Raw genomic sequence first — 57,350 nt, forward strand, 5'->3', positions numbered from 1 at the left:
CGCGATGAAGCGCGGCGCGACGAGATCGGTCAGGTGCCCGCGGCATGGGGCGCGGCCGTGCGTCGCGGGCAGCAGCAGCGGGCATTCCGCGAGCACCGTGCCGGGCGCCGGCCCGGCGGCAAACGTGTCGCGTTCCGCCGCGTTGAGCGGCGACGCCGCATACGCGATGGCCGATGTCTGGCGCGGATTGATCAACGAACGCAGCGCCGGGTGCCGGACCGCGAGCGACAGCACGGCCCGGCGCATCAGTTCGAAGGCAAACGACGGCGGCGCCATGAATTCGGTGCTCTTCGTGCCGTAGCGGAGGTTCTCGTGCGCGGCGAACACGCGTTCGTCCGAGTAGCTGTCGAGCAGGCTGTCCGATGCAAGGCCGCGGATCGTATACGCGAGCTTCCACGCAAGGTTGTCGGCGTCTTCGATGCCTGAATTTGCCCCGCGTACGCCGAAGATCGGCACGAGATGCGCGGCGTCGCCGCAGAACAGCACGCGGCTGTGCCGGTAGCGCTCCAGGGTCAGCGCGTTTGCCTTGTAGATCGTGATCCAGATCGGCGACCAGTGGCCGCGCTCGCCCATCATGTCGAGCAGGCTCTGCACGCGCGGGATCACGTTCCCGGGTTGCACGGCCGCGTCGGGATCCTCGCCGTCGCGCAACTGGTAGTCGATCCGCCACACGTTGCCCGGCTGCTTGTGGACGAGCACCGTCGAACCCGGGTTCGACGACGGATCGAAATACGCGAGCCGTTCGGTCGGCCGGTCGCTCTCGAGCGCGATGTCGACGATCACGTAGCGGCCTTCGTAGCTCGTGCCCTGGAGCGACAGGCCGAGCGCATCGCGCAGCGTGCTGCGTCCGCCGTCGCATGCCACGACCCAGTCGGCCTCGAGCGCGTAGCCGCCCGGCGGCGTGTCGACCTCGAGGCGCACACCGTCCGGCTGCCGCGTCACGCCGACGACCTTCGCCTGCCAGCGGATCTCGATGAGCTCGGGGCGGCGCAGCGCGGCATCGAGCAGGAACTGCTCGATGTGGTACTGCGCGAGATTCACCATCGGCGGCAGCTTCTGGTTGTCGTCCTGCGGCATCGTGAAATGCAGCACCTCGTCGCGACGGTAGAAGCTGCGTCCGCCGGTCCACGGCAGCCCCACGCGCAGGAAATCGTCGAGTGCGCCGAGCCGCTCGACGATCTCGAGGCTGCGGCGCGAGACGCAGATGGCGCGGCTGCCGTGGCACACCGAGTCGTCGGCCTCGATCAACACGCTGCGGATACCGTGGTTCGCAAGGCCGAGCGCGACTGCAAGGCCCACGGGGCCGCCGCCCACGATCGCGACGCGATGGCGGCGCGTATCGACGCCGTCGTCGCAGGCAGGACGTTGCGGGGGATGGCGCTCGGCGACGAACGGGTAGGGTGTGAAGTCGATATCCATCGTGGGCTTCCTGGTGGTCCGGTTCGACGTGCACGGATCGACGGCGCGATGCGTGCAGCAGGTCGGTACAGTATGGAAGCCGGTCATGCCGTCGTTGTCCCCATTTCGGGTACGGCGAACGAGGTGCGGGCGGGGCCGCGAGGGTCAAGGCGGATCGTGCGGGCTCAGGGCTGCATGCACAGTGCGAACAGTTCACGCTGGCTCGAAATGCCGAGACGACGGTATGCGCGCTTCTGGTAGGTGATGACGCTCGAAGCCTTCACGCCGATCGTTTCGCCGATCTCGTGCGCGGTCCGGCCGTCGAGCACGCCGCGCAGCACGTCGAGTTCCCGCTTGGACAACTCGGGGCACGCATTGCGCAGTCGCGCGAGCATCCGCTGCGGGATGCCGATCTGCGCCGCGCCGGCCAGCGCGTAGTGATGCTGCGCGGCCTGTGCGATCAGCGGCGCGAGCGTTTCGATCGCGGCGATTTCGCGCGGCAGGAACGCGCCGCTGCGATGCGCGCGGTACAGGTTGATCGACAGCCAGGTCGTATCGTCGGGCTGCGTCAGCAGCGCCAGCCGGTCGGAGACGTCGGGGCCGCGGTAGCACGCCGCGCGATACGCTTCGTGGCCGATCTCGTCGCCTGCCTGCCGGTGCAGCAGCAGGTCGTGACGCCGTGCGCCGCGATGCGCGGTCGATACGATCGGCTGATTGCCGTCGAGCGCATAGAAATGGCGTGCATAGGTGTCGGCGACGTCGCGCAGGTAGCGGCCGCCGCGATGGTCGGCGACCGACATCGTGCGCGGGCGATTGCCGAACTCGTACGCGAAGATCGTGCATTGCGTGATGGACAGCGCGCTGTCGAACAGCTTCAGGATTTCGGCCGCGAATGCGTTCGGCTCGTTGCCGCCGATCGCGGCGACGAGGCCGGTTGCGCGGGCCACGTCCAGCTGCCCGGTGAGCGTTGCTCGCTCGAGACGCCAGGTGCGCATGATGCAGGGGAGAGGGCGGAAGAATCCGGCCGATTCTAATCGGCGGTGCGCGGCGTGTAAGTCGGGGGATGCCCGCAAGCGGAACCGGTGCGGGAAGACGCGGGCGCATGATCGCGGCGCCGGAAAAGAGAAAAGGCCTGACAAGCGATGCTTGTCAGGCCTTTATATCTTGGTGCCGGAGATAGGAGTCGAACCTACGACCTTCGCATTACGAATGCGCTGCTCTACCAACTGAGCTACACCGGCAGCAGAGAAATGAAATTATATGGTGAAATCCGAGATCTTGGCAATAGGTTTTGCGAAATTTTTTTCAGCTTGCTGCTGCTGCTTCGCGAAACCCTCGATCCGGCGGACTTACCGCTTTCACTTCACTGCGATGCGACCGGTGAGGGCCACATCGCGAGGCGCGATTGTACTTGCGTACCGCACCTCCGTCTAGTGCTGCAGTGCAATTATTTTGCTTCGCCGTGATAGCCGGTGACGCGCTCGACTTCGTTCTTCGAACCGAGGAACACGGGGACGCGCTGGTGCAGGCCCGTCGGCTGCACGTCGAGGATGCGCTGCGTGCCGGTGGTCGCCGCGCCGCCTGCCTGTTCGACGATGAACGACATCGGGTTCGCTTCGTACATCAGGCGCAGCTTGCCCGGACGATCGGGCGTGCGCTTGTCGGCCGGGTACATGAAGATGCCGCCGCGGTTCAGGATCCGGTGCACGTCGGCCACCATCGATGCGATCCAGCGCATGTTGAAGTTGTCGCCGCGCGGGCCTTCCTTGCCGGCGTTCAACTCGTCGACGTAGCGCTTGACCGGGTCGTACCAGTGGCGAGCGTTCGATGCGTTGATCGCGTATTCGCGCGTATCGGCCGGGATCTGCATGTTGCTCTGCGTGAGCACCCACGAGCCGACTTCGCGGTCGAGCGTGAAGCAGTTCACGCCGTTGCCGGTCGTGAGCACGAACACCGTCTGCGGACCGTACACCGCGTAGCCGGCCGCGACCTGCTGGGTGCCGGGTTGCAGGAACGATTCCTCGGTTGCCTGCTTGCCGTCCGGGCAGCGCAGCACCGAGAAGATCGTGCCGATCGACACGTTCACGTCGATGTTCGACGAGCCGTCGAGCGGATCGAACACGAGCAGGTATTCGCCGCGCGGGTAGTTCGCGGGGATCGGGAAGAACGTTTCCATTTCTTCCGACGCCATCGCGGCGAGGTTGCCGCCCCATTCGTTCGCGTCGAGCAGGATTTCGTTCGACAGGATGTCGAGCTTCTTCTGCACTTCGCCCTGGACGTTTTCGCTGCCGGCGGTGCCGAGCGCGTCGCCGAGCGCGCCCTTCGACACGTTGTAGCTGATCGCCTTGCACGCGCGTGCGACGACTTCGATCAGCAGGCGCAGGTCGGCGGGGAGGTTGTTGGTCTCACGTTGCTGTTCGATCAGGAACTTCGACAGCGTGGTGCGGCGGGCAATGGACATGACAGACTCCGAAAGGCCAAAGAATCCTTGAATGGCCGCAATTTTACCTGCCGCGCCCCGCGTGCCGCCGCCTTTTTTCGTCCGGTTACATGGCCGGGAGGCCGGGCGGGCCCGGTTGCCGCCGGGCGGCACGGCCGGGACGCGCGCTGCGTCCGCGGCCGGTTGCGCGGTCAGACCCCGCGATGCCGCCCGGTGCCGGCCGCGCGCGCAATTGAAAAAGCCGGTGCCGCGACGGGCGGCACCGGCTTCATTGCGCGGGCGTGATGCGGGAGACGGCGTTATGCGAGCGCCTTCTCGACGATCTCGCGCACGTCGCGCGACTTCGCGCCGGCCGCGACCTGCTCGAGCGCGTCGCGCATCCGGTCGCGCAGCGCGGGCGTGAAGCGGCGCCACAGTTCGAGCGAGCGCGCGAGGCGTGCGGCGACCTGCGGGTTGATCGCGTCGAGCGCGAGCACCTGCTCGGCCCAGAACGCGTAACCGGAGCCGTCGGCCGCGTGGAATTGCGCGGGGTTGGCTGCGCAGAAGCTGAAGATCAGCGAGCGTGCGCGGTTCGGGTTCTTCAGGTTGAAGGCCGGGTGCGCGAGCAGCCGGCGAACCTTCGCGAGCGTCGGCTGCTCGGCCGTACCGCGTTGTGCGGCCTGCATCGCGAACCACTTGTCGATCACGAGCGCCTCCTTCTCGAAGCGACGGTAGAAGTCGTCGAGCGCATGCTCGGCCGGCTCGGGCGCACCGGCCGCCGCGGCGGACAGCAGCGCGCCGAGCGCGGCCGCGCGATCGGTCATGTTGTTCGCGGCTTCGTACTGCGCGGTGGCGAGGCGCACCGCGTCGGCCGGATCGTCGAGTTCGGCGAGATACGCCAGCGCGAGGTTCTTCAGCGCGCGGCGACCCGAGGCCTCCGGCGTCGGCTCGTAGGCGCCGGGCGTCTGCTGCTGCTCGTAGGCGGCGAGCCAGTCGGCGCGCAGCGCGCTTGCGAGCTGGCGGCGCACGAACAGGCGCGCGCGATGCACGGCGGCCGGATCGGCCTCGGCCATCTGGTCGGCGAGATAGGTTTCCGACGGCAGCGTCAGCGCGAGTTCGCGGAACGCGGGCGACAACGTCGCGTCGGTCAGCACACGGCGAAACGCGGCGACGAAATTCTCGCCGAGCGTGAGCGGCTCGTGCGCGGCGGCGCGGGAGGCGAGCGTCAGCAGCGCGCGCGTCGCGAGGCGCTGGCCGGCCTCCCAGCGGTTGAACGGATCGCTGTCGTGCGCGAGCAGAAACGCGAGGTCGTCGTCGCTGTAGTCGTACTCGACGATCACCGGCGACGAGAAGTTGCGCAGCAGCGACGGCAGCGGTCGCTCCGGCACGTCGACGAACGTGAAGGTCTGCTCGGCGTCGGTGAAGTCGAGCACGCGCGTCGTGCCCGATGCGGCGGCTTCGCCGTCGAGACGCAGCGGCAGGTCGCGGCCGTCGCGGCCGATCAGGCCGATCGCGAACGGAATCAGCAGCGGCCCTTGCTGCGTGTCGCGCGCGGCCGGCGACGCGTCGCCGTAGCCCTGCGCGAGCGTGACCGTAAAGCGGCGCGCGGCGGCGTCGTACGCGGTGCGCACCGAGACGCGCGGCGTGCCGGCCTGGCTGTACCAGCGCTCGAACTGCGCGAGGTCGCGCCCGTTTGCGTCGGCCATCGCGTGCCGGAAGTCGTCGCAGGTCACCGCATGGCCGTCGTGGCGCTTGAAGTACAGGTCCATGCCCTTGCGGAAGCCGTCGCGGCCGAACAGCGTCTGGTACATCCGCACGACTTCCGAACCCTTCTCGTAGACGGTCATCGTGTAGAAGTTGTTGATCTCGACGTAGCTCTCCGGGCGCACCGGATGCGCCATCGGGCCCGCGTCCTCGGCGAACTGCAACTGGCGCAGCACGCGGACGTCCTCGATGCGCTTGACCGCGCGAGCGGCCGATTCGATGTCGTCGCCCGCGGCCATGTCGGCCGAGAATTCCTGGTCGCGGAACACGGTCAGGCCTTCCTTCAGGCTCAGCTGGAACCAGTCGCGGCAGGTGACGCGGTTGCCGGTCCAGTTGTGGAAGTATTCATGGCCGACCACCGACTCGATGTTCGCGAAGTCGGTGTCGGTCGCGGTCTCGGGGTTCGCCAGCACGTACTTCGTGTTGAAGATGTTGAGCCCCTTGTTTTCCATCGCGCCCATGTTGAAATCGCCGACCGCGACGATCATGAAGCGGTCGAGATCGAGTTCGAGGCCGAAGCGCTTCTCGTCCCAGCGGATCGAGTGGATCAGCGAATCCATCGCGTGACGCGTCTTGTCGAGATCGGCCGGTTCGACCCACACCTGCAGCAGCTTTTCCTTGCCCGAGCCGGTGGTGATCTTTTCCTCGATCGCGACGAGCTTGCCGGCGACGAGCGCGAACAGGTAGCTCGGCTTGCGGAACGGATCTTCCCACTTCGCGAAGTGGCGGCCGTCGGGCAGGTCGCCCGAATCGACGAGGTTGCCGTTCGACAGCAGCACCGGGTACGCGGCCTTGTCGGCGTGCAGCGTCACCGTGTACGACGCCATCACGTCCGGACGGTCGAGGAAATAGGTGATGCGGCGGAAACCTTCGGCCTCGCACTGCGTGAAGAAGTTGCCGCTCGACACATACAGGCCCGACAGCGTCGTATTCTGGTCCGGCGCGCAGGCGCTCTCGAGCGTCAGCTCGAAGGCGTCGGGAACGTTCTCGACGGTCAGTCCGTGCTCGTGCGCGCGCACGGCGCCGTGCGGCGCGCCATCCAGCCGGGCGCCGAGGAATTCGAGCGCTTCGCCCAGCAGTTCCAGGTGCGGCGCGGGCGCGGCGTCCGGATTGCGGCGCACGCGCATCGTATTCCTGACGACCGTGCGGGCCGGCGCCAGATCGAATTCGAGCGCGACGGAATCGATGAGGAAGGCCGGCGGCGTGTAGTCGGCGCGGCGGATCACGGTGGAGGAGGCGTTGTCGGACATGGTCGTCGAGATCGGTGGAGTGGGGGGCGGACCCGCGGCACGGGCGGGGCGAACCGGGCCATTGTACAAAGGCTGGCGGCCGTGTGCCGGTCGAACTTTTTGCGGGTTCCGGCAGTCCGCGTATTATCGGCATCCCGTTACGGTTCGCGTGGTGCGACAAACGGGTGACGGATCGACGAGGATCAACATGAAACACGAATGGATACGACGCGGTGCAGGCTGGGCGGCGGTGCTGTGGGTGGCGCTGCTGACGGGCTGCACGAGCTACGTGACGACCCAGGTCACGGCCTTCTCCGACTGGCGCGGCAGCGACGCGACCCGCACCTACGCATTCACGCGCACCGATGCGCAGAAGAACAGCATCGAGCAGTCGACCTACGAACCGATCGTCGCGAACGAACTGTCCACGTATGCGTTCCGCCAGGTGCCGCAGGAGCAGGCGCGGTATCTCGTCGGGCTGACCTATGCGGTCGGCAGCGATCTCGTGACGGTGCCGCAGCCGGTCTACTACGATCCGTGGTTCGCGCCCGGGCCGTACTGGCGGGGCGGCCCGTGGGGTCCGTGGGGTCCCTGGGGGCCGATGCCGGCGGGCTATGTCGCGCAGACTTACCAGGTGTTCGACTACACGCTCGGCATCCGCATCACCGAGCGCGCGACGGGCAAGGAGGTGTACAACGTGTCGGCGCGCACGACCGGCGACAACGGCGCGCTGCTGTATGCGATGCCGTACCTCGCGCGCAGCGCGCTCGCCGATTTCCCGCTGTCGAACGGCGCGGTCCGTTCGGTCCGGTTGCCGGTCGACAAGCGCGGCGGGCCGGCGGCGGCGCCGGCCAACGAGCGCGCGGTGCCGGCCGCACCGGCCTCGGGCGCGGCCGCCGCGAAGTAACGCGGCATGCACCTCGGCGCGGCCGCCCGGCCGCGCCGGCCCGTGCCCTGCGTCAGACCCCGATGCCGAGCAGCGCCAGCGCGCCGAGCACGACGAACAGCACGGCCGCGATCCCGTGCACGAGCTTCGTCGGCAGACGGTGCGCGAAGCGGTCGCCGAGCAGGATCGCGGGCACGTTCGCGAGCATCATCCCGAACGTCGTACCGGCCACGACCCCGACGTAGTCCTGGAAGCGCGCAGCCAGCGCGACGGTGGCGATCTGCGTCTTGTCACCCATTTCCGCGAGGAAAAAGGCGACGAGGGTCGCGCCGAACACGCCGAGCCGCGAACGGTTGGCATTGGCTTCATCGGCATCGAGCTTGTCCGGCACGAGGATCCACAACCCCATTGCGATGAACGAGAACGCGAGCGCCCAGCGCATGATCGATGGCGTGATGAGCGTGCCGAGCCATTCGCCGAGCGCGCCGGCGAAACCGTGGTTCACGAGCGTCGCGACGAGCACGCCGAGAATGATCGGCACGGGCTTGCGATAGCGCGCGGCCAGGACGAGGGAAAGCAGTTGGGTCTTGTCGCCGATTTCAGCAAGGGCGACGGCGCCTGTGGAGATCAGGAAGGCTTCTGACACGAATGGGGTTCCGCGGGCCGATGTTGTGCGTGCGAGCGACGATCCACCGCGCGCCGGGCCCTGATACGGCGCGCTGTGAACCATCGGTCTCGCCAGGCCCAGGTGGCTGCGCCCGCCATGGCCAAACGGCCAAGTCTGTTGACGGACGCCTTCGTCACGATGCGCGCCGGGGGCGCGGGGCATCGAGCGAAGCGGCTACTCCCCAATGAGTGGCGGATTCTAGCACGGCGCATTGCGCCCGGGAAAGCGGCCGGAGCAGCGTGTCGGGCCGGCGCGAGCCGGCGATCGTCGATGCGCCGGCGGGAGCGGCGGCGGATGCCGCCGCAACGAGACCCCGGCGCGTCGTTACGCGGCGGCGCGGCGGGCCGCGCCGCGCTCGTGGACGAGCGCGCCGGCCGCGTAGGTGCGGTATACCGCGCGGTCGTCGCCCAGCAGCGCGAACGCGAACAGCAGTTCCTCGAGCGAGTCCGCACGTTTCGTGCGGCGCGCGAGCAGCGGGGTGGCCTGAGGATCGAGCACGACGAAGTCGGCCTCGGTGCGCGGCGCGAGCGTGCCGACCGTGTCCGCGAGGTCGAGCGCCTGCGCGGCGCCGGCCGTCGCGAGCCAGAACATCCGCGTGGCGGTCAGGTGGTGGCCCGACAGCCGCGCGACCTTGTGCGCCTCGTTCATCGTCTGCAGCATCGAGAACGACGTGCCGCCGCCGACGTCGGTTGCGAGCGTGACCGGCACGTCGTGTTCGCCGGCCTTGTCGAAGTCGAACAGTCCGCTGCCGAGGAAGAAGTTCGACGTCGGGCAGTGCGCGACGACGGTGCGCGTCTCGGCCATCCGGCGGCGGTCCTCGTCGTCGAGGTGGATGCAGTGGCCGTACACCGCACGCGGGCGCAGCAGCCCGTAGCGGTCGTAGATATCGAGATAGCTGCGATGGCCGGGAAACAGTTCGGCCACCCATTTCACCTCGTCGACGTTTTCCGCCACGTGGCTCTGCACGAACACGTCCGGATGGCGGCGCGCGAGCTCGCCGCACGCCTCGAGCTGGGCCTCGGTCGACGTCGGGGCGAAGCGCGGGGTGAGCGCGTACATCTGGCGGCCCTTGCCGTGCCAGCGCCCGATCAGCTCGGCACTGTCGTCATAACCCGATTGCGCGGTGTCGCGCAGGAATTCCGGGCAGTTGCGGTCCATCAGCACCTTGCCCGCGATCATCCGCAGGTCGCGCGCGTCGCTGGCAGCGAACAGCGCATCGGCCGACTGCTTGTGCACCGTGCAGTAGACGAGCGCGCTGGTCGTGCCGCAGGCGAGCAGTTCGTCGACGAAGAAGTCGGCGACTTCGCGCGCATGCTCGGGGTCGCCGAACTGGCGCTCGGTCGGGAACGTGTACTTGTCGAGCCACGGCAGCAGCCCTGGCGCCGGCGACGCGATCATGTCCGTCTGCGGGTAGTGGATGTGCGTGTCGATGAAGCCGGGCACGATCAGCTTGTCGCGCAGGTCGTGGACGATCGCGTCCCGCGCAAGCGTCGCGGCGAGCTGCGCATGGGCGCCGGCCGCGACGACCTTGCCGTCGTCGACGATCAGCAGGCCGTCGGTCTCGTAGTTCGCGGCCTGGCTCGATTGCGCCGGGTCGCCGTTGAAGGTCAGCAGTTGGGAACGAAAAGCGGTTTGCGTCATGACGAATGGTCCTGCATCAAGGTAAGGCGAACAGAAGAAAGCGGTCGATGCCGCGCGGGCGACGGCATGGACGCCGCCCGCGCGGTTGCGCTGCGGCGGCTCGCGAGCCGCCCGGGCAGGCGGCCCGCGGCGCGGCCGGATGCGATTGCGCGGACGGGCATGGCGGCCCGCCTCGCATCAACCCACGACGCCGTGCGCCGCCGGCCTGCGGCGGCCGGGCCGCGCGCACGCGGGCGATCGGTCCGGCGCAACTGTTGGCCGGCGGTCGCGAAGCGGAAGGCGTTGCCGTGTTTCATCTGTCTGGGCGAACCTCGATGCCGGCCGTCACGCGGCCTGCCAGTACGCGTCGAGGCGCGCGAACAGTGCGTCGCGCTGCGCCGGTTCGATGAACGACGCCTCGAAGCCGTTGCGGAGCACCGCATGGACTTCGGCATCCGTGAGCTGCAGCCCTTCGGCCGTCGCGAAGTAGTTTTCGTTGACGTAGCCGCCGAAATAGGCCGGATCGTCGGAGTTGATCGTCACCGCGACGCCGCGGTCGAGCAGCGCCTTCAGCGTGTGTTTCGTCATGTCGTCGAATACGCACAGCTTCAGGTTCGACAGCGGGCAGACGGTAAGCGCCGTGCGCGTCCTGGCGAGGCGCTCGACGAGCGCCGCGTCCTCGATGCTGCGCACGCCGTGGTCGATCCGGTCGACCTTCAGCACGTCGAGCGCTTCGTAGATGTAGGCGGGCGGGCCTTCCTCGCCCGCGTGCGCGACGAGCTTCAGCCCGAGCGCGCGCGCCTTCTCGAAGACGCGCGCGAACTTCGCCGGCGGATGGCCGAGTTCGGACGAATCGAGGCCCACGCCGATCAGGCGATGGCGATAGCGTTCGAACAGCGGCAAGGCCGCTTCGAAGGTCGCGAGCGCATCCTCTTCGGACAGGTGGCGCAGGAAGCACAGGATCAGCCTGCTCGACAGCCCGCGCCGTTCGGCGTCGGCGAGCGCGCGCTCGATGCCCGCGACGACCGTCTCGATCGGCACGCCGCGCTCGGTGTGCGTTTGCGGATCGAAGAACAGCTCGGTGTGGACGACGTTGTCGGCCAGCGCGCGTTCGCAGTACGCGGCCGTCATGTCGTGGAAATCCTGCTCGGTCAGCAGCACGCTCGCACCTGCGTAGTAGATGTCGAGGAACGACTGCAGGTCGGTGAATGCATATGCGGCGCGCAGCGCGTCGATCGAGTCGTACGCGAGCTTCACGCCGTTGCGCTGCGCGAGCGCGAAAATCAGCTCGGGCTCGAGCGAGCCTTCGATATGGATGTGCAGCTCCGCTTTCGGCGCGCGGGCAATCTTGTCCTTGAATGTCGGTGTCATGGCGTCGTTCTTGGTCGGTCAGTATGTGGGGGAAGCCTGCGCGGCCGTATTCGCCTCGACGGCCTGCAGCAACTGCGCGGCCACCGAGATCGCGATCACTTCGGGCGCCTTGTCGACGATGCCTTCGACACCGACCGGGCAGCGCATCCGCGCGACCTGGGCCGGGTCGATGCCGATCGCCGCGAGGCGATGATCGAACTGCGCGCGTTTCGCGTGCGAGCCGGTCATCCCGAAGTATGCGTAGTCGCCGCGCCTCAGGATGCGCTCGGCCAGCACGAAATCGAGTGCGTGGTCGTGCGTCATCACGACGAAGTAGGACTGCGGCGGCGCGGTGTCGACCACGTCGGCCGGGGCGGCGGCCGTTTCGATCGCGAGGTTGCCGATGCCTGCGAGCGTGTCGGCCGGCGGGAACGCCGCATCGGGCTCGTCGATCCAGCGCACGTGGCACGGCAGCGTCGCCAGTACCTTCACGAGCGCGGTGCCGATGTGCCCGGCGCCGAACAGCACGACGGGGAATGCGAACGGCGCGATCGTTTCGGTCATCAGCGACACGCCGCCGGTTTCCCACAGCAGGCAGTCGGCACGCGCGGCTTCCGATTCGGGCTCGCTCAACAGCGGCGCGCCCGGCGAGGGGCCGAATGATACGCTACGCACGGTCGCGGCGCCGGCCGCGACGCGCTTCGCGACCGACATGATCCAGCCGAGGTCGCCGACGTCGAGCCGCTCGAACGCGAGCACGACCGCGCCGCCGCAGCACTGGCCGAGGCTCGGGCCGAGCGCGAGCCGCTCGAGCCTGCGCGCGTGGGGCACGTGCGCACCGTCCTTCAGCAGGTGCCGCGCGATCTCGATCGCCTTCCATTCCAGATGACCGCCGCCGATCGTATGGCGAGCCGTGTCGCGCGTGACGATCATCTTGGTGCCGGCTTCGCGCGGCGCGGAGCCGTCGGTGTGCGCGACCGTCACGAGCACGGCCGCTTCGCCGTGCGCGAGCAGTTGCTGCAGATCGCCGAGCCAGGCTTCCATCAGCAGGCTCCGTTCGGGACGATGCCGCGCGACACATGTCGCGGGCGGGCGGCGGCGATGACGGACGGGAGCGGGGCAGGCCGTCCGCACGGCCGGTGCGGTGCGGCGGCGGCGCGCCGACGGCGCGCGTGCAGGACGCCGCCGGACGCGCGGACGCCATGAGAGTGACGGATGCGGATGGTGTGCGTTGTCATGATGAATCCAGTCGACATTGCGGATCGGGCGCGCGTTACGCAGGGGGGGGAGACCGCCTGGTCTCGCGCACGTAGATCGCCATCCAGTCCCGAAGATAGCACTGCGACGCGACGGGAACATTGCCGCGCGGTGATCCGGGCTATCAGGAGGCGATCATGTCGATCATAGGCCCGTCGCACGGGATCGGCGTGCCGATGCGAGCGCATCGGGACGAAATGCCGGCGTGACGGGGCGTGGGGCGCGGCGATCGCGCGCCGCGCGTCGGCCCGGCAAACCGGGCGGCGACCGAGTAGGTGTTTACGCGCGGCCGGCCGCATGAGGCCGGCAAACGCGCCGCCCGGCCCCGGGGGAGGGCCCGCCGGCGGCGCGCGACCCGGCGCTCGGGCCGCGCATGCATCGGGCCGGCAAGGGCGGCCGGTCAGCCCGCGAGCTTGCGGCGATGGCGCCAGAGGCTTGCGGCGACCGCAACCAGGATCACGGCGAAGCCGATCAGCGCCCAGCCGGGCAGCAGGATGCCGAAGATCGGCGGGTAGACGGTTTCGCACAGGCCCGCGACCTTGAACATGCCGGGGAACCACTGCGCGGGCGGCAGGCTGTCGACGATCGGCTGCAGCGTGTCGAAGCCGCAACTGAAGCCCGGATTCATCTGGATCGACAGGTGACGCGCGGACGTGCCGACACCGCCGGCCGCGGCGATCGCGATCAGCAGTTCGAGCACCCAGATGCCGCGCCAGTTGCGGAGCCCCGCGGCCAGGAACGCGAAGATTCCGATTGCGGAGAAGAAGTAACGCTGGATGATGCACAGCGGGCACGGATCCTCGTTCTTCACGTACTGCAGGTACAGCGCACCGGCCAGCAGGGCGATGCACGCCCATCCGAGCAGCATCAGCAGGCGGCGTTCGCGGCGTAGTGCAAGCGTGTAGTCGTTCATGTCGGCGGGGTTCCTCGTGGGTCGGTCCGGAAAACAATCGCGCGATTTTAGCGCGAACGGTCTGGCACGAAACTGACGGCACGCGCGCGGCACCCCGCCGCACGCGTGCATTGCCTGCCGGCGACGGGTACGGTCAGCGGATCGTGTTCAGCACGGCCTCGACCGACTGGCCGATCGAAAGCAGCGCGTCGTCGCGATGCGGCGCCGCCGCGAGCATCAGGCCGACCGGCGCCGCGTCGCGCGGATGGCACGGCAGCGACAGCGCGCATGCATCGAGGAAATTGAATGCGCTCGGATTGCGCAGGATCAGCGCATTGGTGCGCGTGAACGCGTCGTCGTCCGTCTCCAGATCGGCGATGCGCGGCGGCACGACCGGCACCGTCGGCGCGACGAGCGCGTCGAAGCGCGACCAGACCGTGTGCGCGGCTTCGTCGAGCAGCGCGGCGCGTGCGGCGAGCAGGTCGAGATAGTCGGCCGCGCTCGCGGGTTCGCCCTTCAGGATTCGCGTGAGCACGCGCGGGTCGTACTGGTCGCGATGCCCGGCGAGCAACGGGCGATGCCACGCGTAGGCCTCGATCGGCGAGAAGCCGAAGCGGTTGATCTCCGGCAGCCGGTCGAGCGCGGCGAAGCGCACTTCCGTGACGATCGCGCCGGCGGCCTCGAGATGCTTGAGCGCGGTGTCGAGCGCGGCCGCGACGTCGGCATCGACGCCGTCCGTCACGTAGTTCGTCAGCACGCCGAGCCGTACGCCTTCGAGCGGCCGTGCAACCGGCACGTGCGGTTCGAGGCCGGCGAGCATCCGGTCGACGAGCGCGCAGCACGCGACCGTCAGGCCGATCGGGCCGAACGAGTCGAGCGTCGTCGACAGCGGTACGCCGCCTTGCGTCGGGATCCGGCTCGCGGTCGGCTTGAAGCCCGTCAGCCCGCACAGCGCGGCCGGAATGCGGATCGACCCGCCCGTGTCGGTGCCGAGCGCGACGGCGGCCATCCCGTCGGCCACGGACGCGGCCGCGCCGGACGACGACCCGCCGGAAATCCGCGCGTCGCCCGGCACGTCGCGGCGGTACGGCGAGCGCGGATTGCCGAAGTGCGGATTGAGCCCGAGCCCCGAAAACGCGAACTCGCTCATGTTGGTGCGGCCGACCAGCACCGCGCCTGCGCGCTTGAGCCGGGCAACGGCGACCGCATCGGTGCGCGCGGGCGGCGCGCCGTCGAGCACGCGCGAACCCGCGCGCGTCACCTGGCCCGCGACGTCGAACAGGTCCTTGACCGACACGGGAATGCCCGCGAGCGGCGACAGCACGGTGCCCGCGGCGCGCAACCGGTCGTGCGCGTCGGCGGCCGCGCGCGCGTTGTCGGCATCGACTTCGGTGAATACGACCGCGCCCTGGCCTGCCGGATCGGCGATCCGGTCGAGCGCGGTGTCGACGAGCGCGCGGCTCGTGGTCCGGCCGGCGGCGAGATCGGCGGCGAGTTGGGCGAGCGGGGGGAAGGGCGTGAAAGTGGTCATGGGCGGCTCAGGGGCGAAGATGTTGAAGAAGCGTGGCGCGGAACGAATCGATATGCGCTTCGACGGCCGCGCGCGCACCAGCGGCGTCGCGCGCGGACAGCCGTTCGAACAGCGTGCGATGTTCGTGCTGCACATCGGCGAGATGGTGCGGTTCGGACAGCGTGACGAACCAGAAACGCAGCGCGCGCTCGTGCAGCGCACGCAGGATTTCGGCGAGGACCGCATTGCGGGCAGTCGCGGCGATCGCCTGGTGGAACGCGCGGTCGAGTTCCATCATGCCTTCGACGTCGTGCGCGTCGACGCAGGCCTGGCCGCCGTCGAGCAGCGCGGCGAGGCGCGCGAGGTCGTCGGGCGTTGCATGGCGCGCGGCGAGTTCGGCGCAGTGCGCTTCGTTGATGCGTCGCACGTCGATCACCGCGACGATGTCGTCGAGCGACAGCGGCTGCACCATCAACCCCTTGCGCGGCATCACGGAGAGCAGCCCTTCGAGGACGAGCCGATGCACGGCCTGGTGCACCGGCGTGCGGCCGATTCCGGTGCGCGCGACGAGGTCGGCTTCGTTGAGCGCGGCGCCGGGCTTCAGGCGCATCGTGATGATGTCGCGCTGGATCAGCGCGTACGCGCGATCGGCGAGGCTCGCCGCCGGCGCGGCGGGCCGGTCGCGGGTAACGTCGGTCAGGGTGTTCATGCGGGTGGCGGCGCGTCGGCAGGACGGGGCGCGATCATGGCGCGGGCAATCGGTCGGTATGGGCGATGCTGGATATTATTGTGATATATCACTGGTGTCCAGTCCCGGCCACGCGGCCGCGGTGACGCCCGCTCGGGATCGGCACGCCCTTTCGGTGCGGATGGCCGCCGGCTTGCGACAATACCGGCAGGATGTTGCGGGTTTGCCGCGCGATCGTGCGCTGAAGCATAATGAATCCCCGTCTATCCATACGCGTGAGCGACGTACCAGACCATCGTCATGAGCGAACACACGCCTTCCCCGGCCGGTCTGCCCGGCACCGCCTCCGTTTCTTCCGATTCCCCCCGCACCGATCCGGCGAATGCGCCCGATGCACCGGCCGCGCAGGCCGCCGTGGAGAACGTGGCCGCCGACGGCGCGTCGCCGGCCACGGCGGCACCCGGCCCGGGTGCGCCCGGCGCCGCCGGCGGCGGCGTGCCGCCGAAGCCGGGCACGCCGCCGCCCGGGTTCGGTGCGCAGCCCGATTTCGACACGCCGCGCCCGCCGCCCGCCAGCGCGCAGAATGCGCCGCCGGCCTACCTGAAGCAGAACGACACGCCGTGGTCGGTGTTCGGCCGGATCATCGCCGCGCGTGCGCGCCGGCTGTTCGACCGCGCCGGCCAGCGCATCACGCAGCGCACGCTGCGCATCGGCGTGTCGGCGCGGATTTTCCATCCGGAACCGGGGGCGAAGGGGCTGCGGGGCAAGACGCTGCAGTATCTCGAGGAATCGATCGCCCACTGGGTGATGTCGCGCGACGTGCTCGTGTTCATGATTCCGACCGTCGGCCAGCAGGGCATGATCCACCCGAGCAACATCCGCCTGCGCGATTACGCGAAGCATCTCGACGGCCTGCTGCTGCAGGGCGGTGCCGACGTGTCGCCGCAAACCTACGCGGCGTCCGACGCTCGCCCCGAGTGGCCGGGCGATCGTGTGCGCGACATGTACGAACTCGAGCTGCTGCACGAGTTCGTCGAATCCGGCAAACCGGTGCTCGGCGTGTGTCGCGGCTGCCAGCTGATCAACGTCGCGTTCGGCGGCTCGCTGTACCAGGACATCGCCACCGATGTGCCGACCGCGCATGCGCACGTGAGCGAGCAATACGACCAGCATCGTCACGCGATCCGCTTCCCGGATACGTCGACGCTGGCGAGCATGTTCCCCGGGCGCAGCGAAGCGATCGTCAACTCGATTCACCACCAGGCGATTCGCGATCTCGGCCGTGACCTGAGCATCGAAGCGGTGTCGGCCGGCGACGGGATCATCGAAGGCATTCGCCACCGTCGTTCGCCGTTCGTCGTCGGCGTGCAGTGGCACCCCGAGTTCCATCGGGCCGGCGGTTCGGAGCTGCTCGACTGCACGCCGTTGCTCGATGCCTTCCTGCGCGCGGCGCGCGAAACCCGCCTGTAGCAGCGCGCATGCTGCGCGTTCCACGCAGGCCGGCCGCATCCCGCTAAATTCGAGATGCGGCCGTTTTGTTTTGAACGATAATCGCGAGTTCCGATTCGTTCGCCGGAGTCTGACGTTGGTTTTCCGAAATTTTTCCCCTGCGCGATGCGCGACCTGGATCGTTGCGCTGGCTGCCTGCGCGCAAGCGGGCATGGCCTGGTCCGCCGACGCGACCGCGCCCGTTGCCGGTACGCGTCCGGCGGTTACGAGCCTGAGCGGCGACGCGGCGCAGGCGGCTTCCGCCGCGGCTGCGACGGATGCCGCCGTGCACGGCAACGTCGCCGAGCTGACGCAGATGCTGCACGACGGCCGGATCGTCGAGATGCGCACGACGTACAACGGCAGCTACGGTGCGAGCCTGCTGTTCGACCCGCGCGAGATGACGTACTACGTCGCGCTGTTCCAGGACAAGAATCTGTGGCGCGTGATCCGGTCGCAGGAAAAGAGCCGCGCAGAGATGGTGTACGCGAATTTCGTCGAGCAGACCGTGCAACTCGCCGATATCGAGATCCGCCGTACCGAGCTGCAGGCGCAAAAGGCATTTCTCGAACGCGTGATCGCGCTGCAGTCGAGCCGTGCGCAGCAGTTGCAGGCCGACCTGAGTGTCGCGCGCAGCCAGCAGGCCGAAGTCGCGCAGCGGCAGAAGTCCGCGCAGGAGCAGACGCAGTCGCTGCAGGTCGAGAAGCGGGCGGCCCAGATGCAGTTGCGCGACCTGCAGGAGCAGGTGCGGCAACTCGAGAAGCAGAACGAGACGGGGCTGCCTGCGAACAAGTGACGATTCGTCAGACGGTAGGACAGAGACGAGCGAAACCCGGCGAAGCGATCTTCGCCGGGTTTTTTGTTGGCGGTGCGTCAGCGCGCGAACGCGTCCGGCGTATCGGTCAGGCGGCGGTGGGACAGTTGCGACGTCCAGTCGAAACCGTCGGCGGATGCCGGCGTTGCCCGGGCAGGTTCGATGTTGCGCAGCGCGTTTGCCATCGCGATCAGTGTGAGCGGATCGTCGAGCGTGTCGCGTGCATGGCCAGTCGCGGGCGGCGGTGCGACGAGCTGGTCGCGTTTACCGGTGTCGGCTGCGGCGCTCCGGGTCGGCGGGCGCGCAGCCAGCCGCGGTTCGGCCGGATGCCGGGCCGCCGCCGTGCGCTGGCCGTATGAAGGCGGCGACGCTTCAACCGATGCGGGCGGTACGCCGGGCGTTGCCTGCGGACGAGGCGACGCCGGACGACGTGCGACGTGACGGGCGGGCGGCGCCGGTTCGGCCGCCGTTGCGACAGGCGCGGGCATCCTGCGCTGCGGCGAAGCGCTCGTGGACGCATCCGGCCTGACCTCGGCGGTGCGCACGATGCTGCTCGACGATGTCGCGCGATCCGGCGCGACGCCGGCCATTTCACTCGCGTACGCTGGCTCGAAGCCGGCAGGCCGTTCGTATGCGGCGATCAGCCAGCCGATGATGCCGAGCGCGCCGACGCTCCAGCAGATCGCGTACCACGCGCGCCGGTGGCGGGCGCCGCCGGCGGCGCGACGGGTACGGCGGACGGCTGCCGCTGGCAGGACGGCCGGGGCATCGGCCGGAGCCGCCGCCGGTGACACGATGGGCAGCGGCCGCCAGTGGCATGCGCGATGCGGCGTGTCGAAGTCGATGCAGGACGTCGCCAATGTCGCGAGGCAGCGCTTGCCGGGCCGTGCCCCGGGTGCGCCACGAAAGATCCATTCGCGGCCGAACGGTGGCATGTGATCGAACGGCGCGGCGCGCGGGCGGCCGAGCGCGCCTTCGACAGGGACAAGGGACGTTGGAGTCATGCGGGCGATATGCCGTGCGACACGGTTGGCCGTGCCGGCGCGGTGCGAAGATGTCGTCGGAAATCGAGACATTGTCGTCAGCCGGAGAAGGGCGGTCGATCAGATCAATCTGATTTTTGCTTTCGTTTCGGGGTGATTCGTACGATGAGGAGACCTTCGCGACGCTGACGATAACGGCGACACAAGGCAAATGTCGGGTTGGCGTGGCATGATGCGCGAACCAAGCCGGTGCGCGCGTCGTCATGCGACGCACCGCCGGCGGGCAGCGATGCCCGCGTGCGCCCTGGCGCCGCGTGCATCGTCGGATCCATGAGGCGCGGATTCGCGTCATCCGAGTTGAGCGAGAAAAAACATGTCCACAGCGTCACACGCCAACGCGCAGGAATCGAAATTCCGCACCGTATTCCGGGTCGTCAGCGGCAACTTCCTGGAAATGTACGATTTCATGGTCTACGGGTATTACGCGTCGGCCATCGCCAAAACCTACTTTCCGAGCGGTAATGCATTCGCGTCCCTGATGCTGTCGCTGTCGGTGTTCGGCGCGGGCTTCCTGATGCGGCCGGTCGGCGCGATCGTGCTCGGCGCGTACATCGACCACCATGGCCGCCGCAAGGGGCTGATCCTGACGCTCGGGCTGATGGCGCTCGGTACGCTCACGGTGGCCGCGATACCCGGTTACGCGACGATCGGCGTGCTCGCGCCGGTGCTCGTGCTGCTCGGCCGGCTGTTGCAGGGCTTCTCGGCGGGCGTCGAACTCGGCGGCGTGTCGGTCTACCTGTCGGAGATCGCGACGAAGGGGCACAAGGGCTTCTATACGTCGTGGCAGTCGGGCAGCCAGCAGGTGGCTGTCGTCTTCGCCGCGCTCGTCGGCGTGCTGCTGAACCGCGCGCTGCCGGCCGAGGAGATGACCGCATGGGGCTGGCGCATTCCGTTCCTGATCGGCTGCCTGATCGTCCCGTTCCTGTTCCTGATCCGCCGCTCGCTGAAGGAAACCGACGAGTTCCTGGCGAAGCGCCATCGTCCGACGATGGGCGAGATCATGCGCTCGATGCTCGAGAACTGGGGCGTCGTGGTCGCGGGCATGGGAATGGTCATCATGACGACGGTGTCGTTCTATATGATCACCGCCTATACGCCGACCTTCGGCAAGGAGGTGCTGCACCTGTCGTCGCTCGACGCGCTCATCGTGACCGTCTGCGTCGGTATTTCCAACCTCGTGTGGCTGCCGCTGTCCGGTGCGCTGTCCGACCGTATCGGCCGCCGCCCGGTGCTGATCGCGTTCACCGTGCTGACGCTGGTGACGGCATACCCGGCCGTGCTGTGGCTCGTCGGCGATCCGTCGTTCCTGCGGCTGCTCGCGGTCGAGCTGTGGCTGTCGTTCCTGTACGCGTCGTATAACGGTGCGATGGTCGTCGCGCTGACCGAGGTGATGCCGGCCGACGTGCGCACGGCCGGCTTCTCGCTCGCCTACAGCCTCGCGACGACGATCGGCGGTTTCACGCCCGCCATCTCGACGCTGCTGATCCATCAGACGGGCAACAAGGCGGCGCCGGGGCTGTGGCTCAGCGTGGCGGCGATTTGCGGGCTGATCGCGACGCTCGTGCTGTATCGCACGTCCGAGGCCCGCAACCAGTACAAGGCGGCCTGACGGGCGCCATTGCCCGGCGGCGTCTGCCGCACGCATTACGGTGAACAAAGGGAGCGCGCCGCGCTCCCTTTGTTCGTCTGCGCTCAGGCTTCGCGCAATGCGCCGGCGACCGTGGCCGCCACGTCGAGCCATGCGCCGGGGGCCGGCTGGCGGGCGAGCCGGGCCTGCGGATACCACGGGCAGTCGCCGCCGGTAAACCATCGCCAGTCCGGCGCGAACGGCAGCATGACCCACAACGGCTTGCCGAGCGCACCAGCGAGGTGCGCGACCGCCGTATCGATCGTGACGACGCCGTCGAGCCGCTCGATCAGCGCGGCCGTATCGGCAAAGTCGTTCAGCCGGCCGTCGAGCCGGTGTACGCGCGGATGCGCGTCGACGCGCGCGCGCTCGTCGTCGTCGAGTGCCGGCTGCAGGACGATCCAGTCGATGTCCGGCAGCGCGAGCAGCGGCGCGAGCGCATCGAACGGCATCGAGCGGTTTTCCTGCGCCTGCCGGCGCCCCGACCACGCGAGGCCGAACTTGCGCCTGGACTGGCCGCCGAGCGAGCCCCGAAAGCGCCGGCGGGCGCCGTCGGGGGCATCGAGGTAGCGCGAGGCCGCGACGATGTCGTCCGGCTGCATCCCGAGCAGGAATGGCAGGCTCATCAGCGTGCAGGCGACATCCGCCGCCGGTTGCTTCGCGGCTCCCTGCGCGGCGAGCGTCACGCGCCAGCGCGAGGCGGCCGGCGCCAGCAGCGCAACGAGTTCCGGCTGGACTTCGAGCACGACACGCGCGCAGCGTGCGCGCGCGAGCGGCACGAAGCGGACGAACTGCAGCGTGTCGCCGAACCCCTGTTCCGCGCGGATCAGCAGCGTGCGTGATGCGATAGGCTCGCCTTGCCAGCGCGGCAGCGTGCCGAGCGGCGTCGCGCCCGGCGTGTCGTGACGTGCCTCGTAGGCGGGCAGGCCGCGCGTGAAGTCGCGCAGCGTCAGCAGCGTGACCGCGCGGTGCAGCCGCGCCAGCGTGAGATCGGGTGCGACGCGCAGTGCCTGGTCGAATGCGCGCAGCGCCATCTCGTGCGCGCAGAGCGCGTGATGGGCGTTGCCGAGGTTCAGCCAAGCGAGGCCGAACGACGGATCGAGACCGACTGCGCGCTCGTAGTAGGGCAGCGCGTCGCGGTGGCGTGCCTGCGCGCACAGGGCGTTCGCGAGGCCGAACAGCGCGAGCGGAAACGGCGGATGCAGCGCGAGCGCGGTTTCGAACGCGGCGGCCGCCTCGGCATGCCGGCCGAGCGCATCGAACGTGTTGCCGAGATTGAAATGGGCGGCGACGAAGCGCGGCTGCGCGGCGATCGCGGCCTGGAAGTGCGCGATCGCGTCGTCGGCGCGGCCCATCGCGTTCAGCGCCATCGCGAGGTTGTTGTGCGCGCCCGCATGGCCCGGCCGCAATTCGAGCGCGCGACGGAATGCGACGAGCGCGTCGTCGTGGCGGCCGAGCGCGTTTAGCGCGTTGCCGAGATTGTTGTGGATCGATGCGTCGTCGGGCGTGAGCCGCAGCGCGCGGCCGAATGCGTCGATCGCATCGTCGTGACGCTGCAGTGCCGCATACGCGTTGCCGAGGTTGTAGTGCGCGAGCGGAAATTCGGGCGCGAGCGTCAGCGCGTTGCGGAAACGGTCGATCGCCTCGTCGAGCCGGCCGAGCGCTTTCAGCGCGTTGCCCAGATTGAGCTGCAGCGCGGCATCGCCCGGCCGCAACGCGACGGCGCGGCCGACGAGATCGGCCGCTTCGGCGTGCTGGCCCTGCTGGTGCCGCAGCACGCCGAACAGATGCAGCGCGTCGGCGTCGGCGGGGTTGGAGGCGAGCGCGTTGCGATAGCCGTGCTCGGCCTCGGCGAGGCGGCCCGCGCGGTGTGCGGCATACGCCCGGTCGAATGCGGAATCCATGACGCGAAAACTGACGGAAAGCGCGTATTTTCCCATACTGCGCGGCAGAGCCGCGTGTCGGCCCGCTGGCATATGGCCCCGTCACGCGGAGCGGCGTAGACTTGCAGGGTCGCGTGTCATCGAGGTTCTCATGGCTGACACACTGCCCGATATCCCGCCCGTGCTGATTGTCGGCGCGGGGCCGACCGGTCTCGCCGCGGCGATGAGCCTCGCGCGTGCCCGCGTGCCGGTGCGCATCATCGACCGGCTGGCCGCGCCCGCGCCGTATTCGCGTGCGATCGGCATCCAGGCGCGCACGCTCGAACTGCTGGAGCAGCATCGTGCGGTCGAGCCGTTCCTCGCGCTCGGCCATCGAGCGCATGCGGCCGCGCTGCATGCCGACGGCCGCGTGATCGCGCGGCTCGATTTCGATCCGCTGCAAACGCGCTATCCCTATCTGCTGTTTCTCGACCAGAGCATCACCGAGCGCCTGCTCGCCGAACACCTCGCCGGGCTCGGCGTGAGCGTCGAGCGTGGCGCGACGCTCACCGCGTGCGAGGCGGGCGGTGGATCGCTCGACGTCTCGATCCGTTGCGCCGACGGCCGGGACGAATCGTTCGCGCCGTCGTACCTGGTCGCCGCCGACGGCGCGCACAGCACGGTCAGGCACCTGCTTGGCCTCGGTTTCGCCGGGCACGCATTCGAGCAGACCTTCCTGCTTGCCGATTTCTCCGCGATCCCCGACTGGCCGGACGAAGAGATCCACCTGTTCACGACGCCCGAAGGCATGGCCGGCGTGTTCCCGATGGGGGGCGGCCGTTACCGGCTCGTCGCCGATCGCCCGCCCGGCAGCGACGCGTCGCCCGATGCGCCGACGCCGTCGCTCGCGGAGTGCGACGCCATCGTGCGTGCCCGTGCCGGCGCGTCGATCTCGCCGAGCGATCTCACCTGGTCGGCCTATTTCCGCCTGCACAGCAGGATGGTCGACCGGCTGCGTCACGGCCGCGTGTTCTTCGCGGGCGACGCCGCGCACGTCCACAGCCCGGCCGGCGCGCAGGGCATGAACACCGGCATCCAGGAGGCGTTCAATCTCGGCTGGAAGCTTGCGCGCGTGCTCGGTGCGGGCACGCCCGAGCGGCTGCTCGACACGTATCACGCGGAGCGTCATCCGATCGAGCGCGACGTGTTGCGGCAGACCGGTTTCGTCACGCAGATCGTCGAAGCCGAGCGCGGCGCGATGAAGCTGCTGCGCGATCATGTCGTGCCGCTGCTGGCGTCGTTCGGGCCGATGCGCGACGCGGTCCGGCGCACGGTCAGCGAACTCGGCGTGCAGTACCGGAAGAGTCCGCTCACGCTGGAGCGCGTGCTCGACGGCGGGCCGCGCGCCGGCGAACGTGCGCCCGACGCGCTGCTGCATGTGCTCGACGGGCCGCTCGGCCGGGCGCCCGGAACGGCGCGGTTATACGACCTTCACGATCCGGCGAGCTTCACGCTGCTGCTGCTGGAGGAGCCGCCGGATGCCGATGCCGGCGACGTGCCGCCGATGGCGGCGGACGCGCGGGAACTCGTGCAGGGGCTCGAACGGATCATGCCGGATGCGGTGCGCACCTGGCGCGTCACCGATGCCGCAGGCAACGGCGACGCCGGGCTTGCACAGGAATACGGCCGTTCGCGGCCGTCGTTTTATCTGCTGCGTCCCGACGGATATGTCGCCGTGCGCGGGCGCACGGCGACCGACGCGAACGCGCTGCTGCGCCACTGCGAAGGCTGGTTCGCGGGCCGGTCGCGGTCCGCGTAGCCGCGCGCTCAGGCGTTCGTCGCGGCGGGGGCGAGCGATTTGCCGTGCACGGCGATCGCGTCGCGCAGGATCGGCGCCGCGCGCTGCGCGGCTTCGCACGACGGATCGTCGAGCGCGGCGAGGAGCGCGCGGCGCATCCGCGGCTCCCAGAAGCGCCGGATATGGTCGGCAATGCCGGCCAGCGCTTCGTCGCGGTCGGGCATCGATTCGAAGAATGCGCCGATCTGGTTGGCCATGTCGATCAGGTGTCCGTTGTCCATCGCGTCCTCACTTGCCGGTCGTCGCGGCAGCGGCCGCACGGCGCTCGTGCAGGTCGAGCTGTTCGGCGTTGAAGCGCGCATACGCACGCTGCCAATCGGACGGTTGCGCGACCGGCAGCACCTGCACGGCCGTCACCTTGTACTCGGGGCAGTTCGTCGCCCAGTCGGAGCTGTCCGTCGTGATCACGTTCGCGCCCGATTCGGGGAAGTGGAACGTCGTGTACACGACGCCGGGCTGCATGCGTTCGGTCACGAGCGCGCGCAGTACCGTCTGTCCCGCGCGGGATTCGATGCCGACCCAGTCTCCGCTGCGGATGCCGCGATCCTGTGCATCGTGAGGATGGATCTCGAGGCGATCCTCTTCATGCCAGCGGACGTTCTCGGTGCGGCGCGTCTGCGCGCCGACGTTGTACTGCGACAGGATGCGGCCGGTCGTCAGGATCAGCGGATAGCGCGGCGTGACCTTCTCCGGCGATGCGATGAACTGCGTGATCACGAACCGGCCCTTGCCGCGCACGAAGCCGTCGATATGCATCGTCGGCGTGCCTTCCGGCGCGTGCTCGTTGCACGGCCACTGGATGCTGCCGAGCGCATCGAGCTTCGCGTACGACACGCCCGAGAAGGTCGGCGTGAGCCGGGCGATCTCGTCCATGATTTCCGATGGATGCGCGTAGTCCATCTCGTAGCCGAGCGCACGCGACAGCATCAGCGTGACTTCCCAGTCCGCGTAGCCGGCGAGCGGCGGCATGACCTTGCGCACGCGCGAGATGCGGCGTTCCGCGTTCGTGAACGTGCCGTCCTTTTCGAGGAACGACGAGCCGGGCAGCAGCACGTGCGCGTATTTCGCCGTCTCGTTCAGGAAGATGTCCTGAACGACGATGCACTCCATCGCCGACAACGCGGCCGCGACGTGCTGCGTGTTCGGATCCGACTGGACGATGTCCTCGCCCTGGCAGTAGAGACCCTTGAAGCTGCCGTCGAGCGCCGCATCGAACATGTTCGGAATGCGCAGGCCGGGTTCCGGCTGCAGTTTTGCCGACCATGCATCCTCGAACAGTGCACGCACGCCTGCGTCGCCGATGTGACGGTAGCCGGGCAGTTCGTGCGGGAACGAACCCATGTCGCACGAGCCCTGCACGTTGTTCTGGCCGCGCAGCGGATTGACGCCGACGCCTTCGCGGCCGACGTTGCCGGTCGCCATCGCGAGGTTCGCGATGCCCATCACCGTCGTCGAGCCCTGCGCGTGCTCGGTCACGCCCAGGCCGTAGTAGATCGCCGCGTTGCCGCCCGTTGCATAGAGGCGCGCGGCGGAGCGCACCAGCCCGGCCGGTACGCCCGTCACGTGTTCGGTCGCCTCGGGCGAATTGTCGGCGCGCGACACGAAGTCGCGCCATTGCTCGAACGCGCGTGTCTCGCAGCGTTCGGCGACGAATTCCTGCGCGACGAGCCCCTCGGTGACGATCACGTGCGCGAGCGCGTTGACGATCGCGACGTTGGTGCCGGGGCGCAGCTGCAGGTGGTGCGTGGCCTTCACGTGCGGGCCGTCGACGACGTCGATGCGGCGCGGGTCGATCACGATCAGCTTCGCGCCTTCGCGCACGCGTCGCTTCAGCCGCGAGCCGAACACCGGGTGGCCGTCGGTCGGGTTCGCCCCCATCACGACGATCACGTCGGCCTGGCCGACCGATGCGAAGGTCTGCGTGCCGGCCGATTCGCCGAGGGTTGTCTTCAGGCCGTAGCCGGTCGGCGAATGACATACGCGTGCGCAGGTGTCGACGTTGTTGTTGCCGAACGCGGCGCGCACCAGCTTCTGCACGAGGTAGGTTTCCTCGTTCGTGCAGCGCGACGACGTGATGCCGCCGATCGAATCGCGGCCGTACTTCTGCTGCAGCTTGCGGAACTGCGTTGCCGCGTAGGTCAGCGCTTCGTCCCAGCTGACTTCGCGCCACGGGTCGGTGATCTTCTCGCGGATCATCGGCTTCGTGATGCGGTCCTTGTGCGTTGCATAGCCCCATGCGAAGCGTCCCTTCACGCACGCATGACCTTCGTTCGCGAGGCCGTTCTTGTGCGGCGTCATGCGTACGACCTGCGTGCCCTTCATCTCGGCCTCGAACGAGCAACCGACGCCGCAATACGCGCAGGTCGTGACGACCGAGTGTTCGGCCTGACCGAGCCGGACGACCGATTTCTCCTGCAGCGTGGCGGTCGGACATGCCGCGACACAGGCGCCGCACGACACGCATTCCGACGCCATGAACGATTCGCTCTCACCCGCGGCGACGCGCGAGGCGAAGCCGCGCGAGGCGATCGTCAGCGCGAACGTGCCTTGCGTTTCCTCGCAGGCGCGCACGCAGCGGTTGCAGACGATGCATTTCGACGGATCGTACGTGAAGTACGGATTCGACTCGTCCTTCTTGTCCTGCAGATGGTTCGCGCCGTCGAAGCCGTAACGCACTCCCCGCAGGCCGACGACGCCCGCCATGTCCTGCAGTTCGCAATCGCCGTTCGCCGGGCAGGTGAGGCAGTCGAGCGGATGGTCGGAGATGTACAGCTCCATCACGTTGCGACGCAGCGACTGCAGCCGGTCGGACTGCGTGCGCACCTTCATGCCCGCTTCGGCCGGCGTCGTGCACGATGCCGGATAGCCGCGCCGGCCTTCGATCTCGACGAGGCACAGCCGGCACGAGCCGAACGGCTCGAGCGAATCGGTCGCGCAGAGCTTCGGCACGTTGACGCCGGCTTCGATCGCCGCGCGCATCACCGACGTGCCGGCCGGCACCGTCACCGGCCGGCCGTCGATGTCGAGCGTGACGTCGGTATCGGCATGCCGTTGCGGCGTGCCGTAGTCGGTATCGTCGAGCGGATCGCGGGCACGCGCCTGGGCGGCGCTCTTGCACGCGCATTGGCCCGAGCCGCAGCCGCCTTGGCGGACGTTGTTCGTGTCGAGGGACATGCAGGGCTCCTTCTGGGTCAGGCCGCAGCCTTGACCGGGCCCGACGCGGCATGCTGGCCGGCGGCGAGCCCGAAATCTTCGGGGAAATGGTCGAGCGCGGACAGCACCGGATAAGGCGTCATTCCGCCCATCGCGCACAGCGAACCGGCCAGCATCGTGTCGCACAGGTCGCGCAGCAGCGTGACCTGTCGCTCGGACGTGTCGCCGTGGCGGATGCGAGCGATCGTCTCGACGCCGCGCGTCGAGCCGATCCGGCACGGCGTGCACTTGCCGCACGATTCGATCGCGCAGAACTTCATCGCATATTCGGCCAGCTCGGCGAGGTTCGACGTGTCGTCGTGCAGCACGATGCCGCCGTGGCCGACTACCGCGCCGATCGCCGCATACGCTTCGTAGTCGAGCGGGATGTCCCACTGGTGATCGGGCAGATAGGTGCCGAGCGGGCCGCCGACCTGCGCGGCGCGGGCGGGCCGGCCGCTCGCGGTGCCGCCGCCGAAGTCGAACAGCAGCGTGCGCAGCGTGACGCCGAACGCGAGTTCGACGAGGCCGCCGTGGCGAATGTTGCCCGCGAGCTGGAACGGCAGCGTGCCGCGCGAGCGGCCCATCCCGTAGTCGCGATAGAACGCGGCGCCGCGCGCGAAGATCACGGGCGCCGTCGCGAGCGTGATGACGTTGTTGATGACGGTCGGCTGGCCGAACAGGCCGGCGAGCGCGGGCAGTGGCGGTTTCGCGCGCACGACGCCGCGCTTGCCCTCGAGCGATTCGAGCAGCGCCGTTTCCTCGCCGCATACGTACGCGCCCGCGCCTTTCGCGACATGCAACTCGAACGCATGCGCGGAGCCGAGCACGTGTTCGCCGAGCCAGCCGGCGGCGCGCGCGCGGACGATCGCGGCTTCGAGCGTGGCGATTGCGTGCGGATATTCGCTGCGCACGTAGATGTAGCCGACCGTCGCGCCTGTCGAGATGCCCGCGATGATCATCCCCTCGATCAGGCAGTACGGATCGCATTCCATGAGCAGGCGGTCGGAAAACGTGCCCGAATCGCCTTCGTCGGCATTGCAGACGATGTATTTCTGCGCGGCGGACGCATGCCGGACCGTGCGCCACTTGATGCCGGCCGGAAACGCCGCGCCGCCGCGTCCGCGCAGCCCCGACTCGATCAGCGTTTCGCACGCGGCATCGCCGTCCAGTGCCAGCGCCTGCTTCAGGCCGGCAAGGCCCTCGTGTTGCAGATAGTCGTCGATCGACAGCGGATCGGTCAGGCCGATGCGCGCGAACGTGAGACGTTGCTGGCGCGCGAGATAGGGCAGCGCGTCGACGAGGCCGACCCCGCTCGGATGTGCGCCGCCGTCGAGCCAGTTCGCATCGAACAGGGCCGGCACGTCGGCGGCCGACAGGTTCGCATAGCCGATTCGGCCGGCGGCCGTGCCGATCTCGACGAGCGGTTCGAGCCATAGCAGCCCGCGCGAACCGTTGCGCACCAGCTCGACGGCGATGCCGCGCCGTCCGGCTTCCGCCGCGATCGCGGCGGCCAGTGCGTCGGCGCCGAGTGCGAGGGCGGACGAATCGCGGGGAACGTAGATGCGGGTCGTCATGCGGCCTCCGGGGTGCGGGCGACGGCGTCGGCCAGCAGCGCGTCGAATGTCTCCGGCGTGACCTTCGCATGCAGCACGTCGTTGATCGTCAGCGACGGCGACTGCGCGCACAGCCCGAGGCAATAGACCGATTCGAGCGCGACGTCGCCGGGCGCGTGCGTGTCGGCATCGTCGCCGTGCGCCGCGTCGAACCGGCAGCCGGTGCGGGCTTCCGCATGGGCGGCCAGCGCCTCGCAGCCCATGCTGCGGCACGCTTCGGCGCGGCACATCCGGATCGTGACCCGTGCGGGCGGCGCGGTACGGAAGTGGTGGTAGTAGGTCAGCACGCCGTGCACTTCCGCGCGCGACAGGTTCAACGCCCTGGCGAGCGGGGCGACGCAGCCCGGCGGCACGTAGCCCGCGTCGTCCTGGATCGCGTGCAGAATCGCCACGAGCGACCGTCCGGCGCGCGCATGGCGCTCGACGAGCGCGTCGGGCGCATGGGAATTCGGGGACATCGGTTGTGCTCCTCCAAAGTCTCATATGCGCTGACAATTCATATAGTGCGCATCGTGGCTTTGTTTTGATTGATTTTGACCAACGATAAGCGGAAGATCTGGCGGTCGCAATAGGAAATCGGAGTGCATAATTGATTCGCATCGAATGCGACGCGTATCTGACCGTGCGCGACACGGAAGGCCGCACGGCGAGCCTGTCCGACGTCGCGCCGTTGCTGGAACTCGTGGCCGACACGGGCAGCATTGCACAGGCCGCGCAAGCGAAAGGGCTGTCCTACCGGCATGCATGGGGCATGCTGCGTGCGCTCGAGGCGTGTATCGGCGGCGAGCTGATCGAAACCGCGCGGGGCAAGGGGTCGACGCTGTCGGCACTCGGGCAGGCGGTCGTCGATGCGCAGCGCCTCGCGCGTGACCGGCTCGACGGGAACCTGCGCACGCTGGCGGCCGAAGTGGCGAGCGATCTGAACCGGCGGCTTGCGCGGCGCGACGGCGCCGTGCGCATTCACGCGTCGCACGGCTATGCGGTTGCGACGCTCGTTTCCGCGCTCGTCGATGCGCAGGCGGCCGTCGACATCAAGTATCGCGAGAGCGTCGAGGCCGTGCAGGCCCTTGCCCGTGGCGAATGCGACCTGGCCGGCTTCCATCTGCCGCGCGGCGCGTTTCGCGCGCAGTGCGCGCAGATCTACCGGCCGTGGCTCGACGACACGCGCCACGTGCTGATCCACCTGACGCGCCGTCAGCAGGGGCTGTTCGTGCCGCGCGGCAACCCGAAGCAGGTACGCGGGCTCGCGGATCTCGCGCGCAGCGACATCCGTTTCGTCAATCGCCAGCCGGGGTCCGGCACGCGCATGCTGCTCGATCTCGCGCTGCGCGCGATCGGCATCGACCCCGAGCGTATCGACGGCTATGCGTCGGCCGAGCTCACGCATTCGGCGATCGCGGCGTTCGTCGCGAGCGGAATGGCCGATCTCGGCTTCGGCGTCGAGCCGGCCGCCCATCATTTCGGGCTCGATTTCATCCCGGTCGTCGACGAAGACTATTACTTCGCGTGCGAACGCGCGCGGCTCGACGCACGGCCGCTGGCTGCCGTGCTCGCGCTGTTGCGCGACCCGCGCTTCGTCGAGCGCGTCGCCCATCTGGACGGCTATGACCCGGGCGCATGCGGAACGCTCACGAGCGTCGCGACAGGCCTGGCCGGTGGCGACGGCGCGGGCGTGCCCGGCGGCAATTCCCGGTAACCGGGACACGATTGACCCGCAATGCAGCAGCGAGGGTTTTGCGCTACGCTTGCCGCTTGATCAACGTTTCGACAGGTACGCCGTTCAAGCGTCATCCCGCCATGAAATTTTCCGTTCCCCTCGCCGCGGCAGCGTTGACCGCGGGGCTACTGGCCGCTGTTTCGCCGTTTGCGTTCGCGCAGAATTCCCCCGGTGTCCCCGGCGGCATCCTGAGCGATCAGTTTCGCCTGAACGAGCATCCGCAGATGCCGTTCGCCGCGTCGGCGCCGTCGCAGAAATACCAGAGCGGCAAGAAGTCGGCGTTGCGCCGCAAGGGCGACATGGGCGATCCGAACGGCTGCAACCTGAAGTGCCCGATGGACAGCCAGTAACGCCGTGCCGGTTCGACGGGCCGATGCGGACCCGTTCCGGCCTGACCGACTGACCTGCGGCGCGGAAGGCGCCGCACACGATCCCGCGCCGTTCGAGCCCCGCGAAGCGTTGCCGCTTCGCGGGGCTTTTGCTTTCATGCGAGCCGCGTGCGGTCCGGTCCGGGACGATGCTCGTACGGGCTCGTCACCGGCCGGACGGATGGTCTAGGGTTAACCCGTAAATCAGGAAGAATGCCTTCCAGAAACCTGCCTTATTCTTAAGCACCCGCCTACATAAACTTCGGGTTGTCAGCGCTGAACAAGGTGTTCACCGCAAACACAGACAAATCTGGAGGTAGGTCATCATGAAGTCGCTCGTTCAAGCCGTCGTTGTTGCTGCTGCCCTTGTTGCCCCGGTCGTGTCGTTCGCCCAGTCGGGTTCGACGATCACCCGCGCACAGGTTCGTGCCGAACTGGTTCAACTGCAGCAGGCCGGTTACAACTCCGCTCGCGGTGAAGATCCGCACTATCCGGAAGCGATCCAGGCGGCAACTGCCCGTGTCGCGGAGCAGCAGCGTGCCGCGCTGGCGCAGTCGCAAGGCGCCGATGTCAGCGGGTACGGCGCACAGGTGCAGGGTGCGTCGGCGTCGGGTTCACGTGCAATGGGCGTGCGTCCGGCCAGCGCCGAAGAAATGAAGTCGCTGTATCGCGGCAGCTAAACCGCGCTCCGCCCGGCATGCGGGAGCACCGGGTGCGACGAAGCGTCGCGCCGGGCTTGCGCGCCGGGCCGGCCGCCGCCCGGTGTGATCGATGAATGCGCGGGCGCGGCAGAACACCTGAACCTCCTGTCGCCGGTACGCCGGTGGCATTCCGCCCGGCCCGCCCGTGGCTGGGCGCTTTTTCGGAAGGAGAGGGGCGTGGTATCGCCGGCAACAAAAAACCCCGCAGACTTGCGTCATGCGGGGTTCGTGCGGCTAGCGCGGAATTTGGTGGAGGCGGCGGGAATCGAACCCGCGTCCAGAAGCGCTCCACGACTAGTTCTACATGTTTAGTTCGGTCTTTTGATTTAACCGCAGCGACGCGGACGAACACGCTGCACTACGGCGATTCGCTAGATTTTCGACCCTGGCGTCGCGACGCCGACAGGGCTTAACTGACGTAAATGACCTCTGGCGGTATTGCTACCGGTCTTGCGACACTAGCCCGTCAGTGAACTAGGCAGAGGACGGCGGCCCTTAGGCTGCCAGTGCGAACGTATCGTCGTTTGCAGTTACGATTTTCCCATTGATTAACGAGGTGACGGGTCCTCGACATGCCCTAGCCGCTTCACAACCCCTGTCGAAACCAGGTCGCCCCCGCGGATAAGATCGATCATTATAGCCCAACATCGCGCAGCAGGTCGCGTAGTTGCTGCGTCGTGTCGACCAGATGCTGGGCTTGCCAGTCGGCCGGCGCGGCGCCGTCGCCGCAGTAGCCGTAAGCGGCCGCAACCGTTGCCATGCCGGCAGCGCTGCCGGCCTGAATGTCGCGCAGGTCGTCGCCGACGTAGACGATACGCGCGGGCGCGAGCGTCAGCTGCCCGGCTGCATGCAGCAGCGGGGCCGGATGCGGCTTCGGATGCGGCGTCGTATCGCCCCCGACGACGCAGGCAGCGCGCGGCGCGAGGCCGAGCAGACCGACGAGCGGCGCCGTGAGTCGCATCGCCTTGTTCGTGACGATGCCCCAGCGTACGCCGCGCGCATCGAGTTCGTCGAGCACGTCGCCGATGCCGGGGAACAGCGTCGTATGCACGCACAGATCCGACGCATAGTTGGCCAGGAACTCGTCGCGCATCGCTTCATAGCCGGGCGTGTGCGGATCGATGCCGAACGCGCCGCCGAGCAGGCCGCGCGCGCCGGCCGAGGCCAGCGGGCGCAGCACGTCGAGCGGTGTCTCGGGCAGATCGCGCACGCGCTGCATCTTGTTGACGGCCGCCGCGAGATCGGGCGCCGTGTCGGCGAGCGTGCCGTCCAGATCGAACAGCACGGCATCGCAGTGCAGCAGGCGCGGTTCGTCGAGTACGGCCCGCGCGGTCGAGAGGGGAGTCGTCATGCCGGTCTGAGGGTCACGCGCCGCGGCGGCACGCGACGAGATAGTTGATGTCGGTGTCGTTCGACAGCGCGAAGCGCTTGCCGATCGGGTGATACGTGATGCCCTTGATCTCCACCACGTGCAGATCCGTCGCGCGCACGAAGCCGGCCAGTTCCGACGGGCGGATGAAGCGCGCGTAGTCGTGCGTGCCCTTCGGCAGCATTTGCGCGATGTACTCCGCGCCGATGACCGCGAACAGATACGACTTCAGGTTGCGGTTCAGGGTCGAGAAGAACACCCAGCCGCCCGGCTTCACGAGCGTCGCGCAGGCGGATACGACACCGGCGGGCGACGGCACGTGCTCGAGCATTTCCATGCACGTGACGACATCGTAGCTGCCCGGTTCGCGCGCGGCGATCGCTTCGGCGGCGATCGCCTCGTAGTCCACCGAGATGCCGCTTTCGAGGCTGTGCAGATCCGCGACGCCGAGCGCCTCGGTCGACAGGTCGATGCCCTTCACCTGGGCGCCGAGTCCGGCCATCGATTCGGACAGGATGCCGCCGCCGCACCCGATATCGAGCGCGCGCTTGCCGGCCAGATGCGCATGCGCGTCGATCCAGCCGAGTCGGACCGGGTTCAGGTCGTGCAGCGGCTTGAATTCGGCATTCGGATCCCACCACCGATGGGCGAGGTCGCTGAATTTCTGGAGTTCGTGCGGATCGGCGTTGGTCATGTCGGCAAGCGGGCTACGGGAGGAGGGCGGTGCTGCGTTTCGTCAGCCCCGAGTATATAAGAAGCGGACGAGCGGCGAAGCGGCGTGCGCCCGGACGGGCGTCAAAGAAAAAGCCCCGCCGGAGCGGGGCTTTGAAGCAGTCGAAAACCGCGGCTTAGTTTGCCGGAACGGTCGTCTTCTGGACTTCTTGCGTACCAACCACTTCGACTTCCACGCGGCGGTCCGGTGCGAGGCACGCGATGAGTTGCTTGCGGTTCTTCTGGTTGCAGCCCGTCGTAACCGGGTTGCGCTTGCCCTTGCCTTCCGTGTAGATCTTGTTGGCCGGCACACCCTTGCTGACCAGGTAGGACTTGACGGCTTGCGCACGGCGCAGCGACAGACGGTCGTTGTACTTGTCCGAACCGATGCGGTCCGTGTAGCCCGTTGCGACGACCACTTCCGTGTTCATGCCTTCGATCTTCGCAGCCAGTTCGTCCAGCTTTTGCTTGCCCAGCGGCTTGAGCGTTGCCTTGTCGAAGTCGAACAGTGCGTCAGCTTGATACGTGATCTTCTGGCTCGAGATCACCGGAGCGACCTGAGGAGCGACCGGCGGCTGCGGTGCCTGGGCGACCAGCGCGCCATCGCACTTTGCGTTGGCGGTGGCCGGCGTCCAGAAGGCATCACGCCAGCAGAGCTCGTTCGTACCGTTCATCCACACCCATTCGCCCGTGCCGTTCACCCAGTTGTCATTGACGGCTTGACGCGATGCCGGGACCGACTGTGCCGAAGCGGATGCAGCCATAACTGCGGTAGCTGCAATGAACGCGAGCTTTGAAAGTTTATTCATATTTCTCCTCTCGAAATTGAGATTACCGCAGGTTTACTGCGAGCTTGTTGACGGTGACAAGTCATACATTGCTCGAAGTATAACATTGGTGCGGCACAAAAAACGCGGCACCGCTCTGTGTAGACTTCGAGCAGCGTCTAACTTTCAGTGCGTTGGCATTTTGCCATATCGTTCCCCTCCTACGAAAAAAAATCCTCCCCACCCTAAGATCGCTTCAACTTTGTGGTGCATGCGCAACACCGGCCTGCCGTAACTTTCAGAGATTGTCAAGAGTGGGGTGGCGAAATTGCGCGAATGAGCCAGGCTGTTTACTTGTGCGTGCGAAACGGCTGGGGAATTTCCTGCGACGCCGGGTCGCGGGGGAATCGGGGTGCGCGATTCCGCGGGTTCGGCGCCGCCGCAATTTTTGCTGTTTACATATAGAGGGGGCGGCGAATTGGCGGTGGATGGGCGCATGTTAGAATCTCGCGTTGCGTTGCGCATGCAGCGCCCACGCGAAAGGCGTTCGCCGTCTTCGCTCCGAAACGATACGGATACATGGATCAATTCGCCAAAGAGACCCTGCCCACCTCCCTAGAGGAGGAAATGCGCCGTTCGTATCTCGATTACGCGATGAGCGTGATCGTCGGACGTGCCCTCCCGGATGTCCGCGATGGCCTGAAACCCGTGCACCGGCGCGTGTTGTTCGCGATGCACGAACTGAACAACGACTGGAACCGTGCGTACAAGAAGTCGGCGCGTATCGTCGGCGACGTGATCGGTAAGTATCACCCTCACGGCGATACCGCGGTCTACGACACGATCGTGCGGATGGCGCAGGATTTCTCGCTGCGCTACATGCTGGTCGACGGGCAAGGCAACTTCGGCTCCATCGATGGCGACAATGCCGCCGCGATGCGTTACACCGAAATTCGCATGGCGAAGATCGGCCACGAGCTGCTCGCCGACATCGACAAGGAAACGGTCGATTTCGAGCCGAACTACGACGGCAACGAAACGCAGCCGTCGGTCCTGCCGTCGCGCATCCCGAACCTGCTGATCAACGGTTCGTCGGGCATTGCGGTCGGCATGGCGACCAACATCCCGCCGCACAACCTGAACGAAGTCGTCGACGCGTGCCAGCACCTGCTGGGCAACCCGGAAGCGACGATCGACGAGCTGATCGAGATCATCCCGGCGCCGGATTTCCCGACGGCCGGCATCATCTACGGCGTCGCCGGCGTGCGCGACGGCTACCGCACCGGGCGCGGGCGCGTCGTGATGCGCGCGGCCACGCACTTCGAGGAGATCGACCGCGGTCAGCGGATGGCGATCATCGTCGACGAGCTGCCGTACCAGGTGAACAAGCGCTCGCTGCTCGAGCGGATCGCCGAGTTGGTCAACGAGAAGAAGCTCGAGGGCATTTCCGACATCCGCGACGAGTCCGACAAGAGCGGCATGCGCGTCGTGATCGAGCTCAAGCGCGGCGAAGTGCCGGAAGTGGTGCTGAACAACCTGTACAAGGCGACCCAGCTCCAGGATACGTTCGGCATGAACATGGTCGCGCTCGTCGACGGCCAGCCGAAGCTGCTGAACCTGAAGGAAATCCTGCAGTGCTTCCTGTCGCACCGACGCGAAGTGCTGACGCGCCGCACGATCTACGAACTGCGCAAGGCCCGCGAACGCGGCCACGTGCTCGAAGGTCTCGCGGTCGCGCTCGCCAACATCGACGAGTTCATCGCGATCATCAAGGCCGCGCCGACGCCGCCGATCGCGAAGCAGGAGTTGATGGCGAAGTCGTGGGATTCGTCGCTCGTGCGCGAGATGCTGACGCGCGCCGAGGCCGAGAACGCGACGGCCGGCGGCGGCGCCGCGTATCGTCCGGAAGGCCTGAACCCCGCATTCGGGATGCAGGGCGACGGGCTGTACCGCCTGTCCGACACGCAGGCCCAGGAAATCCTGCAGATGCGCCTGCAGCGCCTGACCGGCCTCGAGCAGGACAAGATCATCGGTGAATACCGCGAAGTGATGGCGCAGATCGCCGACCTGCTGGACATCCTCGCACGCCCCGAGCGGATCACGACGATGATCGGCGAGGAGCTGGCCACGGTGAAGGCCGAATTCGGCGACGCGCGCCGCTCGAAGATCGAGCTGAACGCGACCGAGCTGAATACGGAAGACCTGATCACGCCGCAGGACATGGTCGTCACGATGTCGCACGCGGGCTACGTGAAGTCGCAGCCGCTGTCCGAGTACCGCGCGCAGAAGCGCGGCGGGCGCGGCAAGCAGGCGACGCAGATGAAGGAAGACGACTGGATCGAAACGCTGTTCATCGCGAACACGCACGACTACATCCTGTGCTTCTCGAACCGCGGCCGCGTGTACTGGGTCAAGGTCTACGAAGTGCCGCAGGGCTCGCGCAACTCGCGCGGCCGCCCGATCGTCAACATGTTCCCGCTGCAGGAAGGCGAGAAGATCAACGTCGTGCTGCCGGTCAAGGAATTCTCGGCCGACAAGTTCGTGTTCATGGCGACGTCGCTCGGCACCGTGAAGAAGACGCCGCTCGAGGCATTCAGCCGTCCGATGAAGAAGGGCATCATCGCGGTCGGTCTCGACGACGGCGATTTCCTGATTGGGGCGTCGATCACCGACGGCGCACACGACGTGATGCTGTTCTCCGACGCCGGCAAGGCCGTGCGCTTCGACGAGAACGACGTGCGTCCGATGGGCCGCGAGGCGCGCGGCGTGCGCGGCATGCAGCTCGAGGACGGGCAGCAGGTCATCGCGCTGCTGGTTGCCGGCAGCGAGGAGCAGACGGTGCTTACCGCGACCGAGAACGGTTACGGCAAGCGCACGCCGATCACCGAGTACACCCGCCACGGGCGCGGCACGAAGGGTATGATCGCGATCCAGACGTCCGAGCGCAACGGCAAGGTCGTGGCCGCGACGCTCGTGGATGCCGAGGATCAGATCATGCTGATCACGACGGCGGGCGTGTTGATACGCACCCGTGTATCGGAGATCCGCGAGATGGGACGGGCCACGCAAGGTGTTACACTCATCAGTCTCGATGAGGGTACCAAGCTCTCCGGCCTGCAGCAGATCGCGGAGGCGGAAGAGGGCGATGGCGAGGCCGACGAGGCGTCGGACGGCGAAGCCTGAAGAACGGATGAGACTCTGGCCGCCGCGGGCGAAAAGCGCCGCGGCCGGTGAGCAACCATTCAAATTTCCAAAAGGGAGTGATGATGCAAAAGCAATTCAAGCAACTGGTCCTGCTGGCTGCACTGGTGCCGACGTTCGCGATGGCGCAGGCGCTGTCGAATTCCGCACCTGCTGCGCCGGCGGCAGCTGCGCCGATCGACGCTGACAAGAAGGCGGCGATCAAGGATCTGCTCGACGCGATCGACGCGCCGAAGCTCGTGTCGGCAATCGGCAACAGCGCCGAAATGCAGGCCAAGCAACTCGTGCCGGCGATCCTGTCGGACGCGCTGTCGGAAAACAAGACGCTGAACGACAAGCAGAAGCAGGCTGCCGTTCCGACGCTGCAGAAGAACGCCGTGCCGAAGCTGGTCGACGGCGCGGGCAAGGTGTTCGGCACGCAGCAGTTCCAGAACGACGCGATGTCGGCTCAGTACGATGCGTACGCAAAGTACTACAGCACGTCGGAAATCAAGGATCTGACGACGTTCTACAAGAGCCCGACGGGCCGCAAGTTCATCCAGGTTCAGGATCAGGTCGGCCGCGACGTGGTCAACGGCCTGATGCAGAAGTACATGCCGCAAGCGATCCAGGCAACGCGTACGCAGGCTGACAAGGAAGTCGCAGCAGTCAAGCCGGGCAAGTAAAGCCGTCCGGGCACGCTCCCGGCCGTTCGGCCGGGTTTGGCGGGAGCCTGACGACAGTGCGATAATGGCCGTTTGCGCGCGAGCGCAAGCGGCCATTTCTTTTCTGGCGCGTTCCGCCGGCGGCAAGCCGGTCGCGTCCCTTCCGAGGTTTTCACGATGCGCGTCTTTAATTTCTCCGCCGGCCCCGCGGCGATGCCCGAGGAAGTGCTGCGGCAGGCCGCCGACGAGATGCTCGACTGGCACGGCAGCGGCATGAGCGTGATGGAGATGAGCCATCGCGGCAAGGAATTCATGTCGATCCACGAGGCTGCGCTGGCCGACCTGCGCGACCTGCTCGGCGTGCCGGCGAGCCACCGGATCCTGTTCCTGCAGGGCGGCGGTATCGCGGAAAACGCGATCGTGCCGATGAACCTGCTCGGCTCGCGCAAGACGGCCGACTTCGTCGTGACGGGCTCGTGGTCGCAGAAATCGTTCAACGAGGCGAAGCGGTACGGCACGCCGCATCTCGCCGCGACCGGCAAGACGGAAGACGGCTTCACGCGCGCGCCCGCGCGCGCCGAATGGCAGCTGTCGGACGATCCGGCCTACGTGCATCTGTGTACCAACGAGACGATCGACGGCGTCGAGACGTTCGAGATCCCCGATCTCGGCGACGTGCCGCTGGTCGCGGACGTCTCGTCGCACATCCTGTCGCGCCCGATGGACGTCGCGAAATACGGCGTGCTGTTCGGCGGCGCGCAGAAGAACATCGGGATGGCCGGCGTGACGCTCGTGATCGTGCGCGAGGACCTGCTCGATCGTGCGCTGTCGATCTGCCCGTCCGCGTTCGAATGGAAGACCATCGCCGAGAACAATTCGCTGTACAACACGCCGCCCACCTACGCGATCTACATCGCGGGCCTCGTGTTCCAGTGGCTGAAGCGGCAGGGCGGCCTCGAAGCGATCGAGGCACGCAATATCGAAAAAGCGAAGCTGCTCTACGACACGATCGATGCGAGCGGTTTTTATCTGAACAAGGTCGAGCCGGCAGCGCGTTCACGGATGAACGTGCCGTTTTTCCTGGCCGACGAAGCGCGCAACGAAGACTTCCTTGCCGGCGCAAAGGCGCGCGGGCTGCTGCAGCTGAAGGGCCACAAGTCCGTCGGCGGCATGCGGGCGTCGATCTACAACGCGGTGCCGCTCGAGGGCGTGAAAGCGCTCGTCGAGTACATGAAGGACTTCGAGCAGCGCGGCGCCTGACGGCGGCGCGGTTCAAACAGCACGGCAAAACGCATGGACGACGAACTGAATTCCCGCCTGAAACCGCTGCGCGATCGCATCGACGCGATCGACGCGCAACTGATCGCGCTCCTGAACCAGCGCGCCGCAGTGGCGCTGGAGGTGGGCGAGGTCAAGAAGCATTTCAACGCGCCGGTGTTCCGGCCCGAGCGCGAGTTGCAGGTGATCGCGCGGCTGCAGGACATGAGCGCGGGGCCGCTCGCGAGCGAGCACATCAGCGCGATCTGGCGCGAGATCATGGCGGCGAGCCGCGCGCTCGAGCAGACGATCCACGTCGCGTTCCTCGGTCCGGTGGGCACGTATAGCGAGCAGGCGATGCTCGAATATTTCGGTCAGTCGATCGAAGGATTGCCGTGCCCGTCGATCGACGAAGTGTTCCGCTCGGTCGAGGCCGGCGCGTCGGCGTTCGGCATCGCGCCGGTCGAGAATTCGACCGAAGGTGCGGTGTCGCGCACGCTCGACCTGCTGCTGCAGACGCAACTGCTGATCAGCGGCGAGCTTGCGCTGCCCATCCATCACAACCTGCTCACGCAGGGCGGCTCGCTCGACGGCGTGAAGCGCGTCTGCGCGCATGCGCAGGCGCTTGCGCAATGCCAGCAGTGGCTCGCGGCGAATGCGCCGCAACTCGAGCGGCAGGCGGTGGCGAGCAACGCGGAGGCGGCGCGTCTCGCGGCGGCCGATCCGACCGTCGCGGCGATCGCGGGCGACCGCGCGGCCGCGCACTACGGCTTGCAGATCGCGTTCTCGCTGATCCAGGACGATCCGCACAACCGCACGCGCTTCGTGATCGTCGGCAAGCAGCCGGCCGGGCCGAGCGGCCACGACCAGACGTCCCTGATCGTGTCGGTGAAGAACGAACCGGGCGCCGTGTTCAAGCTGCTCGAGCCGCTGGCGCGGCACGGCGTGTCGATGACGCGCTTCGAGTCGCGTCCGGCGCGCATCGGCACGTGGGAGTACTACTTCTACATCGATATCGAAGGGCACCGGGACGATGCGGCGGTCGCGGCCGCGCTTGCGGAACTCGGCCAGAAGGCCGCGTTCCTGAAGATACTCGGTTCGTATCCGCGCGCACGCTGATGCGCGGCGGCCCGTCGCCTGCCCGTGCGGGCGGTGCGGCCGTGCGGGCAAGGCAGGCCGGTCGGTGCTGCCGGAGGCGGGTTCGGGCGGTATCCGGCGCAGGTCGCGCCGGGTGCGGGCCCGTTGCCCGAAATCTGGAATTCCGTGCGCGGGGCGTCGTTCCGCGCGCGTAACTTGGTTCTAGTCGTGTCAGGCTTTGCATTCAACAAACTGGTCATCCTCGGCGTCGGCCTGATCGGCGGATCGCTGGCCCGTGCGCTGCGCGAGCGCGCGCCGGGCGGTGCGGGCGAGATCGTCGGCGTGGGTCGTTCCCGTGCGTCCGTCGACCGGGCGCTTGCGCTCGGCGTGATCGACCGCGTGGCGGCGCTCGATGACGACGCGCAATTGAGCGACGCGTTGGCCGGTGCCGATCTCGTGCTGCTGGCCGCCCCCGTCGCGCAGACGGGGCCGCTGCTCGCGCGCATCGCGCCGTGGCTCACCGATGCAACGATCGTCACCGACGCGGGCAGCACCAAGTCCGACGTCGTCGCGGCCGCGCGCGAAGCGCTCGGCGCGCGGATCGCACAGTTCGTGCCGGGTCATCCGATCGCCGGCCGCGAGTCGAGCGGCGTCGAGGCCGCGTTGCCGGATCTGTACGTCGGCCGCAACGTCGTGCTGTGCCCGTTGCCGGAGAACGCGCCCGAATCGGTCGCGCGGATCGAGGCGATGTGGCGCGCGACCGGCGCAGACGTGCGCACGATGAGCACCGAGCAGCACGATCGCGTGTTCGCGTCGATCAGCCATCTGCCGCATGTGCTGTCGTTCGCGCTCGTCGAACAGATCCTCGGCGAGGCCGACGCGGAACTGAAATTCTCGTACGCGGCGGGCGGCTTCCGCGATTTCACGCGCATCGCGGCGTCGAGCCCGGAAATGTGGCGCGACGTGTGCGTCGCGAACCGCGCGGCGCTGCTCGACGAACTCGACGGCTACACGCGCGTGCTCACGCGGCTGCGCGCGGCGATCGACGCCGGCGACGGCGCGGCGCTCGAAGCCGTGTTCACGCGCTCGCGCACCGCGCGCAAGGCATGGCAGGAGCGCGGCGGCAAGCCCGCCGCCGAACCGGTCAAGAAATAACAGGACGATTCCCATGGACTATCTCGATCTCGGCCCGTACACCAGCGCTTCGGGCACCGTGCGTCTGCCCGGCTCGAAGAGCATTTCGAACCGCGTGCTGCTGCTCGCGGCGCTGGCCGAAGGCGAAACGACGATCACCAACCTGCTCGACTCCGACGACACGCGCGTGATGCTCGACGCACTCGGCACGCTCGGCGTGAAGCTCGCGCGCGACGGCGACACCTGTGTCGTCACGGGCACGCGCGGCGCATTCACCGCGAAGACGGCCGACCTGTTCCTCGGCAACGCAGGCACGGCCGTGCGGCCGCTGACCGCTGCGCTCGCGGTGAACGGCGGCGACTATCGCGTGCACGGCGTGCCGCGCATGCACGAGCGGCCGATCGGCGATCTCGTCGACGGCCTGCGGCAGATCGGCGCGCAGATCGACTACGAGCTGAACGACGGCTACCCGCCGCTGCGGATCAGGCCCGCGACGATTGCCGTCGACGCACCGATTCGCGTGCGCGGCGACGTGTCGAGCCAGTTCCTCACGGCGCTGCTGATGACGCTGCCGCTGGTGAAGGCGAAGGACGGCAGGATCGTCGTCGAGGTCGACGGCGAGTTGATTTCGAAGCCGTACATCGACATCACGATCCGGTTGATGGAGCGTTTCGGCGTGACCGTCGAGCGCGACGGCTGGCAGCGCTTCGTCGTGCCGGCCGGCGTCCGCTACCGTTCGCCGGGGCGGATCATGGTCGAGGGCGATGCGTCGTCCGCTTCGTACTTCCTCGCGGCCGGCGCGCTCGGCGGCGGCCCGCTGCGTGTCGAGGGCGTGGGGCGCGCGAGCATCCAGGGCGACGTCGGTTTCGCGAATGCGCTGATGCAGATGGGTGCGAACGTGACGATGGGCGACGACTGGATCGACGTGCGCGGCATCGGCCACGACCACGGCAAGCTCGAGCCGATCGACATGGACTTCAACCTGATCCCCGACGCGGCGATGACCATCGCGGTCGCGGCGCTGTTCGCGAACGGCACGAGCACGCTGCGCAACATCGCGAGCTGGCGCGTGAAGGAAACCGATCGCATCGCCGCGATGGCGACCGAGCTGCGCAAGGTCGGCGCCACCGTCGAGGAAGGCCCCGACTACCTCGTCGTCACGCCGCCGCACAAGCTCACGCCGAACGCGGCGATCGATACGTACGACGATCACCGGATGGCGATGTGCTTCTCGCTCGTCAGCCTGGGCGGCGTGCCCGTGCGGATCAACGATCCGAAGTGCGTCGGCAAGACGTTCCCCGACTATTTCGACCGCTTCGCCGCGCTCGCCAAAGCCTGACCCGACTGTTCCGATGAAATCGACCCGACCCTTTCACCCGACTCCCGTCATCACGATCGACGGCCCGACCGCTTCCGGCAAGGGCACCGTCGCGGCGCTCGTCGCCGCGCACCTCGGCTTCCACCTGCTCGACAGCGGCGCGCTGTACCGGCTTGCCGCGCTCGCGAGCGTACGCTACGGCATCGAGGCAGAGGACATCGACGCGCTCGTGAAGCTGATCGACGACCTGCACATCACGTTCCGCGAGGGCTGCGCGCAGCTGGACGGCGTCGACGTGTCGAACGACATCCGCGCCGAGGCGGTCGGCAACCGCGCATCGGCGATCGCCGTGCACGGGCCCGTGCGCACCGCGCTCGTCGCGCGCCAGCGCGCGTTCCGCAAGACGCCGGGCCTCGTTGCGGACGGGCGCGACATGGGTACCGTGATCTTCCCCGACGCGGTGCTGAAGGTGTTCCTGACGGCCAGCGCCGAGGCGCGCGCGACCAGACGGCATAAGCAATTGATGCAAAAAGGTTTTTCTGCTAATATAGATGACTTGCTCCGGGATCTTCGTGAGCGTGACGCGCGCGACAGCAATCGCGCGGCCGCGCCGCTGAAGCCCGCGGCAGACGCCAGGCTGCTCGATACGTCGGCGCTTTCGGTCGATGAAGCCGTCGATCAGGTGCTGCAGTGGTATCGGGCGCTCGGCCAGCCCGCCTGAGAATGCGGGCAGCGGTAGGTGCTCCGCGCCGCAAGCGCGAAGCGTGTTTCGAACCCTTAACCCCGTGTGGTTTTCGATCTGGCCCTTTCAGCCTGCCATTCCGGCCGGCGTGGCACAGCGAGCCATGCACAATCAGATTTTTATGTCCGACCTGCAAACCTCCAACCCGAATACCGAATCCTTTGCGGCTCTGTTCGAAGAGTCGCTGACCCGCCAAGACATGCGCGCCGGCGAAGTGATTTCCGCCGAAGTCGTGCGCGTCGACCACAACTTCGTGGTCGTCAATGCAGGCCTGAAGTCCGAGGCTTACATTCCGATCGAGGAATTCCTGAACGATCAGGGCGAGGTTGAGGTGCAGTCGGGCGATTTCGTGTCCGTCGCGATCGACGCACTCGAAAACGGCTACGGCGACACGATCCTGTCGCGCGACAAGGCGAAGCGCCTTGCATCGTGGCTGTCGCTGGAAAAGGCTCTCGACAACAACGAACTCGTCACCGGCACGATCACCGGCAAGGTGAAGGGCGGCATGACCGTGATGGTCAACGGCATCCGCGCGTTCCTGCCGGGTTCGCTGGTCGACACGCGTCCGGTCAAGGACACGACCCCGTACGAAGGCAAGACGCTCGAGTTCCGCGTGATCAAGCTCGATCGCAAGCGTAACAACGTCGTGCTGTCGCGTCGTGCAGTGATCGAGGCAACGCAAGGCGAAGAGCGCGCGAAGCTGCTCGAAACGCTGAAGGAAGGCGCGATCGTCAACGGTGTGGTCAAGAACATCACCGACTACGGCGCGTTCGTCGACCTCGGCGGCATCGACGGCCTGCTGCACATCACCGACATCGCATGGCGTCGTGTGCGTCACCCGAGCGAAGTCCTGTCGGTTGGCCAGGAAGTCACCGCGAAGATCCTCAAGTTCGACCAAGAGAAGAACCGCGTCTCGCTGGGCATCAAGCAACTGGGCGACGATCCGTGGGAAGGCATCTCGCGTCGTTACCCGTCGGGCACGCGCCTGTTCGGCAAGGTCACGAACATCACCGACTACGGCGCATTCGTCGAAGTGGAATCGGGCATCGAAGGCCTTGTCCACGTGTCGGAAATGGACTGGACCAACAAGAACGTTGCGCCGTCGAAGGTTGTCCAGCTGGGCGACGAAGTCGAAGTCATGGTCCTCGAGATCGACGAAGACCGTCGTCGTATCAGCCTCGGCATGAAGCAGTGCAAGCCGAATCCGTGGGATGACTTCAGCCGCAACTTCAAGAAGGGCGACAAGATCACGGGCGCAATCAAGTCGATCACCGACTTCGGCGTGTTCATCGGTCTGCCGGGCGGCATCGACGGCCTGGTCCACCTGTCGGACCTGTCGTGGAGCGAAACCGGCGAAGAAGCCGTTCGCAAGTACAAGAAGGGCGACGAAGTCGAAGCCATCGTGCTCGGTATCGACGTCGAGAAGGAGCGCATTTCGCTCGGCATCAAGCAACTCGAAGGCGACCCGTTCAGCAACTACGTTGCAATGAACGACAAGGGCTCGATCGTCGACGGCGTCGTGAAGACGGTCGATGCGAAGGGCGCGGTCATCACGCTGACGGGCGACATCGAAGGCTACCTGCGCGCATCGGAAATCTCGCAGGATCGCGTCGAAGATGCACGCAACGTGCTGAAGGAAGGCGACAAGGTCAACGCGATGGTGATCAACATCGATCGCAAGTCGCGCGGCATCAACCTGTCGATCAAGGCGAAGGATTCGGCTGAACAACAGGAAGCGATCCGCGGCCTGCAGTCGGACTCCAGCGCTGCTGCGACCGGTACGACCAACCTCGGCGCGCTGCTGAAGGCGAAGCTCGACGGCCAGAACCAGTAAGCCTCACGAGGTCTGCTGAAGTATGACCAAATCCGAGTTGGTCGCGCAGCTGGCATCGCGATTTCCGCAACTTGTCCTCAAGGATGCGGATTTCGCGGTGAAAACGATGCTCGATGCGATGTCCGACGCTCTGGCGAAAGGGCATCGTATCGAAATTCGGGGTTTCGGCAGCTTTGGGCTCAACCGTCGCCCGGCGCGCGTCGGACGCAACCCGAAGTCGGGGGAGAAAGTGCAGGTGCCCGAGAAGTTCGTGCCGCACTTCAAGCCCGGCAAGGAATTGCGTGAACGCGTCGACGGCCGCGCCGGCGAACCGCTGAAGGCTGACGATCCGGACGACGAGCGTTGAGCGTCACCCGGTTTGCCCGGAATCCATCCGGCGAAGGCTGAAGAGAAAAGCGCCCCTTGCGGGCGCTTTTTTCATTTCCGGCGGCTGTGCCGGAACGGGCCCGCGCAGGATGTGCGCAGTCGCAGAAACGCATCCTTTACAATACGGGTCGATTCGGTGCGGCGAAGGGGAGTCGCGCGCCGCGGAAAACCTCAACAAAGAGAGGGCTTCATGAAGTTTATCGTCTGGCTGATCCGGGTATTGGTGTTCATCCTGCTGCTGGTGCTTGCGCTGGCCAATACGCAAACCGCGACGCTGAATTTCGTTGCCGGCCAGGCATGGCAAGCGCCGTTGATCCTGATCGGTCTGGCGTTCTTCGCGGTCGGGTTGCTGGCCGGCCTGCTGTCCGCGCTGCCGTCGATCTTTCGCCTGCGTCTCGAGAACGGGCGCCTGAAGCGCGATCTGCGCGCGGCGCGCGAAACACCGGCCGTCATCGACCAGCCGCCGATGCCGCCCGTCATTTAACACGGACGCCGCGCGACAATCGCGCGGTTTTCGTCTCTGCTTCGATATTTCGCATGGATCTGGATTTCTGGTGGTTGCTCGCGATTCCGGTTGCGTTCGCGCTTGGTTGGGCGGCGTCACGCTATGACCTGAAGAATCTCCTGTCGGAGAGCGCCAACCTGCCGCGCTCGTATTTTCGCGGCCTGAATTTTCTGTTGAACGAACAACCCGACAAGGCGATCGACGCGTTCATCGAGGTCGCCAAGCTCGACCCCGAAACGGTCGAGCTGCACTTCGCGCTCGGCAACCTGTTTCGCCGCCGGGGCGAAACCGACCGCGCGATCCGCGTGCACCAGAACCTGCTGAGCCGCACGGATCTGCCGGTCAACGAACGCGACCACGCGCTGTACGAGCTCGGCCAGGATTTCCTGAAGGCCGGCCTGCTCGATCGTGCGGAGGAGGCGTTTCACAAGCTCGCCGACGGCGACTACGCGCTTGGCGCGCAACGGGCGCTGCAGACGATCTACGAGACCGAGAAGGACTGGAACAAATCGATCGATACCGCCAAGCGCATCGAGTCGATGAGCGACAAGCCGCTTGGTGTCGAGATCGCGCAGTTTCACTGCGAACTCGCGCAGGACGCGCTGCAGCGCAAGAACGCGGCCGCGGCGGCCGAGCAACTGCGGCTGGCGCTGACCGTGAACCCGCAGAACGTGCGCGCGACGATCCTGTCGGGCGATGCGGCGGCAGCGGAGGGCGACCACGCGGCCGCGATCGGGCACTGGAAGCGCGTGGAAGTGCAGAATCCGGCGTATCTGCCGCTGGTCGCGGACAAGCTGATGAAGGCGTATGTCGCGCTCGGCAAGAACGCCGAAGGCGCCGAGTTGCTGATGGGCTACGTCGACCGCTACCCGTCGAACGACCTGCTCGACGTCGCGTACCAGCACATCGCGGGGTTGCGCGGCCAGGAAGCGGCGCACATGCTCGCACGGACGCAGATGGAGAAGTCGCCGAACCTGTCGGGCATGCTGCATTTGCTCGATGCGCAAATCGCGGCCGCCGACGAACCGCGCCGTAAGGAACTTGAAATGATGCGTGCGCTGATCAAGCAGCGCACGAAGAATCTGCCACGGTATACGTGCCAGAATTGCGGCTTCAGGGCACGGCTTTTCTATTGGCAGTGCCCCGGATGCAGCGGCTGGGAAACCTATGCGCCGCGCCGCGTCGAACCTGCGATGCCGGGCTGATCCCGGCTCGCGGAGCCGACGCGCTGCGGTTGCCGCCGGGCTGGTCCCGGCGGCCAAGTTAGTCAATTACCGGGAAGTACCGGAACATCTATGAAAATCACCATCATCGGCACCGGCTATGTCGGTCTCGTCACGGGCGCCTGCCTCGCGGAGATCGGTCACGACGTCTTCTGTCTCGACGTCGATCCGCGCAAGATCGACATCCTGAACAACGGCGGGATGCCGATTCACGAACCGGGGCTGCTGGACATCATCGCGCGCAATCGCGCGGCGGGGCGTCTGCGCTTCTCGACCGACATCGAGGCGAGCGTCGCGCACGGCGAGATCCAGTTCATCGCGGTCGGCACGCCGCCCGACGAGGACGGCTCGGCCGACCTGCAGTACGTGCTCGAGGCGGCCCGCAACATCGGCCGCTACATGACGGGCTTCAAGGTGATCGTGGACAAGTCGACGGTGCCGGTCGGCACCGCGCAGCGCGTGTGCGGCGTGGTCGACGAGGCGCTGGCCGCGCGCGGGCTCGCGGGCAGCGTCGCGCATCGCTTCTCGGTCGTGTCGAACCCGGAATTCCTGAAGGAAGGCGCCGCGGTCGAGGACTTCATGCGTCCGGACCGGATCATCATCGGCGTCGACGGCGACGAGACGGGCACGATCGCGCGCGAGAAGATGAAGAAGCTTTACGCGCCGTTCAACCGCAATCACGAGCGCACGATCTACATGGACGTGCGTTCGGCCGAATTCGCGAAGTATGCGGCGAACGCGATGCTTGCGACGCGTATCTCGTTCATGAACGAGATGTCGAATCTCGCCGACAAGGTCGGCGCCGACATCGAGGCCGTACGCCGAGGGATCGGATCCGATCCGCGCATCGGCTATCACTTCCTGTACGCCGGCGTCGGCTACGGCGGCTCGTGCTTCCCGAAGGACGTCCAGGCGCTGATTCGCACGGCCGGCGAGAACGGCCAGCCGCTGCGCATCCTGGAGGCGGTCGAGGCGGCCAACCATGCGCAGAAGGACGTGCTGATCGGCAAGATCGAGCAGCGCTTCGGCCCCGACCTGACGGGCCGCGAGTTCGCGGTCTGGGGCCTGGCATTCAAGCCGAATACCGACGACATGCGCGAGGCGCCGAGCCGTCGCCTGATCGCGGCGCTGCTCGCGCGCGGCGCGACCGTGCGTGCTTACGATCCGGTCGCGGTCGACGAGGCGCGGCGCGTGTTCGCGCTGGATTTCGCCGACACGCCGGACACGCTGGCGCGGCTGCATCTCGTCGACACGCAGGACGTCGCCGTGACCGGTGCGGACGCGCTCGTGATCGTGACCGAGTGGAAGGAGTTCCGGAGCCCCGATTTCACGCGCCTGAAGGCCGAGCTGAAGGCGCCGGTGATCTTCGACGGACGCAACCTGTACGAGCCGGACGCGATGGCCGAGCTGGGCATCGACTATCACGCGATCGGCCGGCCCTATGTCGATCCCCAGTCGTCCTCCCGTGGCTGACCCTACGATGAATACTCTTCGCGAAGTCGCTCCGGTGCCGCGCGCGCAGCTCGCGCGTTCGCGCGTGCTCGTCGTCGGCGACGTGATGCTCGACCGTTACTGGTTCGGCAACGTCGACCGCATTTCGCCGGAAGCGCCGGTGCCGGTCGTGCACGTGCAGCGCCAGGAAGAACGGCTCGGCGGCGCGGCCAACGTCGCACGCAATGCGGTGACGCTCGGCGGCCAGGCCGGTTTGCTGTGCGTCGTCGGATGCGACGAACCGGGCGAACGGATCGTCGAGCTGCTCGGCAGCAGCGGCGTGACGCCGCATCTCGAACGCGATCCGGCGCTACCGACGACGATCAAGTTGCGCGTGCTCGCGCGCCAGCAGCAACTGCTGCGCGTCGACTTCGAGGCGACGCCGACGCACGAGGTGCTGCTCGCGGGGCTCGCGCGCTTCGATGCGCTGTTGCCGCAGCATGACGTCATACTGATGTCGGATTACGCGAAAGGCGGCCTGACGCACGTCACGACGATGATCGAGAAGGCGCGCGCGGCCGGCAAGTCCGTCCTCGTCGATCCGAAGGGCGACGACTGGGCGCGCTACCGCGGCGCGTCGCTGATCACGCCGAATCGCGCGGAATTGCGCGAAGTGGTCGGGCAGTGGAAATCGGAAGACGATCTGCGCGCGCGCGTCACGAAGCTGCGCGCGGAGCTCGGCATCGACGCGCTGCTGCTCACGCGCTCGGAAGAGGGCATGACGCTCTTTTCCGCCACCGGCGAACTGCACGCACCGGCGCTCGCGCGCGAGGTGTTCGACGTGTCGGGCGCGGGCGATACCGTGATCGCGACGGTCGCGACGATGCTCGGCGCCGGCGTGCCGCTCGTCGACGCGGTCGTGCTCGCGAATCGCGCGGCAGGCATCGTGGTCGGCAAGCTCGGCACGGCCACCGTGGACTACGACGAACTGTTTCACTGAGTGCATGCCATGCGGCGCGACGAGCGCACCGCATGGGCATCGCTCGCATTTTCTCAGGCAGGACGATCATGACCCTCATCGTCACCGGCGCGGCCGGTTTTATCGGCGCGAACATCGTCAAGGCGCTCAACGAGCGCGGCGAGACGCGCATCATCGCGGTCGACAACCTGACGCGCGCGGACAAGTTCCGGAATCTCGTCGATTGCGAGATCGACGACTATCTCGACAAGACGGAATTCGTCGAACGCTTCGCGCGCGGCGATTTCGGCAAGGTGCGCGCGGTGTTCCACGAAGGCGCCTGTTCGGACACGATGGAAACCGACGGCCGCTACATGATGGACAACAACTTCCGCTACAGCCGTGCGGTGCTCGACGCGTGCCTCGCACAGGGCACGCAGTTCCTGTACGCGTCGTCGGCCGCGATCTACGGCGGCTCGACGCGTTTCGTCGAGGAGCGTGACGTCGAGGCGCCGCTGAACGTCTACGGCTATTCGAAGTTCCTGTTCGACCAGGTGATCCGCCGCGTGCTGCCGGCCGCGCGGAGCCAGATCGCCGGCTTCCGCTATTTCAACGTGTACGGCCCGCGCGAAACGCACAAGGGGCGCATGGCGTCCGTCGCGTTCCACAACTTCAACCAGTTCCGCGCGGAAGGCAAGGTGAAGCTGTTCGGCGAGTACAACGGTTATGCGCCGGGCGAGCAGACGCGCGACTTCGTGTCGGTCGAGGACGTGACGAAGGTGAACCTGTTCTTCTTCGATCATCCGGAGAAGTCGGGCATCTTCAACCTCGGTACGGGCCGAGCGCAGCCGTTCAACGATATCGCGTCGACGGTCGTGAATACGCTGCGCGCGCTCGACAACCTGCCGCCGCTGACGCTTGCGCAGCAGGTCGAGCAAGGGCTGATCGAATACGTGCCGTTCCCCGATGCGCTGCGCGGCAAGTATCAATGCTTCACGCAGGCCGATCAGACGAAACTGCGCGCGGCCGGCTACGACGCACCGTTCCTGACCGTGCAGGAAGGTGTCGACCGCTACGTCCGTTGGCTATCCGGCCAGGTTTAAGCGGAAGCGTTGCATCGATAGACTGGGTCTCACGGTCGGCAGCCGCCGGCCGCTTTCATCGGAGATCCAGCACATGATCAGGAAATGGTTTGCCGCGGCGGCGCTGCTCGGCATGATCGCGTCGGCCTGGGCGGCCGTCGACGTCAATACCGCGAGCGAGGATGCGCTCGTCGGCATCAAGGGCATCGGTCCGGCGCGGGCCAGGGCGATTCTCGACGAACGCGGCGCACGCGGCCCGTTCAGGAATGCGGAAGATCTCGCCTCGCGCGTGAAGGGCATGGGCGGCCATACCGTCGAGCGGCTGCAGCAGGAAGGGCTGACGATCGGTGCGGCCGGCACGGGCGCGGCCACGCCGGCCGCGGGCAAGCCGGCGGCAACCCGGCCCGCGGCGGCGCCTGCACCTGCGCGTACCGCGCAGAAGTAACGCGTCGCGCGCCACAGGCACAACGACTCCTTCAGTCGCCGTCGTTGCGACGGCTTCCCGCGGCGTGCCGCGGGTTTTTTGCGTGTGGGCGGCGTACGTGGCGACCATGCGTCGCGCGGCGGCGTATTCCATCGTCGCAGCGGGGTTGCCGGCGCGAGCGGCGGGGGTGGTTTACAATCGACCGATTGATCTGCCACGTACTCACGGTCTCTCCATGGCTTACAAAACTATCGAAGACACGATCGGCAATACGCCGCTCGTGCAACTGGTCCGCTTGCCGGACGACGAGATTCGCGCACGCAACAACGTGGTGCTCGCGAAGCTCGAAGGCAACAATCCGGCCGGTTCCGTGAAGGACCGCCCGGCGCTGTCGATGATCAGCAAGGCCGAGGCGCGCGGGCGCATCAAGCCGGGCGACACGCTGATCGAGGCGACGAGCGGCAACACGGGCATCGCGCTCGCGATGGCGGCGGCAATCCGCGGCTACAAGATGGTGCTGATCATGCCGGAGGACCTGTCGGTCGAGCGTCGCCAGAGCATGGCTGCATATGGCGCCGAGATCATCCTGACGCCCGTGAAGGGCGGGATGGAACTGGCGCGCGATCTCGCCGACGAGATGCAGCGCGAAGGCAAGGGCGTGATCCTCGACCAGTTCGCGAACCCCGACAATCCGGTTGCGCATTACGAAGGCACGGGCCCGGAGATCTGGCGCGATACCGAAGGGCGCGTCACGCACTTCGTGTCGGCAATGGGCACGACGGGCACGATCATGGGCACGTCGCGCTACCTGAAGGAACAGAATCCGGCGATCGAGATCGTCGGTGCCCAGCCGGAAGACGGTTCGCGCATTCCGGGCATCCGCAAGTGGCCGGAGGCGTACATGCCGACCATCTTCGATCGCAGCCGCGTCGACCGCGTCGAGAGCGTGAGCCAGGCCGCATCGGAAACGATGGCGCGCCGGCTCGCCGCGGTCGAGGGCATCTTCGCGGGCATTTCGTCGGGCGGCGCATGCGAAGTCGCGTTGCGCATCGCGCGCCAGGTCGAGAATGCGACGATCGTGTTCATCGTTTGCGATCGCGGCGACCGCTACCTGTCCACGGGCGTGTTTCCCGCCTGACCCCGGGCAGCCGTGCGCCGTGCGCACGCAACAAAAAAGCGCCGCATACGCGGCGCTTTTTCGTTGGGCGGTCGCTGCTTACTGCGACTGCGAATCGGTGGCGCTCGGCTGAAGGGCGCCGCTCGCTTCCATCTGTGCCTTCACGGCCTCGCCGAGCTGGTACACGGTGAGTGCGTAGAAGAAGCTGCGGTTGTAGCGGGTCAGCACGTAGAAATTCTTCAGGCCGAGCATGTATTCGGTTGCACGGCCCGGCGACGGCAGGTCGACCACCGTGACCGACGTGCCGCCCTCGGCGGTGATGTCGACCGCCGGTTCGTTCAGCGTCATGCCCGCGCGCAGCAGTTGCGACAGCGCCCAGTGCGGCTCCGGCTGGCCGTCGGCGGCGGCCTGTGCGATGCCCAGGCTGCCCGTATCGGGCGTGATCTGCCAGACCACGGGGCGGTCGGTTTCCCAGCCGTGCTGCTTCAGGTAGTTCGCGACGCTGCCGATGGCGTCGGCAGGACTGCTGCGCAGGTCGACATGTCCCGTGCCGTCGAAGTCGACCGCATATTCGCGGATGCTGCTCGGCAGGAACTGCGGGATCCCGATCGCGCCCGTATACGAGCCGAGCACGGTGGCCGGGTCGAGCTGGTTGTCGCGAGTCCAGACCAGGAAGTCCTCGAGATTCTTGCGGAACGTTGCCTGGCGGCTGTCGCGATTCGGCGTGTCCGGATAGTCGAACGTCAGCGTCGTCAGCGCGTCGAGCACGCGGAAATTGCCCATGTAGCGGCCGTAGATCGTTTCGACGCCGATGATGCCGACGATCACCTCGGGCGGCACGCCGAACTGCTCGGCCGCGCGCTGCAGCGTTGCCTGGTTCGCCTTCCAGAATTTCACGCCCGCATTGATCCGGATCGGTTCGATGAAGCGCGAGCGATAGACGCGCCAGTTCTTGACCGTCGGCGACGGAGCGGGCCTCACGAGCTTGACGGCCGTTGCCGAGTAGCTGACGCGCGAGAACAGCGCATGCAGGCTCGCCGGATCGAAGCCGTTGCGGCCCGCGATCTCGTCGATGAACGCATCGACTTTCGCATTGTTCGCGTAACGCTGCGGAACGATTTCCTCTTCGAAGGTCTGGCCCGGCGGCGTCGGCTGCTGCGGCTGGCCTTGTGCGACGAGCGTGCCGGCTGGCTTCGCGGGCTTCGTCTGTGCGACGGCCGGCGCGGCGCCGAGGGTCGCGACGACAGCGGCCGCGACGAGCGGGACGCGAACACGGAACAGCGCGGAAAGAAGGGCGGCAGGCTTGCTGGAATTCATGTCGAAGCGGGCGGACAGGGCGATTGGGTTCGGCGCAGTATACCCGACGGATCCGGCGCGTCGGGGCGTGGCGGGCCCCCGTTGTGGTAAGTTAGCGGCGAATTCGCGGCAGACGATGGACATCATTGATGGAGACCTGCGGCGCACCGCGCGTCGCGGATGACAGCTTATGGCAACCGCTTTCTATACGCACCCCGACTGCATGCTGCACGAGATGGGGGAATGGCATCCGGAATGCCCGGCCCGCCTGTCGGCGATCCAGGATCAACTGATCGCGAGCCGCATCGACGACCTGATCGTGCACGAAACCGCCCCGTTCGCGAGCGAGGTGGCGCTGGGCCGGGTGCATACGCAGGCGCACATCGACTACATCCGAAGCATGACGCCGGTCGACGGCTATGTCGAGATCGATCCCGATACGCTGATGAACCGCGATACGTGGCGCGCGGCGCTGCGCGCGGCCGGCGCCGCGATCGCGGCGACCGACGCGGTGATCGAAGGCCGCTACGCGAATGCGTTCTGCAGCGTCCGCCCGCCCGGCCACCATGCGGAGCCCGCGCGCGCGATGGGCTTCTGCTTCTTCAACAATGTCGCGATCGCTGCGCGGCACGCGCTCGACGTACACGGTATCGAGCGTGTCGCGATCATCGATTTCGACGTACACCACGGCAACGGCACCGAGGCCGCGTTCGCGAACGACGAGCGCGTGCTGATGTGCAGCTTTTTTCAGCATCCGCTGTATCCGTTCTCGGGCGTCGATCACCAGGCGCCGAACATGGTCAACCTGCCGATGCCCGCGCGCAGCAACGGGATGGCGATCCGCGAAGCGGTCGACATGTTCTGGCTGCCGCGCCTCGACGCGTTCAAGCCGCAGATGCTGTTCGTGTCGGCCGGTTTCGATGCGCATCGCGAGGACGACATCGGCGGCCTCGGCCTCGTCGAGGCGGATTTCGAGTGGCTGACCGCGCAGATCGTCGACGTGGCGCGCCGGCATGCGCAGGGCCGCATCGTGAGCTGTCTCGAAGGCGGCTACAACCTGTCCGCGCTCGGGCGCAGCGTCGTCGCGCACCTGCGCGTGCTGGCTGGCATCTGACATCCGGTCGGCCGGCGCCATGTGCGTTCAGCGCGCCGGCACGCGCGCGTGAATCCAGGCGATCAGCGCATCGATCACGCGATCGCGCTCGAGATCGTTCATCGTTTCGTGAAAGCCACCTTCGTATAGCGTCAGCGTACGATCGGGCGAGCCGACGCGCGCGCCGAACGCACGGCTGCCGTCGGGTTCGGTCAGCTTGTCCTCGGTGCCGTGATAGACGAGCACCGGTACGCGCAGCGCGCTGCGGCCGCTTTCGATACGCGCCATCGCGTCGAGTATTTCCGCGCCGGTGCGCGCGGGCACCGCACCGTGATGCACGAGCGGATCGGCACGATTGGCCGCGACGATGGCCGGATCGCGCGACAGCAGCGCCGCATCGATCTTGATCGCGGGGAAGGTCGGCCATACGCGGCTGATGACACGGCTCACTGCGAGCATCCAGCGCGGCACGTCGCGTCCGGGCGCGAGCGCCGGGCTCGACAGCACGAGCCCGGCCAGCGCGTGGCCGCGTGCCGGCGCGCGTTCGATCGCGTACAGCGCCGCGACCGCGCCGCCCATGCTGTGCCCCATCAGGAACAGCGGCGTACTGCCGCGTGCCGCTTCGGCGACCAGCGCATCCGCATCGTTCAGGTAGCCGTCGAAACGCTCGACCCACGCGCGCTTGCCGGGCGACTGGCCGTGCCCGCGCAGATCGACCGCGAGCACGTCGATGCCGGCTGCGTTCAGCCGGCCGGCGAGGGCGGCATAGCGGCCCGCGTGTTCGGCGAGGCCGTGCACGAGCGCGATCGTCGCGCGCGGCGGCGCGGTACCGTCGCCGGCCGCCCAGCGGTACGACGCCAGTTCGAGCCCGTCCGCGGTGCGCAGCCGGCCGAGGGTCGGCGCGGGCGGCGACGAAGGCGTCGGTCCGGCGGCGGCGGGCGCGGCGGCCGGCGTGGTGGTGGCGGTCATCTGGCGGGTCCCCTGTTGTTTTGCATGTGTGTTCCGGATCATAGACGCGGCCTTGTCGAGGCGCGCCAGCAGCGCTCCTCTAATTTCGTGCAGTTATGAAAAGATCGAAATCGATTATTAAGTGGAATGAGGGGTTTGCGGTAAAATCACCGGCTACTCCAGATGCATCGGCGGCCGGCTGACGGGCCAACTCGTCGGCCGGCCGTCGTTTTGTTTACATGATCGAATTACGCAATCTTTCGCAGCGGTTCCCCGGGCCGAGCGGCTGGGTCGAAGCGCTGCACAACGTCAACCTGACGATTCCGCAGGGCGAGGTGTTCGGCATCATCGGCCGAAGCGGCGCCGGCAAGAGCACGCTCGTGCGCACCATCAACCTGCTCACCCGGCCGACCGAAGGCAACGTGGTCGTCGGCGGCCGCGACCTCACGATGCTGCCGGCCGGTGCGCTGCGCGAGGCGCGCCGCGAGATCGGCATGATCTTCCAGCACTTCAACCTGCTGTCGTCGCGCACGGTGTTCGACAACGTCGCGCTGCCGCTCGAGCTGGCCGGCGCAAGCCGTGCCGACATCGAGGCCGCCGTGCTGCCGCTGCTCGATCTCGTCGGACTGTCCGCACAGAAGGATCGTTATCCGTCGCAGATCAGCGGTGGCCAGAAGCAGCGCGTCGGCATCGCCCGTGCGCTCGCGAGCCAGCCGAAGGTGCTGCTGTCGGACGAAGCGACGTCCGCGCTCGATCCCGAGACCACGCGCTCGATCCTCGACCTGTTGAAGCGCATCAATCGGGAGCTCGGCCTGACGATCGTGCTGATCACGCACCAGATGGAAGTGATCAAGCAGGTGTGCGATCGCGTCGCGGTGCTCGATGCG

48 protein-coding genes, 1 tRNA gene, 1 other RNA gene and 1 riboswitch (2 of these 51 running past the window's edge) are annotated in these 57,350 nt (G+C 67.4%); of the genes, 26 read left to right on the forward strand and 24 right to left on the reverse strand.

Going from position 1 to position 57,350, the window contains the following annotated elements; all coding sequences use genetic code 11:
* From GQ57_RS08670 to pepN, 5 genes are all read right to left on the reverse strand, one after another.
* Window positions 1-1,419: the 5' portion of an FAD-dependent oxidoreductase gene (locus GQ57_RS08670; RefSeq protein WP_034197639.1), read on the reverse strand. The gene continues 315 nt to the left of window position 1, outside the view; only the first 1,419 of its 1,734 coding nucleotides appear in the window; the start codon lies at window positions 1,417-1,419; its stop codon lies off the left edge, out of view.
* 164 nt (window positions 1,420-1,583) lie between these two features.
* On the reverse strand, window positions 1,584-2,393 hold the full coding sequence (locus GQ57_RS08675; RefSeq protein ID WP_034197640.1) for a helix-turn-helix transcriptional regulator: 810 nt from the start codon (window positions 2,391-2,393) through the stop codon (window positions 1,584-1,586).
* A 170-nt stretch (window positions 2,394-2,563) separates the two neighbouring features.
* Window positions 2,564-2,639 (reverse strand) — tRNA-Thr (locus tag GQ57_RS08680).
* Window positions 2,640-2,845: 206 nt separating this feature from the next.
* Window positions 2,846-3,859 (reverse strand): class 1 fructose-bisphosphatase, encoded by a 1,014-nt coding sequence (locus GQ57_RS08685; protein WP_031402870.1) that lies wholly within the window; start codon window positions 3,857-3,859, stop codon window positions 2,846-2,848.
* Window positions 3,860-4,137: 278 nt separating this feature from the next.
* Entirely contained in the window at window positions 4,138-6,831 is a 2,694-nt protein-coding gene (gene pepN / locus GQ57_RS08690; RefSeq protein ID WP_034197641.1) for an aminopeptidase N, read from the reverse strand.
* Window positions 6,832-7,018: 187 nt separating this feature from the next.
* Here pepN and GQ57_RS08695 point away from each other — a divergent pair, with 187 nt between their 5' ends.
* Entirely contained in the window at window positions 7,019-7,717 is a 699-nt protein-coding gene (locus tag GQ57_RS08695; RefSeq protein ID WP_034197642.1) for a DUF4136 domain-containing protein, read from the forward strand.
* 52 nt (window positions 7,718-7,769) lie between these two features.
* Here GQ57_RS08695 and GQ57_RS08700 read toward each other — a convergent pair whose 3' ends face one another.
* The 7 genes from GQ57_RS08700 to GQ57_RS08730 form a co-directional block, all read right to left on the reverse strand.
* Window positions 7,770-8,342, reverse strand: a complete 573-nt coding sequence (locus tag GQ57_RS08700; protein ID WP_031402691.1) for a TMEM165/GDT1 family protein — start codon at window positions 8,340-8,342, stop codon at window positions 7,770-7,772.
* A 78-nt stretch (window positions 8,343-8,420) separates the two neighbouring features.
* A riboswitch (yybP-ykoY riboswitch) is annotated at window positions 8,421-8,558 on the reverse strand.
* Window positions 8,559-8,687: 129 nt separating this feature from the next.
* Window positions 8,688-10,004 (reverse strand): guanine deaminase, encoded by a 1,317-nt coding sequence (gene guaD, locus GQ57_RS08705; RefSeq protein WP_031402690.1) that lies wholly within the window; start codon window positions 10,002-10,004, stop codon window positions 8,688-8,690.
* Window positions 10,005-10,328: 324 nt separating this feature from the next.
* Window positions 10,329-11,354 carry an adenosine deaminase gene (locus tag GQ57_RS08710; RefSeq protein WP_031402689.1) on the reverse strand — a complete coding sequence of 342 codons (1,026 nt, stop codon included), beginning with the start codon at window positions 11,352-11,354 and terminating at the stop codon, window positions 10,329-10,331.
* A gap of 18 nt (window positions 11,355-11,372) precedes the next feature.
* Window positions 11,373-12,377 carry a xanthine dehydrogenase accessory protein XdhC gene (xdhC, locus tag GQ57_RS08715; RefSeq protein WP_034197643.1) on the reverse strand — a complete coding sequence of 335 codons (1,005 nt, stop codon included), beginning with the start codon at window positions 12,375-12,377 and terminating at the stop codon, window positions 11,373-11,375.
* Window positions 12,378-12,990: 613 nt separating this feature from the next.
* Window positions 12,991-13,503, reverse strand: coding sequence for a disulfide bond formation protein B (locus tag GQ57_RS08720; protein WP_031402687.1), 513 nt, complete (start codon window positions 13,501-13,503; stop codon window positions 12,991-12,993).
* A 133-nt stretch (window positions 13,504-13,636) separates the two neighbouring features.
* Window positions 13,637-15,013 (reverse strand): amidase, encoded by a 1,377-nt coding sequence (locus GQ57_RS08725; protein ID WP_034197644.1) that lies wholly within the window; start codon window positions 15,011-15,013, stop codon window positions 13,637-13,639.
* Window positions 15,014-15,020: 7 nt separating this feature from the next.
* Complete coding sequence (locus GQ57_RS08730; protein ID WP_034197645.1) at window positions 15,021-15,701, reverse strand: GntR family transcriptional regulator; 681 nt, start codon at window positions 15,699-15,701, stop codon at window positions 15,021-15,023.
* A 279-nt stretch (window positions 15,702-15,980) separates the two neighbouring features.
* Here GQ57_RS08730 and GQ57_RS08735 point away from each other — a divergent pair, with 279 nt between their 5' ends.
* Together GQ57_RS08735 and GQ57_RS08740 are read left to right on the forward strand one after the other, a co-directional pair.
* Window positions 15,981-17,150, forward strand: a complete 1,170-nt coding sequence (locus GQ57_RS08735) for a gamma-glutamyl-gamma-aminobutyrate hydrolase family protein (RefSeq protein ID WP_034197646.1) — start codon at window positions 15,981-15,983, stop codon at window positions 17,148-17,150.
* 115 nt (window positions 17,151-17,265) lie between these two features.
* A complete protein-coding gene (locus GQ57_RS08740; RefSeq protein ID WP_031402683.1) occupies window positions 17,266-17,964 on the forward strand; it encodes a DUF2968 domain-containing protein in 699 nt (232 codons plus the stop codon).
* A gap of 77 nt (window positions 17,965-18,041) precedes the next feature.
* On the opposite strand, the gene GQ57_RS08745 is transcribed toward GQ57_RS08740, so the two are convergent.
* Window positions 18,042-18,986, reverse strand: coding sequence for a hypothetical protein (locus GQ57_RS08745; protein ID WP_174923308.1), 945 nt, complete (start codon window positions 18,984-18,986; stop codon window positions 18,042-18,044).
* 352 nt (window positions 18,987-19,338) lie between these two features.
* Here GQ57_RS08745 and GQ57_RS08750 point away from each other — a divergent pair, with 352 nt between their 5' ends.
* Window positions 19,339-20,634 (forward strand): MFS transporter, encoded by a 1,296-nt coding sequence (locus GQ57_RS08750; RefSeq protein WP_031402681.1) that lies wholly within the window; start codon window positions 19,339-19,341, stop codon window positions 20,632-20,634.
* An 83-nt stretch (window positions 20,635-20,717) separates the two neighbouring features.
* On the opposite strand, the gene GQ57_RS08755 is transcribed toward GQ57_RS08750, so the two are convergent.
* Entirely contained in the window at window positions 20,718-22,556 is a 1,839-nt protein-coding gene (locus GQ57_RS08755) for a tetratricopeptide repeat protein (protein ID WP_425322017.1), read from the reverse strand.
* 130 nt (window positions 22,557-22,686) lie between these two features.
* Here GQ57_RS08755 and GQ57_RS08760 point away from each other — a divergent pair, with 130 nt between their 5' ends.
* Complete coding sequence (locus GQ57_RS08760; protein WP_034197649.1) at window positions 22,687-24,333, forward strand: FAD-dependent monooxygenase; 1,647 nt, start codon at window positions 22,687-22,689, stop codon at window positions 24,331-24,333.
* An 8-nt stretch (window positions 24,334-24,341) separates the two neighbouring features.
* On the opposite strand, the gene GQ57_RS08765 is transcribed toward GQ57_RS08760, so the two are convergent.
* From GQ57_RS08765 to GQ57_RS08780, 4 genes are read right to left on the reverse strand one after another with little or no spacing between them, the layout of a single operon-like run.
* A complete protein-coding gene (locus GQ57_RS08765; protein WP_031402678.1) occupies window positions 24,342-24,593 on the reverse strand; it encodes a formate dehydrogenase subunit delta in 252 nt (83 codons plus the stop codon).
* Between the two features lie 7 nt (window positions 24,594-24,600).
* The gene (fdhF, locus tag GQ57_RS08770; RefSeq protein ID WP_034197650.1) at window positions 24,601-27,546 is read right to left on the reverse strand and encodes a formate dehydrogenase subunit alpha; all 2,946 of its coding nucleotides are present in this window, start codon (window positions 27,544-27,546) and stop codon (window positions 24,601-24,603) included.
* A 17-nt stretch (window positions 27,547-27,563) separates the two neighbouring features.
* Window positions 27,564-29,141 (reverse strand): formate dehydrogenase beta subunit, encoded by a 1,578-nt coding sequence (locus tag GQ57_RS08775; RefSeq protein ID WP_034197651.1) that lies wholly within the window; start codon window positions 29,139-29,141, stop codon window positions 27,564-27,566.
* Complete coding sequence (locus GQ57_RS08780; protein WP_034197652.1) at window positions 29,138-29,638, reverse strand: NAD(P)H-dependent oxidoreductase subunit E; 501 nt, start codon at window positions 29,636-29,638, stop codon at window positions 29,138-29,140. Before GQ57_RS08780 ends, GQ57_RS08775 begins: the two co-directional genes overlap by 4 nt.
* A 131-nt stretch (window positions 29,639-29,769) precedes the next feature.
* Between GQ57_RS08780 and GQ57_RS08785 the strand changes: the two genes are divergently transcribed.
* The 3 genes from GQ57_RS08785 (at window position 29,770) to GQ57_RS08795 (ending at window position 31,945) form a co-directional block, all read left to right on the forward strand.
* Window positions 29,770-30,876 carry a substrate-binding domain-containing protein gene (locus GQ57_RS08785; protein ID WP_031402674.1) on the forward strand — a complete coding sequence of 369 codons (1,107 nt, stop codon included), beginning with the start codon at window positions 29,770-29,772 and terminating at the stop codon, window positions 30,874-30,876.
* A gap of 101 nt (window positions 30,877-30,977) precedes the next feature.
* The gene (locus tag GQ57_RS08790) at window positions 30,978-31,247 is read left to right on the forward strand and encodes a hypothetical protein (RefSeq protein ID WP_031402673.1); all 270 of its coding nucleotides are present in this window, start codon (window positions 30,978-30,980) and stop codon (window positions 31,245-31,247) included.
* Window positions 31,248-31,591: 344 nt separating this feature from the next.
* Window positions 31,592-31,945 (forward strand): DUF4148 domain-containing protein, encoded by a 354-nt coding sequence (locus GQ57_RS08795; RefSeq protein WP_031402672.1) that lies wholly within the window; start codon window positions 31,592-31,594, stop codon window positions 31,943-31,945.
* Between the two features lie 268 nt (window positions 31,946-32,213).
* Here GQ57_RS08795 and ssrA read toward each other — a convergent pair.
* From ssrA to ompA, 4 genes are all read right to left on the reverse strand, one after another.
* Window positions 32,214-32,583, reverse strand: a transfer-messenger RNA (tmRNA) gene (ssrA, locus tag GQ57_RS38475).
* A 17-nt stretch (window positions 32,584-32,600) separates the two neighbouring features.
* A complete protein-coding gene (gene gph / locus GQ57_RS08800; protein WP_031402671.1) occupies window positions 32,601-33,317 on the reverse strand; it encodes a phosphoglycolate phosphatase in 717 nt (238 codons plus the stop codon).
* Between the two features lie 13 nt (window positions 33,318-33,330).
* Window positions 33,331-34,029: a bifunctional 2-polyprenyl-6-hydroxyphenol methylase/3-demethylubiquinol 3-O-methyltransferase UbiG gene (ubiG, locus tag GQ57_RS08805; protein ID WP_031402670.1), complete on the reverse strand. Its 699-nt coding sequence runs from the start codon at window positions 34,027-34,029 to the stop codon at window positions 33,331-33,333.
* 154 nt (window positions 34,030-34,183) lie between these two features.
* A complete protein-coding gene (ompA, locus tag GQ57_RS08810; RefSeq protein WP_031402669.1) occupies window positions 34,184-34,855 on the reverse strand; it encodes an outer membrane protein OmpA in 672 nt (223 codons plus the stop codon).
* Window positions 34,856-35,392: 537 nt separating this feature from the next.
* Between ompA and gyrA the strand changes: the two genes are divergently transcribed.
* The 16 genes from gyrA to cysM all read left to right on the forward strand — a co-directional run bounded on the left by gyrA (window position 35,393) and on the right by cysM (window position 53,147).
* Entirely contained in the window at window positions 35,393-37,996 is a 2,604-nt protein-coding gene (gyrA, locus tag GQ57_RS08815; protein WP_031402668.1) for a DNA gyrase subunit A, read from the forward strand.
* 83 nt (window positions 37,997-38,079) lie between these two features.
* Window positions 38,080-38,679 (forward strand): DUF2059 domain-containing protein, encoded by a 600-nt coding sequence (locus tag GQ57_RS08820; RefSeq protein WP_011351329.1) that lies wholly within the window; start codon window positions 38,080-38,082, stop codon window positions 38,677-38,679.
* 156 nt (window positions 38,680-38,835) lie between these two features.
* The gene (gene serC, locus GQ57_RS08825; protein ID WP_034197653.1) at window positions 38,836-39,918 is read left to right on the forward strand and encodes a 3-phosphoserine/phosphohydroxythreonine transaminase; all 1,083 of its coding nucleotides are present in this window, start codon (window positions 38,836-38,838) and stop codon (window positions 39,916-39,918) included.
* 33 nt (window positions 39,919-39,951) lie between these two features.
* Window positions 39,952-41,034, forward strand: a complete 1,083-nt coding sequence (gene pheA / locus GQ57_RS08830; protein ID WP_034197654.1) for a prephenate dehydratase — start codon at window positions 39,952-39,954, stop codon at window positions 41,032-41,034.
* Window positions 41,035-41,220: 186 nt separating this feature from the next.
* Complete coding sequence (locus GQ57_RS08835) at window positions 41,221-42,147, forward strand: prephenate dehydrogenase (protein WP_034197655.1); 927 nt, start codon at window positions 41,221-41,223, stop codon at window positions 42,145-42,147.
* Window positions 42,148-42,160: 13 nt separating this feature from the next.
* Window positions 42,161-43,465 (forward strand): 3-phosphoshikimate 1-carboxyvinyltransferase, encoded by a 1,305-nt coding sequence (aroA, locus tag GQ57_RS08840; protein ID WP_034197656.1) that lies wholly within the window; start codon window positions 42,161-42,163, stop codon window positions 43,463-43,465.
* Window positions 43,466-43,478: 13 nt separating this feature from the next.
* Window positions 43,479-44,165, forward strand: coding sequence for a (d)CMP kinase (cmk, locus tag GQ57_RS08845; protein ID WP_031402663.1), 687 nt, complete (start codon window positions 43,479-43,481; stop codon window positions 44,163-44,165).
* 142 nt (window positions 44,166-44,307) lie between these two features.
* On the forward strand, window positions 44,308-46,020 hold the full coding sequence (rpsA, locus tag GQ57_RS08850) for a 30S ribosomal protein S1 (RefSeq protein WP_031402662.1): 1,713 nt from the start codon (window positions 44,308-44,310) through the stop codon (window positions 46,018-46,020).
* A 22-nt stretch (window positions 46,021-46,042) separates the two neighbouring features.
* Complete coding sequence (locus GQ57_RS08855; protein WP_006486894.1) at window positions 46,043-46,366, forward strand: integration host factor subunit beta; 324 nt, start codon at window positions 46,043-46,045, stop codon at window positions 46,364-46,366.
* A 210-nt stretch (window positions 46,367-46,576) separates the two neighbouring features.
* Window positions 46,577-46,870, forward strand: a complete 294-nt coding sequence (locus GQ57_RS08860; protein ID WP_031402661.1) for a lipopolysaccharide assembly protein LapA domain-containing protein — start codon at window positions 46,577-46,579, stop codon at window positions 46,868-46,870.
* Between the two features lie 53 nt (window positions 46,871-46,923).
* On the forward strand, window positions 46,924-48,096 hold the full coding sequence (gene lapB / locus GQ57_RS08865) for a lipopolysaccharide assembly protein LapB (protein WP_034197657.1): 1,173 nt from the start codon (window positions 46,924-46,926) through the stop codon (window positions 48,094-48,096).
* Between the two features lie 90 nt (window positions 48,097-48,186).
* Window positions 48,187-49,587, forward strand: coding sequence for a UDP-glucose dehydrogenase family protein (locus tag GQ57_RS08870; RefSeq protein WP_031402659.1), 1,401 nt, complete (start codon window positions 48,187-48,189; stop codon window positions 49,585-49,587).
* 7 nt (window positions 49,588-49,594) lie between these two features.
* Window positions 49,595-50,545, forward strand: a complete 951-nt coding sequence (rfaE1, locus tag GQ57_RS08875; RefSeq protein ID WP_075123081.1) for a D-glycero-beta-D-manno-heptose-7-phosphate kinase — start codon at window positions 49,595-49,597, stop codon at window positions 50,543-50,545.
* A 68-nt stretch (window positions 50,546-50,613) separates the two neighbouring features.
* Window positions 50,614-51,606, forward strand: coding sequence for an ADP-glyceromanno-heptose 6-epimerase (gene rfaD, locus GQ57_RS08880; RefSeq protein ID WP_031402657.1), 993 nt, complete (start codon window positions 50,614-50,616; stop codon window positions 51,604-51,606).
* 73 nt (window positions 51,607-51,679) lie between these two features.
* Window positions 51,680-52,030 (forward strand): ComEA family DNA-binding protein, encoded by a 351-nt coding sequence (locus tag GQ57_RS08885; protein ID WP_034197658.1) that lies wholly within the window; start codon window positions 51,680-51,682, stop codon window positions 52,028-52,030.
* Between the two features lie 214 nt (window positions 52,031-52,244).
* Window positions 52,245-53,147: a cysteine synthase CysM gene (gene cysM, locus GQ57_RS08890; protein WP_031402655.1), complete on the forward strand. Its 903-nt coding sequence runs from the start codon at window positions 52,245-52,247 to the stop codon at window positions 53,145-53,147.
* 78 nt (window positions 53,148-53,225) lie between these two features.
* On the opposite strand, the gene mltB is transcribed toward cysM, so the two are convergent.
* A complete protein-coding gene (gene mltB, locus GQ57_RS08895; RefSeq protein ID WP_075123080.1) occupies window positions 53,226-54,569 on the reverse strand; it encodes a lytic murein transglycosylase B in 1,344 nt (447 codons plus the stop codon).
* Between the two features lie 43 nt (window positions 54,570-54,612).
* Here mltB and GQ57_RS08900 point away from each other — a divergent pair, with 43 nt between their 5' ends.
* Window positions 54,613-55,536, forward strand: a complete 924-nt coding sequence (locus GQ57_RS08900; protein WP_031402653.1) for a histone deacetylase family protein — start codon at window positions 54,613-54,615, stop codon at window positions 55,534-55,536.
* Between the two features lie 27 nt (window positions 55,537-55,563).
* Here the strand turns inward: GQ57_RS08900 and GQ57_RS08905 are convergent, their stop codons facing one another.
* Window positions 55,564-56,484 (reverse strand): alpha/beta hydrolase, encoded by a 921-nt coding sequence (locus GQ57_RS08905; RefSeq protein WP_034197659.1) that lies wholly within the window; start codon window positions 56,482-56,484, stop codon window positions 55,564-55,566.
* 218 nt (window positions 56,485-56,702) lie between these two features.
* Here GQ57_RS08905 and GQ57_RS08910 point away from each other — a divergent pair, with 218 nt between their 5' ends.
* A protein-coding gene (locus tag GQ57_RS08910; RefSeq protein WP_031402651.1) for a methionine ABC transporter ATP-binding protein crosses the window boundary here: on the forward strand, window positions 56,703-57,350 show its 5' portion. 387 nt of this gene lie beyond the right edge of the window; the window shows 648 of its 1,035 coding nt (coding positions 1-648); the start codon lies at window positions 56,703-56,705; its stop codon lies beyond the right edge, outside the window.

The organism is Burkholderia sp. MSh2, assembly GCF_000731655.1.
GTDB classification, from domain to species: domain Bacteria; phylum Pseudomonadota; class Gammaproteobacteria; order Burkholderiales; family Burkholderiaceae; genus Burkholderia; species Burkholderia paludis.

Excerpts from the sequence above, each read along its gene's own strand:
- GQ57_RS08675 (WP_034197640.1), bottom strand. The coding sequence starts at position 2,393 with ATGCGCACCTGGCGTCTCGAGCGAGCAACGCTCACCGGGCAGCTGGAC.
- GQ57_RS08685 (WP_031402870.1), bottom strand. The coding sequence starts at position 3,859 with ATGTCCATTGCCCGCCGCACCACGCTGTCGAAGTTCCTGATCGAACAG.
- pepN (WP_034197641.1), bottom strand. The coding sequence starts at position 6,831 with ATGTCCGACAACGCCTCCTCCACCGTGATCCGCCGCGCCGACTACACG.
- GQ57_RS08695 (WP_034197642.1), top strand. The coding sequence starts at position 7,019 with ATGAAACACGAATGGATACGACGCGGTGCAGGCTGGGCGGCGGTGCTG.
- guaD (WP_031402690.1), bottom strand. The coding sequence starts at position 10,004 with ATGACGCAAACCGCTTTTCGTTCCCAACTGCTGACCTTCAACGGCGAC.
- GQ57_RS08710 (WP_031402689.1), bottom strand. The coding sequence starts at position 11,354 with ATGACACCGACATTCAAGGACAAGATTGCCCGCGCGCCGAAAGCGGAG.
- xdhC (WP_034197643.1), bottom strand. The coding sequence starts at position 12,377 with ATGGAAGCCTGGCTCGGCGATCTGCAGCAACTGCTCGCGCACGGCGAA.
- GQ57_RS08720 (WP_031402687.1), bottom strand. The coding sequence starts at position 13,503 with ATGAACGACTACACGCTTGCACTACGCCGCGAACGCCGCCTGCTGATG.
- GQ57_RS08725 (WP_034197644.1), bottom strand. The coding sequence starts at position 15,013 with ATGACCACTTTCACGCCCTTCCCCCCGCTCGCCCAACTCGCCGCCGAT.
- GQ57_RS08730 (WP_034197645.1), bottom strand. The coding sequence starts at position 15,701 with ATGAACACCCTGACCGACGTTACCCGCGACCGGCCCGCCGCGCCGGCG.
- GQ57_RS08735 (WP_034197646.1), top strand. The coding sequence starts at position 15,981 with ATGAGCGAACACACGCCTTCCCCGGCCGGTCTGCCCGGCACCGCCTCC.
- GQ57_RS08745 (WP_174923308.1), bottom strand. The coding sequence starts at position 18,986 with ATGACTCCAACGTCCCTTGTCCCTGTCGAAGGCGCGCTCGGCCGCCCG.
- GQ57_RS08750 (WP_031402681.1), top strand. The coding sequence starts at position 19,339 with ATGTCCACAGCGTCACACGCCAACGCGCAGGAATCGAAATTCCGCACC.
- GQ57_RS08755 (WP_425322017.1), bottom strand. The coding sequence starts at position 22,556 with ATGGATTCCGCATTCGACCGGGCGTATGCCGCACACCGCGCGGGCCGC.
- GQ57_RS08760 (WP_034197649.1), top strand. The coding sequence starts at position 22,687 with ATGGCTGACACACTGCCCGATATCCCGCCCGTGCTGATTGTCGGCGCG.
- GQ57_RS08765 (WP_031402678.1), bottom strand. The coding sequence starts at position 24,593 with ATGGACAACGGACACCTGATCGACATGGCCAACCAGATCGGCGCATTC.
- fdhF (WP_034197650.1), bottom strand. The coding sequence starts at position 27,546 with ATGTCCCTCGACACGAACAACGTCCGCCAAGGCGGCTGCGGCTCGGGC.
- GQ57_RS08775 (WP_034197651.1), bottom strand. The coding sequence starts at position 29,141 with ATGACGACCCGCATCTACGTTCCCCGCGATTCGTCCGCCCTCGCACTC.
- GQ57_RS08780 (WP_034197652.1), bottom strand. The coding sequence starts at position 29,638 with ATGTCCCCGAATTCCCATGCGCCCGACGCGCTCGTCGAGCGCCATGCG.
- GQ57_RS08790 (WP_031402673.1), top strand. The coding sequence starts at position 30,978 with ATGAAATTTTCCGTTCCCCTCGCCGCGGCAGCGTTGACCGCGGGGCTA.
- GQ57_RS08795 (WP_031402672.1), top strand. The coding sequence starts at position 31,592 with ATGAAGTCGCTCGTTCAAGCCGTCGTTGTTGCTGCTGCCCTTGTTGCC.
- gph (WP_031402671.1), bottom strand. The coding sequence starts at position 33,317 with ATGACGACTCCCCTCTCGACCGCGCGGGCCGTACTCGACGAACCGCGC.
- ubiG (WP_031402670.1), bottom strand. The coding sequence starts at position 34,029 with ATGACCAACGCCGATCCGCACGAACTCCAGAAATTCAGCGACCTCGCC.
- ompA (WP_031402669.1), bottom strand. The coding sequence starts at position 34,855 with ATGAATAAACTTTCAAAGCTCGCGTTCATTGCAGCTACCGCAGTTATG.
- gyrA (WP_031402668.1), top strand. The coding sequence starts at position 35,393 with ATGGATCAATTCGCCAAAGAGACCCTGCCCACCTCCCTAGAGGAGGAA.
- GQ57_RS08820 (WP_011351329.1), top strand. The coding sequence starts at position 38,080 with ATGCAAAAGCAATTCAAGCAACTGGTCCTGCTGGCTGCACTGGTGCCG.
- serC (WP_034197653.1), top strand. The coding sequence starts at position 38,836 with ATGCGCGTCTTTAATTTCTCCGCCGGCCCCGCGGCGATGCCCGAGGAA.
- pheA (WP_034197654.1), top strand. The coding sequence starts at position 39,952 with ATGGACGACGAACTGAATTCCCGCCTGAAACCGCTGCGCGATCGCATC.
- aroA (WP_034197656.1), top strand. The coding sequence starts at position 42,161 with ATGGACTATCTCGATCTCGGCCCGTACACCAGCGCTTCGGGCACCGTG.
- cmk (WP_031402663.1), top strand. The coding sequence starts at position 43,479 with ATGAAATCGACCCGACCCTTTCACCCGACTCCCGTCATCACGATCGAC.
- rpsA (WP_031402662.1), top strand. The coding sequence starts at position 44,308 with ATGTCCGACCTGCAAACCTCCAACCCGAATACCGAATCCTTTGCGGCT.
- GQ57_RS08855 (WP_006486894.1), top strand. The coding sequence starts at position 46,043 with ATGACCAAATCCGAGTTGGTCGCGCAGCTGGCATCGCGATTTCCGCAA.
- GQ57_RS08860 (WP_031402661.1), top strand. The coding sequence starts at position 46,577 with ATGAAGTTTATCGTCTGGCTGATCCGGGTATTGGTGTTCATCCTGCTG.
- lapB (WP_034197657.1), top strand. The coding sequence starts at position 46,924 with ATGGATCTGGATTTCTGGTGGTTGCTCGCGATTCCGGTTGCGTTCGCG.
- GQ57_RS08870 (WP_031402659.1), top strand. The coding sequence starts at position 48,187 with ATGAAAATCACCATCATCGGCACCGGCTATGTCGGTCTCGTCACGGGC.
- rfaE1 (WP_075123081.1), top strand. The coding sequence starts at position 49,595 with ATGAATACTCTTCGCGAAGTCGCTCCGGTGCCGCGCGCGCAGCTCGCG.
- rfaD (WP_031402657.1), top strand. The coding sequence starts at position 50,614 with ATGACCCTCATCGTCACCGGCGCGGCCGGTTTTATCGGCGCGAACATC.
- GQ57_RS08885 (WP_034197658.1), top strand. The coding sequence starts at position 51,680 with ATGATCAGGAAATGGTTTGCCGCGGCGGCGCTGCTCGGCATGATCGCG.
- cysM (WP_031402655.1), top strand. The coding sequence starts at position 52,245 with ATGGCTTACAAAACTATCGAAGACACGATCGGCAATACGCCGCTCGTG.
- mltB (WP_075123080.1), bottom strand. The coding sequence starts at position 54,569 with ATGATGTCCATCGTCTGCCGCGAATTCGCCGCTAACTTACCACAACGG.
- GQ57_RS08900 (WP_031402653.1), top strand. The coding sequence starts at position 54,613 with ATGGCAACCGCTTTCTATACGCACCCCGACTGCATGCTGCACGAGATG.
- GQ57_RS08905 (WP_034197659.1), bottom strand. The coding sequence starts at position 56,484 with ATGACCGCCACCACCACGCCGGCCGCCGCGCCCGCCGCCGCCGGACCG.